Here is a 57,671-nt window from a genome sequence, read left to right as displayed (position 1 = left end):
TCACGATAAAATAATACGAGGTTCGCGCCCATGCCTTCTCACGCGAATAACGTAACAGCTCGGACACTTTTGAACTTAGAATCTCCCTCTGCTCATGCCGCTGCCATCCATCCACTAGCTGCTCATCTACACTGACCCCTTCCAGATCACGTACGATAAAAGCAACCGGCATGCCCTGCTCCAGCGTCACTAACGTATTCTGCAAATGGGCTTCAAAATGAATGCCTTTCTCTCCAGCCGCCCGCACAAGCGGCAACAGTGAACAGTCCAAGTATCGTGACAGCCACTGCTCTACCTTGTCACGATCAACGATATCGGCATCATCCTGTCTACCACACAGCATGGTCACTAAGCGGGAGGGTGCTCCTGGCAACGGCGACTCCACCAGACTGGACAATACATAGGTACTCGCAACGTCGAACTCAATCGGACGATAAGCAACGGTGAATAGTCGGGTAAGTTCTTCGTCCTCAAACTTACATGTCGCTACACCTGTCTCATATGCGATATGGGTACAAGGCTCCGCTTCGAAACAGCCCTGTTGCCACACATAGTTGGACGCATCCAGTGTCCGCCGCATCTGCTCGGCACTATTGGTGCGAATCATATTCGTAATCTGCATATGCAGCGACAGCTTGATGTTGCAGTTCCAGTCCGGAATGTATACTGTACGTACGGAAGAAGTCGGATAGGCAAGGGGCCCTGCCTGGCCGAGCAATAATATCTTTTCTTCAACGATATAGGACTGCACCTCGTCCAGACCGGAGATATACGCATACTGCCACGGATGGATTGGCACAATCCCATACATGGCCAGCTTTTCTTTGGAGACAGACCATTCATGGCTTCCCAGAAGCTGATGCAGATCCATTTTGTCTGCATGTTGTACCCATTCCTCTGTATACACATCCTGCCTTACGGCGATGTAACAGAGCTGAAATGAGGTTCGAAGTTCTGGACTGTATCGCTGTACATCCGTGGCAGTAAAACCTTTGGAGTTTTTCGGAAAAGGATGAAACGGGTGACCGTACAGCAGGGATTGTTCAGAGGTAATATAGTCATATATCTCGAGATCGGACGCCTGCTCCATGTACAAGGTCATGTTAGCCACACTGTTCTCCACTTTTTGAGTAAATTCACGAACGCGTTCGGCTCCCCGACCTTGATCTCCACTAATTTCAGAAGCGATCCAGCGTACCAGATCCCGGCTATGCACGGCTTGTCCATTCCAGTTCATGCTGAGATATTCATGCTCCCCCATCGCCGAGTAGTAGGATAGCAACCCCATCACGCTTACACGGCTGGTTGGAAAAGCAATCGTATACGTCAGCGTATCCGGGTTAAGCTGCATATGTTCAGCTTTTTTCGGCCCAAGCTCACGGATATAACAGTTCAGTAGCAACTTGCAGGAATGCTCATCGGCCTGTTGCTCCGCCTTGGACCGGAGTTTGTTTTCCATTTTGAACAATGAAGCCAACCTTCTTTCGAGTTATAAGTAAGACTAGAGGTAACGTCAGCAGAATGGCACAACCAAGACCTACGCATATTTCTTTAACGGCTCCCCATTTCGCTAACTCAATCGATCTTCCATGTTCGGCGAGCCATTGCCAGCGCATATCGTAATACAGCGTCATGCCCATGACTGCAAACGATGAAGCCAGTCGTTCAATCGTTGTGGACAGCACCGATCCTTCATGCATGTCTTCCTCAGGTAATGCCTGCAGTCCAATTGCAGAAATGCTCATACCGGACAGGCCTACGCCAATGCCCCGGCACGCCATGAGCACCCCGATGATCCATATGGACGCCTCCATGGGCAGAAAGGCAAACGTCAGAATAGATATCGATACCAGCAATGTGCCCCAAGCAATAAACTGAAGTGACCGCCCGCGATCCAGCAAGTTTCCTCCGACCCACATGAACAGACTCGTGGAGATGGAGAGCGGAATGAACAAGACACCGGAAAGCGCCGGAGACAACTGAAATACCTCCTGAAAAAGCAGGGGAAGCGCAAAAATCACGCCAAACATGACACAATCCTGGATCGTGGAGATCAGAACGGTAAGAGGAAATACACCTTTTCTCCGCAGTAACGAATAACGGATCAGCGGTTCATCACGTGTATTTTCAACCTGGATAAAGCGAACAAGTAACACCACACCAAGGGCAATTATTGCCCAGGGTATCCATGGCGCTACTCCCGGGCTGGCGTACACCTGTACGCCCAGACTGAGTGCCCCCACTGCGCTAACAAGCCGCATCACACTGGATGGATGCCACTTTTTCCTGCGAGCAGGTGTGTAGGCTTGAATCACTCGTCCACAGCCGATCAATGAAAAAACAGCCAAGGGTACATTCAGCCAGAACAGCATCTCCAGCCTTCCATACTGAATGATAAATCCGCCAAGGGTCGGTCCAGCCGCAGGAGCTAGCATCAGCAGCAGTCCCCATGCACCCGTAATGCGTCCTCGAACCTCCGGGCCGTAGACATCGAACAGCAACACAAGGGATAAAGGAATCATCAGGCCAGCTGCCACACCATGCATGAACCTTACAAGTAGCAATACTTCAATATAGGAATGGAGCAATGCTCCGAGCACCGAAAATACCCCATAGATGCAAATACCGAGCATATAAGTCCGCTTACGTCCCAGCCGATCTACGACCAGGGAAGCCAGCGGCATCGTTAATGTCATGGCGAGCATATACAGGGCAATGATCCAGCCGCCCGCCGTGGCGGAAATGTCATAATATTCGATAAAATACGGAAGCAGCAGGTTAAAGGCACTGTTGGTAAGCACAAGCGTGAAGGCTCCCAGCAGAATGGCAAGTAAAACCGCATGCCGCCGAAGCAGTGATACACTCAGCATAAAGCTGCCGTTATTGCAATGGCTTCCGATACCGATTGTTCAAAGATCGCCAGTACCTCGCCTGCTTCCTTCTCCGTAATATTCAGCGGCGGCAAGAAACGCACAACCGCAGAATGACGTCCGCCGACTTCCACAATGAGTCCATTACGGAAACATTGCTGCTGAATGACAGACGCTAGTTCACCGTGCTGTAGAAAATGTCCAAGACGGTCCTTGCCCCCTTGCGGGTTAACCACTTCAACACCGATCATTAGCCCGCGGCCACGAACATCGCCAATTTCGGCAAAACGGCTTTTCATCGCCTGTAACCTTGCCATGAACTGCTCACTACGCAGATGCACGTTCTGCATCACATTCTGCTCCCGAATATAACGGAGCGTGGCTAGACCTGCTGCCATGGCCAGCTGATTGCCACGAAATGTGCCCGTATGCGCACCGGGTTTCCACTGATCCAGCTCCTCCTTATAGATCACAACCGACATGGGAAGACTGCCACCTACGGCTTTGGAGCAAATAATGACATCAGGCACAATGCCCGCATGTTCAAACGAAAACATCCGCCCCGTACGTGCAATGCCAGTCTGCACTTCGTCAATAATGAGCGGAATATTTCGTTCCGCAGTAATTCGGCGTAACTCTTTCAGCCACCCAATATCTGCAGGAATCGCTCCACCCTCGCCCTGTACCGTTTCTACGATCACTCCGCACGGTGCAGCTATTCCGCTCTCGCAATCATCCAGTAAATTCTCGATATACTGTGCACTTAATCGGGCGGTCATGCCTTCACCAACCCCAAACGGACAACGATATTCATAAGGAAATGGCAAGAAATGTACATCCGGCAGGAGACTTTGCAGGTTTTTCTTTTTACTCAAATTGCCGCTCATGGACATCGTCGCTTGGGTTGAACCGTGATATCCACCTTGGAAAGCCAGAATGGACTTCCCGCCTGTGGCATGCTTAACCAGTTTAATTGCGGCCTCGACCGCATCCGCCCCCGTTGGACCGCAGAACTGGATTTTGGATGTATCCCGCATCTCTTCGGGCAGTAAAGAGAATATCTCTTGCATAAACGAAAGCTTAAGTGGTGTCGCCAAATCGAGTGTATGTAATGGAATCTGCTGATCCAGAACATCCCGAATAGCACCAATGACTGATTCATGGTTATGTCCAAGCGCGAGTGTCCCCGCACCTGCCAAGCAATCGTAATACTCACGGCCTTCCGTATCCGTGATCTTGATGCCTTGAGCTTTGCTGATGACGAGCGGGAAATGCCGTGGGTACGCTCGTGCGTTGGACTCCTTTTCGTTCTGAAGCTTCAGGTATTCCGTCTGAACCTCTACTGACATAACTCTCTAACGCTCCTTATCATCGATTCAGGCCCAATTGCCTGTACATTCGTTATTGAATAATGCTAAGCGCTAACTCTGACTGAGATATTCCAGATACTGCCGAACAACGTCTCGTGTCGTGCCGCCATGTGGATATACATGGTGAGTGAGATCTGGCAAGGCGTTGACCTCCAGAATACCGCCCTGTTCGGTTGTAATAGGTACTCGAATGTCCTTACAGCGAACATCGATACCTGCAACGTCAATCTGGAGCGCTCGGGCTGCCTGTATCATCATGCGGGTATTCTCCGGGTGAATGTCATCCGTACAATCCCTGTAAAATTCACTGATCTTTCCGGCCGCCGAATTACGGAGGTCATACAGTTCAATCTCCCGATCCACAGGAGACACGTCATTCAAAGCAAGTCCTTGCTTACGCAATGTATCCAGCAGATGAGTATTGTCTAGGTCAATCGCGGGGAAAGCTTCGTACATACCGATCTCTGTGTCCTGCATGCGGTTCCGGTTCAGCATTTCAATCCGTTCACGGACAGACGAACTGCCGTTACCCGTCACATACACAGGACGGTATTGGTTAACCGCCGCTACCTGTTCGTTGATAATTAACACCCGGTAGTCGGTTCCAATGACATATTGTTGTAGCAGAATGCTACTGCCATATTGGGTTGCGAGATGAATTGCCGCTTCCAACTCAGTAGCGGTGCGTACATCCAGCGTAACCCCCTGACTGCTGCTCGAATCCAGCGGTTTGACTACGATGGAACTGTATTGATGAAGGAAAACTTCGGCCTCTTCTCCCATGGCCGCTACAACGATATGAGGAGGAACTGGCATCCCCTGTTCATGCAGGATCCGATTACATGCCTGTTTATTCTTGGCAAGCAGTCCAGCGATCAGCGGTAGCCGGTGAGTTCTCGTTTTGTTAATGATGATCTGTTTGTGCTCCAAGGACAGTTTTAGAAAATCCTCACAACCATCCACTAGCAACTCGCAGCCAATCCCCATCTCTCTTGCTTTGTTCAGAATCAGCCGATTTTGTAGATTCTCAAAACCTTCTGGAAATACGGAACATTTGGAACGAAGTAAATTCATATCCGACCTTCCTATCGGTTGATTTTATTGATAATGATTATCAGTATCACACAAAATCTATTTTATGGTAATTATTCACCCGTTGTCAATATGAAACTTTTAAGGAAAAAATATCTTTATTTCAGAAGGGTATTGGCATTGTAATCGTAGAGTATTGGCATACTTAGGCATAACAAACAAGGCAAGCTATGGAGTTTCCAAATCCTCTGCTTGCCTGTTTCGTTATCCCCATGACAATAAATTGATGGTACTGAGGAATAATTTTGGGGGTGGATGGCCGTAAGAACATGACGTATACGCCTGTGTCCATGATGCTATAAGAATCGTATCATTTGCCAAAAAAGGCAAAGCAAACGTACCGATTCAGCATTGCGGGTATTTTTGACCAACAGGTGCCTCGAAGCTCTTGTTTATCAAGCCATCTGTGTATAACGTTGCTGCGTTTCATGCAGCTTCCTGCCTCTTCCGTGCGGGATACAGGTGGGTGTACCGAATAACGGATCTACAGCAATGTCACACTCCATCTGAAAAACGTTTCGTACGAGATCACGAGTAATAATATCCTCCGGTTTGCCCTCTGCGTAGATGGACTTGTTGTGCACTGCAACGATATGATGTGCGTATCGACAAGCCAGATTCAGGTCGTGAAGCACCATCACGATGGTACGCCCTTCCCGTTCATTTAATTCAAACAGCAGATCCAGAATATCAATCTGATGTGTCATATCCAGATACGTTGTAGGCTCGTCCAGCAGCAATGTTTCTGTACCTTGTGCCAAGGTCATCGCGATCCATGCGCGTTGACGCTGACCACCGGATAACGCATCAACAGGACGATCTGCAAGTTCTGTCAGATGTGTGGATGCAAGAGCCAGTTCAACCATGCGCTCATCCTCACGCGACCATTGTTTAAGCCATGTCTGATGAGGATAGCGTCCTTGGCGAACCAGCTGATTCACGGTCAAACCTTCCGGTGCCGTCGGTCCTTGGGGCAGAATAGACATGCGTCTTGAGATTTCTTTGGTGGGTAGCTTTGCAATCTCCTCACCATCCAGTAGCACAGTGCCTGAGCTGGACTTCAGCAGTCTTGCCATCGTACGTAGCAGCGTCGATTTGCCGCAACCGTTACTGCCGATCAGGACTGTAATCTCTCCCTTCGGAATGGTCAGGTTCAGGTTTTCAATAATCGGATCTGCTCCATAGGAGATGGTAAGCTCCTTGGCTTCCAGAATACTCACGGCTCTCTCCTCCTCAATAATGGTTTCGATTCTTAAATAATAGATACAGAAAAAACGGTGCTCCAATACCTGCGGTAAATACGCCTGCAGGGATATCCAGCGGCAGAAATACTGTTCGGGCAATGAGATCGGCTGTACATACCAATAAAGCACCTACAAAGCCGGATACCAGCAGCAAACTGCCAAACATCCGCCCTACCAGTTTTCGTGCAATATGAGGAGCAATTAAACCCACAAAGCCAATCGTACCTGCGACAGACACCGCAATCCCGGCGAGAAGCACACTGCATAATAACAAGGCAGATCGATGCCACTGCACCGTAACGCCAAGCCCTGTGGCAAGGTCATCTCCGAACTCCTGTGCATTCAAACTGCGACCAAACCACATGGCGAGGGGCAGGACGATGATAATCACAGGTAATATCGTCCGAATATCTGTCCATGTGGCTCCATAGATGCTGCCAGTTAGCCAGATATAAGCCTGACTTGCTGTATAGAACGGGCTTAAAATCAACATAAAGGTCGTGCCAGCGCCCGTTATAGCCGATACGCCTATACCGATCAGCACCAGCCGGATCGGACTGACTCCTTTTTTCCAGGCCAAGATATAAATGATGAATGCTGTGACCATCGCACCCATGACCGCAAAGAGTGGTAGCAATTTAATGCTTACGGCTCCACCCAGTAATGTTACAAATCCTACAGCTGCCACTGCAGCACCACCAGTTATACCGATGACATCAGGTGAGGCAAGTGGATTACGGATAATTCCCTGGAGCAGTGCACCCGACATTCCCAGTGCGGCCCCGACAAACAGAGATAACAACACACGTGGAAGCCTGAGTGTCAGCACGACGAAATCATGCTCTCCTTCATTCAGTCCAAAGATGGTGCGAAGGACGTCCAGTGGAGAAATAAAGTCACTGCCTAAGCTTGTTCCGACTACCCCTGCTACCAGAAACAGAAGGACACATACAGCGATAACCATCACGGACTTACGTTCCACTTGAATGGAAACAGTATCTTTTTTATTCCGATACGTCAGCATCTTCCTCATATCTTCGTCACCCCCTTCCGGGCGATATAGATGAAGAAGGGTCCGCCGATTAATGCCGTCATTACACCCAGTGGAACTTCCTGCGGCATAATGACAAGCCTTGCTACGACATCAGCTGACATTAGCAATATCGCTCCACCCAAGAAGCAATACGGGACAAGCCAGCGGTAGTCATTACCAACAAATGCACGCATGATATGTGGTACGACCAGACCCACCAAACCTATGGAACCGGCAACTGCTACAGAACCACCCGCGAGTACTACCGTAACGATTCCCATCATCACTTTGACCAGTAGTACGTTCTGCCCCATCCCTTTTGCAATGTCATCCCCTGTTAATAACAAATTGACAGCTCTCCCCATGAATAACGACACCACTGCGGCTACCGCCATATAAGGTAAAACGGGATACAGCATTTCTAGTGTTCGCCCACTTACCGAACCGGCAAGCCAGAACAGAACATCCTGCAGTCCCGTGCCGTCTAGAACAAGAATCGCTTGCGTAAAAGAGGCAAACAAGGCTGAAATAGCGGTACCCGCTAATACAATTTTGATTGGCGTCAGACCATCACGCCCCAGTGAACCCAAACCATATACAATAGCTGCCGAGATTGCCGCTCCGGCAAATCCAAACCACATCATCGTGGTTAACGAAGACACGGACAATACGACAATAGCAATAACAATAAAGAAAATTGCACCTGCGTTGATCCCGAACACACTCGGGGAAGCCAGCGGATTACGCGTCAGTGCCTGCATCAGTCCGCCTGCAACAGCCAAACTTGCCCCTACAACAGCCGCAATAATGGTGCGTGGTAAGCGTTCTGTCAGAAGCACCACATGCTCTACTGATGTTTCATCATAGGACTGAACCGCATCCCACAACATATGAAACGTAATCGGGGTGCGTCCCAGAATCATGCTGGCGGTTGCAGCGAGCAACATAAGAATGAACAACCCAAGCAACCCGTATATTTTGGCACTCGCCTTGGTAAAAAGGGGAAACATACTCTCACTCTTTCATCTATGAAGTGAAACAGGACCTGCCTGCCCATACACTTTGCTAACGAAAGTTCTGGTGCATGGCGGATCCTGATCCGGTTATTATTTATTCAGGTTGAACAGCTTGTATAGATCGTCCAGCATCATGTTGGCTGATGTATATCCGCCTGCCATGTTCCAGGCTACCTCATCGACCTGGTACAATTGATTGTTTTTCACAGCATCAAGGTTTTTCCAGAGCGGACTGCTCGTCCAATCTTTATAATTTTTCTCGATCGCAGCCGTATCCGTACCTGAATTGAAATTAAAAATCATGTCTGCATTCATATCCGGAATGGCCTCTTTGGATGTCAGTTCAACACCCCATTTATCTGCATCATGGCCCGCTGGTCTTGTAAATCCAAGTTCCTTCAGAATTTTACCTGCATAACCCATGTAGAAAATACGAACCTGATCTGCTCTGAAGTTAGTAATGGTTGCTTCAATTGGCAGACGGTCACCCATTTTCTCTTTGAAATCCGCTACGCGTGTCTCCCAATCGGCAAGTAGCTTATTCGATTCCTCTGTTTTGTTCATTGCTTCCCCGACCATCTTCAATGTTTCTTTCCAATCGAACAGCGTTTCGGTCACGACCGTTGGTGCGATCTGGGACAGCTGATCATAGATTTCTTCATCTCTGATTTTGGTAGCAATAATAAGATCGGGCTTCAACTTGTTGATTTCTTCCAGATTCGGCTGGGATTCCTGACCTACTTGCGGTACGCCATCCAGATCTTTACGCAGATATTCATATACCGGCTGCTGCACCCATGATTCCACGACACCTGCCGGTTTCACGCCAAGTGCAACAACGACATCATTCGCACCTTGGAACAGTGTCACGATTCGTTGCGGAGTTCCCGTGATTTTTGTTTCCCCCATGGCATGTTTGATTACCCGAGTCTCGTCTGTAGCTTTGACCGCTTGATCTCCATCCGTGCTACCTTCAGCACTTTTACCACTTGTTGCTGAGCTTGCTGTATTGGTTGTACCCGCACTTCCCCCTGAAGCACAGCCAGCCAGCAGCGAAATCATAAGAATAAGTGCTGCATAAATATATACCTTTTTGCTGAATCGAAACATGGAACCCGTCTCCCCTTTTCACTCTAAATGATATTGAATCTCATTATCAATTGTATTGTAATGGAGTTGGGTGATTTAGACAAGCACTTATTTGGAAAAATATTTACGATTCATATCCAGCTTCATTTATTCTATAAACGCCGCTATAAAAGCAAATTTCAGGTGAATACATATAATATAAATCAATATTATCCAACGTTGGTGTAACCACTTATGTCAATTGTCACCTACTTCTTCTGGGCCAAATACAACTTGAACTATTCTTCTATTTCATGATGTGACGGTATACAAGTAAATTAATATTTATACATAAAAGTCTTATATTTATGAATAATTTGACCGTACTTTGTACTTTTCGTACTTAGAGTCGGCTCATATAACTCATCATTTATTCCTAAATTATTCCTGTAAATGAAACTCTTCTTATGTTAGATTATCCCTTGGAATAAAATCACATATAGAGACAGGGGACGGACATTATGAAAAAAAATTGGATTCTTTCGATCCTGATGAGTATGGCGTTGATCGGCGGCATAGTTCTTCCAACAGGGCATTACGCTGCGGCAGCAGACAATTCCACTGTGATTTCGGACGAGGTAAACACGGAAGAGACAATCAACCAGGAAGAACAGGAACTTACGGCGGATGACCAAGATTTTCTGGATTATTTAGATGCATTGGAAGCAGCGGCTGTTTATGAAACGAAAGCTATAAACGCCATAGGCGGAAACACATACATCACCTCTGCCAATCGCAAATCTTTCTTTTTGACGTTAAACAACACAGCTATCCCGAATTACACAAAGTATGTTTCCATGCTGAAGCAGATCAAACCGGAGAATACGGAGTTGAAAAAAATCCATGACAAATTGATTAGAGGCAGCTACGCACAACTGGAAGGTTATCAGTTGTTCAAAAAGGCCGTGTCTAAAACAACAATAAATCGTACGTTCCTCAAGCAGGGCAATGACAAGGTTGCTGCGGGTAAGAAGAGCATCGAGCAGTACCTCAAAGAAGTGAAGACATACGGAGAACAACTGGGATTCCAGATGTAGTATACTCGGCTCCATAATTAATTGATAATTAAGGAAAAAAAGTGTTTTCTTTTGCAAAAATAATTCGTATAATAACCGTATAATCAAAAGGCTATGCTGCCGAAAGGTACAACCTCGTGAACATGAGAGGTTGTGCCTTTTTTGCGTTTTCTACGCGTTTTTCACGGCATTCTCTAGCCCTATTTTGCATTTAACCATGTGCCAAGGAGTGATATCTATGATTTTAGAAGCCATTTATCATCGTCCCAAACTGAACTGGTCTTATGCGTATAATCGAACAACCATGCATCTTCGCTTGCGGTCCAAACGGGGAGATTTGGATGCCGTCATTGCGATTACAGGGGATAAATATGCCTGGGATCGGACAATCACACATATTCCTATGCAAATTTTCGCCCGGGACGAAATGTTTGATTACTGGGAAGCCGAGACATCTCCGCCTTACCGCAGACTTCGTTATGCCTTTCAGCTAATCCAGGGGGAAGATTCTGTGTGGATGACAGAGCGAGGATTTGAACAGGCACTGCCGGATCATCCGCTGGAAATGTTTGATTTTCCATTCATGAATCCGGTTGATATTTTTGAACCGCCTGCCTGGGTTAAAGATGCTGTATTTTATCAAATTTTCCCCGAACGTTTTGCGAATGGCGACCCATCTCTAACGCCAGCAAATGCTGAGTCTTGGGGCGGTACGCCTACACCTACCAATTTCTTTGGCGGAGACCTGCAAGGTGTGATGGACCATCTGGATCATCTTCATAAACTCGGGATCACAGCCATCTATTTCTGTCCATTGTTCGAGGCCACGACCAACCATAAATACAATACCGCGGATTATTTGAAAGTTGATCCTCAGTTTGGCACGAATGAACAATTGAGAATGCTAGTGGACGCATGTCATGCTCGTGGTATACGAGTTGTTCTGGATGCTGTATTTAACCATTCGGGAAGAGAGTTTCCTCCTTTTGTCGACGTCATGAAAAACGGTGCGACTTCCCCTTATGCGGACTGGTTCTACATCAAGGATTGGCCGCCACGGGTCGAGGATGGCATTCCAACCTACGAAACCTTTGCCTTTGAGCAGCTCATGCCGAAGCTCAACACGGAGCACCCGGATGTCAAAGCGTACCTGCTTGAGGTTGCACGCTACTGGATAGAGGAGATGGATATTGACGGTTGGCGACTGGATGTGGCCAATGAGGTGGATCACCAGTTCTGGCGTGAATTCCGTCAGACGGTCAAAGCGATCAAGCCCGATGCTTATCTGCTCGGTGAAATCTGGCATGATTCATTAATGTGGCTGCAAGGCGACCAGTTCGATGCAGTCATGAACTACCCTTTTACCAACTCCGTACTGGATTATGCCGTGCACGGCAAGCTGGATGGACTCGGATTCGCCAACGAGATTGGCAAACTGCTTGCTGCGTACTCCCAACCCGTTACCGAAGCAGCGTTTAACCTGCTGGGCAGCCACGATACGCCGCGGTTACTGACGTTATGTGATGGCGATATACGCAAAATGAAATTGGCTGTCACGTTGCTTTTCTCCTATCCGGGTGCGCCTTGCGTCTATTATGGAGATGAGGTCGGACTGGACGGTGGATATGACCCGGGTTGCCGCAAATGTATGGAGTGGGACGTGGGCAAACAGAACCGGGAACTGCTTGAATTTTTCATCCATACGATTGAGGTACGGAAGAAACATCCAGCTTTGCGCAGCGCGGGGTTAAAGATTATGTATGCCGAAGCAGGTGATCCTTGCCTTGCTATGGAACGTGTGGATTCGGAGACGGGAGAACGTATGGTACTGGTGATCAATGCCAGTGATGAGCCTCGTAAACTGGAGCTTGGATGGGGAGATCATAACGTATGGCGTGACTTGTATACTGCGGCTTCGGTTGAGGCAAGACAGAACAAGTTGACCTTGGAGCTCGGCGCATACGGCTTCTCTTTGTTGCAATGTGAGGCGAAACAGCCAGCAGAAGCATGATTTTGGTAAAGGGTAAAATTCCGAAGGGCTGAACGTGAATAACGTCCGGCCCTTTTTTGTATAAAAAGCACACCCTTACGTCTGATGCAACGTCTCTCCTGTATGAACAAAAAAAACGCACATCCCTTCGGATTTATGCGTTCTCCAGTTCATAGATTGTATTGGATTCATCAGTCCGATCATCCTCTGATTAAGCGGTTACGCATGATCCGGCGGCGATCATACCGGCTTTCTGACCTTTTTCATACGGGAGCTGACGAGTGCTTCTTCTGTGATCACAATTTTCTGCGGAATTTTGTATGCAGGCAGTTTGTCTTGGCAATAAGTCCATATAGCCCTGCGAAGCTCTTTCAGTGAACTAGGATTAGCGAGTCGCACTGTCGCTTTCACCTGCTGGCCTGTTATCCCGCTCACTTCTCCCGTAACTACCGCCGCTTCAATGCCATCCATCTCTTCAAGCACACTCTCCACTTCAGCAGGGTACACCTTCCAGCCACCTACGTTAATAATCTCGGAACGCCGACCCAGAATGCGGATATATCCCTCCACCACCACTGCCTCATCTCCCGTTCGCAACCAACCGTCTTCTGTAAAAGGAGACGGAGCATTCAGGTAACCCATCATCGCCGTTGCGGTATAAATCTGCAACTCTCCATCTACAACGCGACACTTCACCTCGTCATCCTGAATGGAAAATAACAGCGAACCCGGTTCTTTAGAACGTGTTGGTAAAATCCCCAATTCGGACATGCCGTAAGCTTGAATCGTCCTGATCCTCGGAAAGCGCCGGGTCCAGGCTTCCAAAACCGACTCAGGCATTACTTCCGAGCCATAAGAGACCACTTCCAGGCTGGAAAGGTCGTAATGCTCATCTTGTTTTCCCAAAAGCAGCAGATTCATAAAAGTCGGGGATACGGGCAGCGCCTGTACACGATGTTTCTGAATGGTATGGCACACTTCCTCCGGAGTACGATTCGCCACAATACACAGACACCCGCCGCTGGATAGCGATTGTAGCATGGTGTTCACCCCGCCGATGTGGTCAAACATCATGAAGGGGATAGTACGCAGTGGACGCACCTGCCGCCGAAAGGCCTGTAACAACCGGTCTGCCCGGTGAACCGTCGCCTTACTTACTCCCGTCGAGCCTGAGGAGAACAGAACTAATCCGCCCACCTGCTCCAGTCGCAATTCAGTCAAAATGGACGGCATCGCTTCTTCTTCATGAGTCTCGCGTATCTGTCTCACCAAAAGTGTGCCTGCATCTACCCCCAGACGCACGGCTACATGTGCCAGCTTTACGTACTCGTCCCGTTTCGCTTCGACCAAATTACGATCGATCGGAAGCACGATGCACCCTGCTCCAAGCAATGCCAGCATTGCCGATGCTGCATAGGGAGAGTAGTCCTCTTCCAATGTGACAACTTGCCCCGATATCCCCTCTCTCTCGATCCATTCTCCCATGAGAAAAATCTGACGAACCAGCCAGTCGTAACTGTACTCTTGATCCTCCCAAATAAACGCCGGGTGCTGCCCGTGAGCCGCAAAGCGCTCTAGCAAAAAAACGATCATCTCACCCCCTCCCCATCACTGCCCAAGGTCTGCTGCTGTGCAAGATAATTCACCAGCGAGCCTACCGTCTGATACGGGCTTTCCGGCAAGGAAGCAGCAGCAATCTCGGCGAGAGCGTTCCCCAGGCCTCTTCCCCAATGCTCTTCAATGCCCTGCTCTACCACAGCCAGTAAAGACACCAGTTCCAGTGAATTCAGTCGTCCATCCCGACCATACAGTGGTGCATTACCGCCCTCATCCAAGGCAATGAATGTGTTATGATACGCATTCAGCTCCCGGCAGCTATCCAGTACAATGCGTAGCAGAGCTGCCTTGTGTTCATTTTCGTTGTCTATATCTGTTTGGGATTGCCGCGGATATGTGGAAGCTTGAGGCAGTGCTTTTCTTAACGACGAATACCAGTTGTATTCATCTGCGGCTAGCTCTCGCACTACGCCTGACAACTGAGCTTGCCACCCTTCACGCTGCTTCATCCTTGCCACCTGAAGCAAGCTATTGGCCTTTTCCCATCGGAGAATGATGTTCTCATATTCCTTGGCGTACTGATCAAGCGGCGCACCCAGCCACCCAGCAGACTCCTTGAGCACATCCCGGAAATAATATCGACTCCACCGCATATCAAAAAGCAGATTCGATATTCGGGCTTCGCTCTCTGCATTCCCTCCTGCATTTCCTTCCAGTGCATCGATCAGACTGGTAGAGACAGCATGTCCAAAATAAAAACGCCGTGCTCCCTCCATGATCGTTCTACCTGTCAAAAATTCATGCACCTGAGTAGTCAATGCCTGGGCCAGCATCTCCCGGTAACCCTGCGAATCCAGCAGGACTTTGGCCTGAATATCCGTTGTTCCGTAGGTTCGCAGCGTCTCCTTCCGTTTAACCTCCGCAAGTTCAGGGATCGTCTGATGCCCTCTCCAAAAATCATGGAAAGCTGCATGCTCCACCTTGCCTTTAAACTTGTAAAACACAGGGTCGTAGACATACATATGGTCTTCATCCATGCCATACACGGCAAGCCAATGATCCATCAGGTAATGCCGTGATCCTTGTTTGACATGTTTGTTAATATACTCGGGATTGTGATAGTCGTCGCAATAAGGCAGATGATAGCTGGTGCCTGTGGCCAAAAAAAGTCGACCCGTTTCAAGCTGCCGCCGAATCTCTATTTTTCCTTCCTCAAAGTTACACAGCTCCCGCTGCTCATTAATCTTCCAGATCGGTTCCTCATAATCCAGCTTGTGAAAATAAGTCTTCACGAAGCCGTTATCTTCGCATGATGGCAGCGTATATAATCGGCTGGCAGCCAGCATGGCAAGACTTGAAACGGAGCCCTGCCGTTCAAGCACTTCATGAATCAAGGGGAAATTGCATGGATAATAGTAAGGGATGTCCAGTGTTGGAGCGAAGGAATGGATTATCATTTGAGGGAGCCTCCTATTTCTACTTTGGCAGATGCACTGCCCCAAGCCTGAATATGATAGTGGAGAGACATGTCTTCGGTTGCACGAAATACGCGATTGGCTATGGGATTACCTTCCTGATCCGTCTCGAATTGCCGGAAACCACGGGTAAAACGGAAAGAGAAGCCACTGTCTCGCGGAAGATGATAACAGCCTTCATAGTGACCATCACCTGCATGCGTAAGCTTCATGCCCATCCCGCCGTAGATGAATTCTTCCCATGGCTCCGATGACCTGAAAGTTGGTGAAAGCTTTGCCTGCATACAGACCTGTACAACGGGGGTTAGTTCAGATATAACCCGGTAATCTCGTGTAGCCGTTAAATCACCCGATTCCAGCGTAATCGTAGCACTCCCTATGGCCTGAGGAATCAGCGTACCGTCTGCAAGAACCTGAAGAACTTCGGGACGACTTGAAACATACTCTCCGCTTAGCAAGGTCTGACTCAGACCGTTATCACACTGGAACCGCGCCTGAACTCTTACCTGCATTCCACCTTCTAGTCCGATGACATCTCTGCCATACAGCTCTAATGAAGTCGGTTGTCCTTCTTGGCCGAACATGTACAACAGGGGGAATTGCACACGTGCTCCCCAATCCGCTTCCTGATGGCAAGCGTCTGCCTGTTCGAAGTAAGCCAGCTTTTTTGCATCCGCTCCCCGTTCCAGCATCTTCTGTACAACCCTTCTCACCTGTTCAGGCAAGAACAGTCCTTCGGTGTCTCCAATATCCACCCACATGTTCACTTCCGGAATGGTATCCGGCAGTCGGTACAGGTTTTTCTCCCGTAGTCCATTCTCAGCTTGTTCATCCAATTGTGCATCCACAAAGTACGGAGACATCATGATCAGCTTGCCAAACACATCTGGATGACGCATCCCGATATGCAAGGTGCATAATGCAGCTGCCGAGGAACCGAGTAATCCCGTATTATCTCTATCTCTCTTTGTCCGGTATCGCTGATCAATCATCGGCTTAAGCTCATCAATAATAAATTGCTCGTATTCCATTCCAGAGCCTCCTATGCCGATTGCTTCCTGCTCAGCATCAACGTAGTGATAGAACTCGTTGCGGGTAACCGGACGAACGTGGGCAATGGCAACAATAATGATGGGTTCAATCCGGCCAGCAGAGATGAGTTCATCTGCTGCCAGGTCAAGTTGCCACGTTTCGTTTCCCGGACTGGATGGCCCAAAAGCCCGCTGTCCTGCATGAACGTACAACACTGGGTAATGCCGTTTAATCTGCTCCTCGTAACCTGACGGAAGATATACGTAAATGTTTCTCTTATTGCCGAGCTGCGATGCCTGAATGTTTTTCAGACACGCTATAACCGATCCTGTGCTCACTGCCATCAACCGCCTCTCTCTTCCTTTTCCCTCAGGACAAACTAACTAAGCAAACCTCCCCCGGATTGTGCTGTGAATCCTAGGTGACAACAAACAACCCCGCCTCAGGAGAGACGGGGTTGTCCCGGATAGGTCAGTTGAATTACATGCTGATCCGGAAAGCATAGCCCTTAATTTGATTGAATCTGCGAATAGTTTAAATCGAGCGGGATACTTTTGTAAATATAAAAATAGAAAAAAAACACTCATAAAAAAGTTATTGACATAAAAACCAAATTTTCTTAAGATAGCGTTGTGATCATAACTCGAGGGCTATGCTTTTAAACCCCAGCGGTTTAGGACAACCCCGGTAACTCCCCAAGGAGATACCGGGGTTGCCTGCGTTTGAGCCTGGAAGGAGGAATGCAAACAATTCAGTAAAGCAACCTGTACTATTGTAAGCGCTATAATTCAAAGTCCGTTGGTTGTTTATCAAAAACTACTACATTCACGAAGGGTGGATTACCATGTTTCAAATGGCCAAACGCGCATTCCTCAGCACCACACTGACCCTCGGCTTGCTTGCCGGCAGCGCACTGCCGTTCTTGCCAGCTTCCGCTGTATACGCCGATCCGGACACCGCTGTAACCAACAAGCAGAGCTTCAGTACAGATGTCATCTACCAAGTATTTACGGATCGCTTTTTGGACGGCAATCCCTCCAACAATCCTACGGGAGCCGCTTATGATGCCACATGCAGCAATTTGAAGCTGTACTGCGGCGGAGACTGGCAAGGGTTAATCAACAAAATCAACGATAACTATTTCAGTGATCTGGGTGTCACAGCGTTGTGGATCTCCCAGCCTGTCGAAAATATTTTTGCAACGATCAACTATAGCGGTGTAACCAACACAGCCTACCACGGTTACTGGGCTCGAGACTTCAAAAAGACCAATCCGTACTTCGGCACGATGGCGGATTTTCAGAATCTGATTACGACGGCTCATGCCAAAGGCATCAAGATTGTCATTGACTTTGCACCGAATCACACCTCTCCAGCGATGGAAACCGACACCTCTTTTGCCGAAAATGGCAGACTGTACGATAACGGTACACTGGTAGGCGGTTATACCAATGATACCAACGGGTACTTCCATCACAATGGCGGCTCCGACTTCTCTTCCCTGGAGAACGGCATCTACAAAAACCTGTATGACCTGGCCGACTTCAACCACAATAATGCGACCATCGACAAATACTTCAAAGATGCGATCAAACTGTGGCTTGATATGGGCGTTGACGGTATTCGGGTGGATGCGGTGAAACATATGCCTCTCGGTTGGCAAAAGAGCTGGATGTCCTCCATCTACGCACACAAACCCGTGTTCACTTTTGGAGAATGGTTCTTGGGATCAGCTGCATCCGATGCAGATAACACGGATTTTGCTAACAAGTCTGGTATGAGCCTGCTCGACTTCCGCTTTAACTCTGCGGTGCGTAATGTGTTCCGTGACAACACGTCCAACATGTACGCTCTGGATTCCATGATTAACAGTACAGCTACGGACTACAACCAAGTGAACGATCAGGTGACGTTTATCGACAACCATGATATGGATCGTTTCAAAACAAGCGCGGTCAACAATCGCCGTCTGGAACAGGCTTTGGCCTTCACATTGACTTCACGTGGTGTACCTGCCATCTACTATGGTACAGAACAGTACCTGACGGGGAATGGCGATCCGGATAACCGGGCCAAAATGCCCTCTTTCTCCAAATCCACTACAGCTTTTAACGTCATAAGTAAACTCGCGCCTCTGCGCAAATCCAATCCGGCCATTGCCTACGGTTCCACACAACAGCGCTGGATTAACAATGATGTATATGTTTATGAGCGCAAATTCGGCAAGAGTGTAGCCGTTGTCGCGGTAAACCGCAATCTTTCCACGTCTGCAAGCATTGCAGGATTGAGTACTTCCCTGCCTACAGGCTCATACACGGATGTACTTGGCGGGGTGCTGAACGGAAATAACATCACATCCACGAACGGCAGTATTAACAACTTCACCCTTGCTGCGGGCGCAACGGCAGTATGGCAATACACAACAGTCGAAACGACACCAACTATCGGTCATGTCGGTCCGGTTATGGGGAAACCCGGTAATGTGGTGACAATCGATGGCCGTGGATTCGGCTCGACGAAAGGCACGGTCTACTTCGGCACTACAGCGGTTACCGGGGCAGCGATTACGTCTTGGGAAGATACACAGATTAAAGTAACCATCCCTTCCGTTGCCGCTGGCAACTATGCAGTCAAAGTTGCGGCAAGCGGGGTAAACAGCAATGCATATAACAACTTCACCATCCTGACCGGCGATCAGGTCACCGTTCGCTTCGTCGTAAACAATGCGTCCACAACGCTTGGACAGAACCTCTATTTGACAGGAAATGTGGCTGAACTGGGTAATTGGAGCACCGGTTCGACTGCCATTGGACCCGCATTCAATCAGGTCATTCATCAATACCCAACCTGGTACTATGATGTCAGCGTACCGGCAGGCAAACAGCTGGAGTTCAAATTTTTCAAGAAAAACGGTTCGACGATTACATGGGAAAACGGTTCTAACCACACATTCACTACACCAGCGAGCGGAACAGCCACCGTTACGGTGAACTGGCAGTAAAGCTTCATATCATTTAATACACAAGCTAACCCGGAGTACGCGAATGCAGCAATGCAGCGTATGCTCCGGGTTTTTGCTATGCGATCGGATCGGTGACAGAGGAGGTTTCGTTAATATCTTATTAAAAGAACCGCCTGTCTTCATTTGTATGAATGTCTAAGTATAGGTTCGAATGGACTTCAAGGTTGTGATGGCAATGATTCCTGTTGCAAGCAACATCATCCCTATGCCTTCCAATACGGCGGCGGCACCCCAGTGATCCGCGAAGATCGAGACTACCGTCAGGCCCAGGATCGGCGCCGTACTCGTAATGGTGCCAACGACACCATAAACGCTACCCTGCATCTCATCTGGCACGGCGGTGCGAAGCATAATCTGGGTGAGCATCGTACAGCAAGCAAACATAGCTCCACCGCCTATGATGAGCGGCAGGGCCATGAGAGGCGAGGATACATTCGCCAGAAGCATATAAACAGGCCCTAACACGAGTAGGCCGATAAAGACCCAGCGCCCGCGATGTTTCAATCTTTTTCCAGAAGCAATCAATACCCCTGATCCAATCATGTATCCCAGAGGAATACAGGTCTCGATCAAACCAAATTGAACTGGATTCGCCTTCCATACGTTAACAGCCATCACCTGAATGAGCATCATGGCTGACATAAAAAAGAGAAGTATCAGCGGATTGAGTAATACAATGGAACGAATGAGTCGACTCCGATAGATGTAAGCAAACGAACTGCGCCACGCCTGTGCAAAAGATTTCGGGTCACCACTGGCACGCATCACCTGTGGAAAACGCCCTGCCAGCAGCACACAGATTGCAGACAATAGGAAAGTTGCCCCCGTAATTAGGATGGCGACAAAACCGCCAAACGCAGCTACAGCGACCCCGGCGGCCGCCAAACCACTTATACGAGCCAGATTGTCCACCAGATGAATGGTACCCGTTGCCTGCTGGATGTGCTCTTTACCCACGATGCTCGCAGCGGAAGCATGAAATGCCGGAGCCTGAAACAGACTGGAAAACATCGATAAAGAGAGCAATAACAGCAATACAGGAAAAGGTACATGCCAGCTGAACAGGCTAACTGCAACCAGCAAAGCGATCACACCGCGAAACACGTCAGAAGCCAACATCAGCTTCCTTCGATCCAGCCGATCGGCCACCGTACCCGCTACTGATCCAAATAGAAAACTGACCACCATATTGCAGATCTGCACAGCAGCCATGCTCTTTGCGCTGCCTGTTGTCTGAAGTACCCACAGGCTGATGGCAATACTATTAAAACAGTCACCAAAAACAGATATGCCATACCCGTACAGGATTCTGCGGAACGTCCTGTTACGCCATAGGGTGCGCGGAGCTTCACTGCTCTGCAGAATAGCTTGTCCCCCTGGATAGGCTGTAGCTGCAGCCTCAGGCTCACTGGAAGGGTTCATGCCCATACACCACGTTCCTCCTTTTTCTTCATTAGAAGCCCTAAACAAGCAAGCCTTAATCAGAGCCCTGAATTAGACAGCCTTTATTTAATTCCTTGTACCCTAAGCACAAGCAGACACTTCCGAAGCGTGGCCAGTCGACGAAGACATGACGTTGCGGAAAGTGCCTGATTGAATTGCCGCAAGTGCGGCTCAACTTGCCGTTACTGTGGCTGACTATGCTGTTGAAGGCAAGGTGTCATCTTACTCTTTGTATGCTATGAAGTGATGTTGATCCCTGGAGGTCGTTGAGAGACGTTAACCTTTGGACGCCCCTGTGGTCAGCCCCTGAACGAGGAAACGTTGCAGGAATACAAACAACAAAGTAATTGGAATAGCAATCAGTACAGCTCCTGCAGCAAACATCGTGAAGTTACTATCCTGATATCGATTCACGAGATCCCACATTCCTACAGCCAGAGTCCAATTTTCTTTGGTACGCAGCACGAGTCGGGCAAAAATAAAATCCATCCACGCCCCCGTGAAGCTGGTTAAGGCAACGTAAGTTAGCATCGGCTTGGATAATGGGAGGATGATGCTGGTGAACACACGCAGATGACTGGCACCATCGATACGAGCTGCTTCATCCAGACTGCGCGGGATGGTGTCAAAGAAACCTTTGACGATGAATCCGCCCAGCACTGCCCCTGAGGAATAAACCAGAATAAGCGCAGCATGCGTGTCGAGCAGTTTGATTTGCAGCAAAATAATATAGATGGCAATCATGCTCATGAAGCTTGGGAACATGCCCAGAATGAGCATGGTGGACAGAATCGTTTTACGCCCCCGAAAACGGAACCGGGATAACGCGTACATGCCCAGCGTCACCATTAATGTGGAGAAAATCATCGTGAAGAAGGCGATCTTCAGCGTATTCATATACCATCTGCCGTACATAAAGGACGGATTGTTAAACAGCTCTCCATAGTGAGAAAGAGTGAAACTTTCCGGCCATAATCGTTCACTGAACAATGCTGCACCGGGACGCAGGGACGACAGAAAAATCCACAAAACCGGATATATGGATACGACAGCAATAATCACTAAAAGCACGTAACTAAGCGTCAAACGAATCGGATTGTTGCGTTTCTTCATTGGATCATGTCCTCCTCCTTGAATGATTTGGAGCGGCGGAAATTCCAGATGGAGAAGGTAGCAATAATCAGGAAGATGATGATGCCTACCGCAGAAGCCATATTGAATTTATTATTGTCGAGTGTGAGTTTATAGAGCCAGGTCACCAGCAAATCCGTTGCCCCAGCATACTGATAGTCTCCGCGAAGCGGGTTACCGTTCGTTAACAGGAAAATGACGTTGAAGTTGTTGAAATTCCCGGCAAACTGCATAATCAGAACCGGTGTCGTGGCAAATAAAATGAAAGGCATCGTAATAATTTTGAACTTCTGGAACGCAGAAGCGCCGTCTACTTCGGCTGCCTCATACAGATCACGCGGAATAGCGGTGAGCACACCCAAAATGAGCACCATGCTGACCGGAATACCGATCCACATGTTGACGACAATGACGGTAACTTTGGCCCAGAACGGGTCCGTCAGCCAAGGCAATCCTTCCAGTCCGAATGCTCGCATATACGTATTGATCGGTCCAAACTGACCGTTGAACAGATTGCGCATCAGTAGTAGCGAGATAATCTGTGGAATAGCATAAGGCAAAATAAAAATGGTACGCCACAACTTTTTGAAGCGGATGCCTTTCTGTTCAATTAACAAAGCTACAAGCACTCCGCCGAAGTACGTCGTTACTGTCGCCAAGACTGCCCAGATGACTGTCCAGGTGAGCACGCCGTAGAACGTCTGGCTCCAGGATTTGAGCTGGATCAGATCCGTAAATGTTTTGAACCCTACCCAGTCCACCAGCTTGGCTGGTGGAATATGATCCGGTGCGGCATAGTTCGTAAACGCAATCGTAACGGTGAACAGAATCGGCATGATTGTAAAAAACAGAATACCGAGTGCCGGGATGGACAGGAACAGATACGGAAAATTTTTGTCCATCACATTACGCATCGTTGCCGCGGCTCCCAGCGTCGGTTTCCCCTGCTCTCTTGCGAGTCCGGTCATATACGCATCCCGGATGTTAAGAATGTAAACAAGCACAAACACAAAAAAGACCAGCAGCACAATAATTCCGTCAAGCAACAAAAAGATAGAATGGTCGCCCTTTTGAAGCACCGTTGAACCATTCACTTTCACAAAACGCTGTGTATTCTCCCCCAGTGTCCATATTCCCCATACCGCTTGGGACAGCCGAGGAAGCAGGTATGCAAGCCCTGCTCCCTCCAGCAGCAATAGAATAATGCCTTTAATCCACTGCCGATTGTATAACTGTCCAAGACCTTGCAGTATGATGGAGCATATGGCTGCTGTCATCCGGTGCTGCTTTTCCCGATTGGGCTGGGCAGACACCGGGACATGCTGTTGCCGCATATGCTCCCTCCTCTCCGTTTGGTATCATTCATCGTCCACCGTTCATTCGTGTCATCGCTGTTTCGTCATTATTGTGTGGTTGCCAGGCTCTCCTTAATCTGTTTCACAGCATTGTCAAGGGAGGCTTTCACATCCTTGCCGCTATCCCAAATATCTGTAATAGCTGACGATATAGGTCCCCATACACTGTCCATGGCTGGAAGGGAAGGCATCGGTGTTGAGTTGTTGAATTGCTCAAGGAAGGCTTTGTTGATCGGATCTTCCTGTACTTTGGCGTCTGCCGCCACATTTTTGTTCGCCGGAAGTGTACCGTTCATGTCAAAGTTCTCCATCTGGGCTTCTTCGTTCGAGAGGAATGCAGCCAGCAACTTGGAAGCATTAGGATACTGGGTAAACGCATTGACGTAATAGGCTTTGACACCCGAGAAGGAGGTCATCGGCTTGCCATCAATAGCAGGAAGTGGAGCAACTCCAAAATCAATTCCCGCGTTGCGATAGTCGGCAATGGTCCAAGGTCCGTTAATATCCATGGCCAGCTTACCGCTGGAGAACAGTCCCTTTTTGATATCGTAGTTCACATCGCCCATCTTGAGCGGCAGCACCTCAGCCTTCAGCTTTTGGAGGAATTCTCCCCCCTTCTGCGCTCCTTCGTTGTTCAAACCGAGGTCACTGCTATCCATCCCGTTGTCCCCAAAGATATATCCACCCTGAGACGCTAGGAAAGCATAGTTATAATAGAATTGCTGTAATTCCCACATCAGCGCATACTGATTGGATTTGGTATTGTTAAACGTTTTGGCAAAATCGATAATTTCATCAAAGTTTTTCGGTGCTTCGGGGTACAAGGCTTTGTTGTAAAAGAGGGCATACGTCTCGACGCTGTACGGATATCCGTATAAAATGTCTTTGAACGTCACCGCTTTCAGCGCATTCTCGCTGGTATTAGCTGTGGTCTCAGCTTCGAAGATATCATTAGGCAAAATAAGTCCTGCTTCCGAGGCGCTTCCAATCTTGTCATGCGGGAACACAACGACATCCGCAGCAAGCCCGGCAGGGCCATCCGTCGTTAACTTGGTTACCTGATCTGTTGGCGGTAATTCCTCCATTTTGACCGTGACGCCATATTTTTCTTCGAATTTTTTGACTCGTTGCTCAATAAAGCTACTCTGGTTTTTATCCTCCCAGATGACCAGTGTTGCGCCCTCTTCTGGCTGGAGATTCTCAGCAGTCAGCTGCACGGTATCCTCTGGATTATCACTTGGCGCTGCAGGAGTAGAACTTCCTCCTCCTCCGGTTGAACATGCAGCTAGTGTAAAAGCCATTCCGATGGACACAACTGCGCCTTGCCATTTTCTCATGTGAAATGTCCCCTTTCCCTCTGTGTAGTTCAAGAAAATTTTGCGCTTTTCACCCTTTAAACGCCGTAGATTGTCAGGATTTGTGTTCCATGTGAATTGTTGTACAAACGTTTGCTCAAAATGAAACACAATGTCACTGATGTATTCGATATGTAGGGGTAAATAAGTTAAAAGTATGTAAATTCAATGATGTAAGCGCTATAATATATACCACATCATACAATATCAAACTTTATTTGTACAAACGTTTGCACAAGCTGTATTCCTTCAAATTTAACCATATCCTGAATTTTGTTCACAGTAATTTCCTATTTCCTTGATCTAACTCTATCTTCCTTTATTTTGCTCCACTTGCATTCCGGGTTAACGAGTTAACAATTGATTTCTGGTACCCTTTGCATTACCATAGGAGAATGTTGAAATGATTGAATCAGAAGGGGTTTTTTACATGATTACGATCAAGGATATTGCCAAATTGGCGGGTGTTTCCCCTTCTACAGTGTCACGGGTGATTTCAGGCCATCCCAGAATCAGTACGGAAACATCTCTTAAAGTTAAACAAATTATGAAAGAACTTAATTATCATCCCAATATGATGGCTAAGAGCCTTGTATCCAAAACAACACAGACGCTTGGAATTATGCTGCCCCGTCCTGCGGAGGAGCTTTTTCAAAATTATTTCTTTGGAGAGTTGTTGCGCGGCATTATTACCCACGCGACTCGTAACAACTATGAGTTACTGCTGTCCACCGAGACGTCCTCCGATGATGAATTACAGGCCATTTCCCGTCTCGTGCATGGTCGCAGGGTCGACGGTATTCTGTTGCTCGGTTCCAAACGGGACGATCCCATCATCTCTTTTCTCGAAGAGGAAAAATTCCCGTTTGTTCTCATTGGCCGAAGTGAGACACATCCGAATGCCCCTATGGTCGACAACGATAATGTGCAGACCGCATATGATGCAACGCGGCATCTTATTGCACAGGGACACACACGCATCGGCTTTGTGAGCGGCCCGCCTGATATTACGTTATCGCATGATCGCATGCGTGGATATCGGAAGGCTCTTGAAGAATCCGGATTAACGGCAACGAACGACTGGATCGTGGAGGGTGAATTCTTACAGGAAAGCGGCTTCCGGGCAATGTCCCTTTTTATGTCGCTGCCCGACAGGCCTACCGCCATTGTAGTTATCGATGACAATGTCGCTTTCGGTGTGTTAAGAGCACTTGCGGAGCTGGGATATCGAGTGCCTGAGGATATCAGTGTAGTCAGTTTTAACAATATCGCGTTGTCCGAACTTGCTTCACCTCCGCTCAGTTCCATTGATATTGGCACATACCAGCTCGGGTATACCGCAGTTCAGGTTTTACTAAAAATTCTTGGCAACGAGCCTCTCGCTCAGAACCCGGTTATTATCCCGCACCGCCTGATTGTACGTGAGTCCTCCCTATATTTGAAGGCAAAGCCCTTCCTGAGTTAAGCGCTCTACCTCATCTTTTGGGAAGTGCAAACGTTTGTCCTTTTTAAAAACTTAGGCAAGATATGTGATGAGCTCAGATGCCAAAGAAGCCGCATTTCTGCGGCTTTTCCTTTGCTTTATTTCCCTGTCCTTGCTAGGCGTCAGTACCATTGCCCGTTCCTAAGCACAATTAATTTACCAACAAATTAATACGAACTCCAGCCTGCATCAGCCGTAATGACAGTACCATTTACAAAACTGGACTCGTCCGATCCAAGGAACAGAGCCACTTTGGCAATCTCTTCACTCGTTCCTACTCGTGGGTTGATCGCCATCCCCTGCTGCTGTCGTCCCGCACCGAACGGGTTAATACCTGTCATGGATGCCCCGATGTTAGTCGCAACCGCTCCGGGTGCAATGGCATTACAACGAATACCTTGCTCGGCATACATGTATCCTGTATTTTTGGTAAAGCCCACCACAGCGTGTTTGGAAGCCGTATATGCCGCTCCTGCCCGTCCACCGTGCAAGCCCCCTGCTGAAGCAATATTCACAATAACCCCTTGCTGTTTCTCCAGGAAAATTGGCAGTACTTTGCGTGTAGTTCGCATCACACTTGTTGTGTTCACGGCAAAAACCTTCTCCCACCGTTCATCGCTAATATCCGCAGCTGGCTCCATCCCATCCATAATCCCCGCATTGTTGACAAGAATGTCTACTGTACCGTATTTACTCACCGTTTGATCAATAAGTTGCTGTACATCTTCCTCTTTCGCTACATTAGCCAGAAGAACGAAGGCTTCTCCACCGTTTGCCTGAATCTCTTGAACGACAGCCTGAGCAGCTTCTTCGTTGATATCGGAAACAACGACCTTGGCTCCTTCTTGTGCATACAATGAGGCAATGGCTTTGCCCATTCCTGATCCTGCCCCTGTGACAATAGCCACTTTATTTTGAAGTTTCATTTGTTTATGCCTCCTTTAAAATGTATTCGTTTACATAAAGATAACAAACAAATGTTCATTATCTCTTATTCTTAGTATAATAAGTCATAGCTTTTCGATACAATCAGTAAAAATCGTTCCAAATGTACGTTAAACAACAGGCTTTCACCTGTTTGTACGTTATCTTTTAATAAATATCACTCGGGAGGAATTCCAATGCCTGAAACATCAGACGCGATGGATCGACGAATCCGCAAATCCAAAGCCGCCCTGAAGGAGGCACTGCTTCATTTGATGCAGAAGCGAAATTTCAAGGAAATCTCCATTTCGGATATCGTGCAGCAAGCTGATCTGAATCGGGGAACCTTTTACAGACATTATCAATACAAGGAAGATCTGTTCAACGAAATCCTGCATGATGTGACTCAGGATCTGGTGACTTCATTTCGCAAGCCTTATGAGGGAATGAAGGAATTTCAGGTGGGTCTTATGCCCTCTTCCGCTATTACCATCTTCGAACATGTGCATCAGCACGCCCAATTTTACACCCTCGTTGTGCAATCCGAAGCTTCTTCCAGCTTTCAGCGTATGATCTGTGATGTGCTGCGGAATCTGTCTTTACAGGATCTGAATCATATTTTCCCGCCCCATATTAATCCCGAACTGCTCGCAAGTTATCAGTCTCATGCCATATTCGGCATGATCATGGAGTGGATCAGACAGGATTTCAAGCACAGTCCCACCTACATGGCGGAAGAGTTATTCAAAATCATTCATTATACGCCCGCACAACGATTAAAAACTGAATAATTTCTCAAAATATGGGTATAATAATATAGTTATTATTCAATTATTTACACATTGTCTAGTGAATTCAAATTTGAAGCAGGAGGAATGATGATGAAATCTTTCAAGTATCGTCTTGAGCAAAAAGAACCTCGGACCGGTCCCGGCGGCATTACTCGCGGAGCCTCGGTTCATGACTTCCCCGCATCCATCGGTATTGCGGGAGTATCCATGCGCCTGGAACCAGGCGGCATGCGTGAACTGCACTGGCATGCCAATGCGGCCGAGTGGGCATATGTGATCAGCGGTTCCTGTCGTACCACCGTTATCCATCCGGACGGACACGCGTATACCGATACCTTTGAACCCGGAGATGTATGGTATTTCCCACGCGGATACGGTCATTCCATCCAGGGACTCGGGCCGGACGAATGCCACTTCATTTTGATTTTTGACAATGGGGATTTTTCGGAGGATCACACATTCAGCATTACCGACTTTCTGACTCAGACACCGGATCATATCGTGGCACAGAACCTTGGTATCTCCCTCGAACAAGCAGCCAAGCTCAATCAGGGCGAAGCCTATTTTGCCAAAGGTCCGGTACCGGATGACAGTTCATCCTCTGCGACTTATCGCCGTAACTCGGAACTGACCACGCCGCATCGTTATCCCTTGCATGCCAAACAGCCACGCCGCGCGCCAGGTGGCGGTACGCAGCGTACGGTAACCGTCGAAGATTTCCCCATCTCCACCACGATGGCGGGTTCTCTGATCGAGCTTCAACCAGGCGCTCTGCGGGAACTGCATTGGCATCCCAATGCGGATGAGTGGCAGTATTACATTAGCGGCAGTGCCGAAATGACGGTATTTCTCGCCGAAGGTCAGGCTGTCACTGAACAATTCGAAGCTGGAGATGTCGGGTACGCTCCGATGGGTGCGGGGCATTATATCAAAAACACGGGTGATGACGTCTGCCGTGTACTGATTGGATTCAACAGCGGACACTATGAAGCCATTGATCTTAGTGAATGGATCGCAGGCAACCCGGTAGACGTGCTCTCTACGAATCTCGGCATGTCCCGTGATGAGGCAGAACAGCTTCCTAACGATACGCTGTTTATTGCACCCGATCAGAACAAGGGAAAATAACCAAGAAGGCTATACGTGAGTGTCGCAAGGTTCATTCCCGGAGATTAGCTCAGTTAAGGGAATGGCAACATAAACTTAACCTAGATTAAGTGAACCCTATTGTTATCTGAAACTGGAGGACAGATGCCTATGCATTCCGTACGTGACTCGTCTTCCCCGAACGTTAACAACGAGAGTATCGGACACACGGTAGAACGTTTAGAGCCGGGATTTTCCCGGCTTTTGTTATCTTCCGTTCTTGTACTGCTTGCCGGTTTCATCGATTCCATTGGATATTTGGGGCTGGGTAAAGTGTATTTATCCTTCATGAGCGGCAACAGCACCAAGCTGGGCATCGCTCTATTTGAAGCAGATTATGCGTTATGGGCAACGACAGGGACTGTCGTTCTTTTATTTATTGCAGGTGCATTTGTTGGCACTTTGATTACAGAGTCATGGGGGAAATGGCATCTGACCCTTATTTTGGGCGTGGAGTGTGTATTGTTTCTCTTCGCAATCCTGTTGTCGCTCCTGTTCCACACGAATTATATTATATTCCCGCTCACCATGGCGATGGGCATGCAAAATACGATGCACCAGATGGTTGCACATGCAGATGTAGGCAAAGGCTTTGTATCGGGTACGCTTTTTGGAATCGGTCAGGCTCTGGCCAAAGCTGTACGTGGCAAAGCTCCTGTATCGGAATGGGCCGTGCTGGCACTATCCTGGTTTATTTTTGTCATTGGCGCGGCGCTGGGCGCCTGGATGCTCGTTAATAGCGGTCTGCTCCTATCCCTCATTGCAGCTCTGTTGTTTCTTGTCCTCGTTATCCCCTATGTCGTTTATATGCAACGTCTGAAAAACGGTTGACCCTGAATAAAAGGGCCAACCGTTTTGTACTTTAGTTCTAGGAGATCGCCCTCGGCTTATGTATACTATAGAGGAGTGCAGAAATAGGATAAAAGGAGGTGACATTTCACATGAAAAAATCAAGTATTATCTCATTAATGACCAGTTTCATTTTGCTTGGCGTGGTGCTTCTCTTTCCTGCTCCTCAAGCCAATGCTGCCAAAGGAGAATTCTCTACATATTGGGATTTTAACGATATACCGGACGAATATTGGGATGATGAAGATCAAACAGACGAGTCAGACGCAGACGAAGAGTCTGAAGAAGAACAGGCATTAATTCAAGCACGAGCGGAGTTAAAAACCTATTTCGATCAGCTTTCAACTCTACTGTCTTATGAAAAGAAAGCAGTGGACTCCTTGCACAGTATTGCTTCTGAAGGGAATACAGCGAGTCGAAAATCGATATATCTAAAACTTGCGAATACGGTAGTTCCAAATTTTACGAAACTGGTCTCCAAGGCCAAACTTATCACGTCCTCCAATCCGGAAATCAAAAGATTACATACACATTTGGTGAGAGGACATTACCTCCAGCTTGAAGGATACATATTGTACAAGCAAGCCTTCTCCAGAAACAAAGTAAATCTCAAGACACTCCAACAAGGGAATGCAAAAGTTGATGCAGGTCGTGCTTTAGTCGAGCAATCTACAGAGTCACTGTACAATTATGCTGTGGAAATTGGATACGAGTCCTCATCGCAATAGCGCAAATAAATAAGCGACCATCTTCTGTTTAATTAACAGGATATGGTCGCTTTTATTAAGAGCATGTATTGGGCATATGACTTTATGACTTAGTGTGAATTACAGACCAAGCTTCTGTCCTTTTTCTAATCGTTGAATCTGCTGTTCCCCGCTCTCCGCCAGTTCACGGAACTGACCGATCGTCTCGCGCATTCTTGGCAAGGCCTCTTGTTTGTAGACCGAGATGGAGTCGAGCGCAGACAGCACATCCGTAAAGGCTTGCTTCATCGTATCCACCGAGATACTTGCTTCGTAGGCCTGCTTCTGGATGGCCGTGCCCTGATCCTTCAGCATTTTGGATGTACCGGCGATCAGATCATTCGTAGTACGGTTAAGCAATTCGATTTTCTGCAAGACGATCTTCTGGTTGTATAGTGCACTGGCAACGGTGACTGCAATCTTCAGCGCGGAGATCGTCACATTTTTCGCCCGATCCACACCACGAATTAACTCTTTGTTGTTGCGAATGACCACTTCAATCGCCATGATCCCCTGCTGGTTTACGACCAGCATCTGTTGCAAATCCATAACACGCTGACGGAGCGGGAACAATACTTCTTCGGTAATAAACCGCACCTTCTCAGGGTCTTCCCCGCGAACCTTGGCTGTCTCAATCTGTGTATCAATGGATTCATCCATTAACATACCAAGCTGGATCTCCTTCTGAAGCCGCTTGGTCAGTTCGCGCAGGCTCTGCTGCTCGATCTCAAGCGTGGTGTTGTCGTTGCGCAGCGTGGCGCGGCCCTTGTCGAGTGAAACGACAATATCGGCGATGACGGCGTCGGCTTTCTGGTATTTGAGGAAATACGCGCGCAGCGGGTTGAACAGCTTGCCCAGAAAGCCCGTTTTGGCGAAATCGACCACGCTTGGGTCGAGATCCTTCAGTTGCATATGCAGCTCGGTCAAGCCTTTGGCGACCTGACCGCCCTCGTCTCCCGTCTTGGACAGATGTCCAACGGAGACTTGAAGCAGCGCGTTTTTCTCTGAAGAGGATCGCATGGTGTTCATGCCAAAGCCGTCGATGGATTGCAAAATTTCTTTGCGCTTCTCCAGAGATTCGAGGTCCAGGTTCATAATCATATCCACATTCGAAGTTGCTACCTGTTGCAGTTCCGCGACCTCGGCGGGCACCGGTTTGATCTCTTCTTCAATCACCTTCTGAATTTCCTTCTGGCTCGGTATTTCCATCGTAAACGACATTCACAGTTCCCCCTTTTAGTTACATACCGTATCTGCTTACATCTGAACGTTAATATAGATTTACATCTGTACGTTAAACAGGTTTCCGATTTTGTAGACAACATCGTCGGTGTCCGCATTAATGCTGGCCGCCTCATTTATGCTGGAGATGCTCTCCAGAGCTTTGATGTCGGCGTTATATCCAATCGTGTAGATCGGCACTTTGTACGTCTCCACCAGGTCTCGAATATCTTTGAGCGAATGTCCTTCGTTCGTCTCGCCATCACTCAGAACAAAAATCAGCGGTTTCACGTTAGGGTTGGCTGCTTTGTAATCCTCCAGCATTTTCATTGCAACCACGATGCCGTCAAATGTCGCTGTTCCCCCGCTCGCTTGCAGGCTATCCACCGTTCCGACAAACATGGATTGCTGGTTCGTATCATATTTGGCAATAGGCAAATTTACGGTCACGTCGCTGGAATATGAAACCAAACCAATGCTGTTGTCGGTACCGAGATACTTCTGACCTTTGCGCAAAGATTCTTTAAGACGGTTAAGCGGTTCCCCCGCCATACTTCCGGATACGTCCGTTACAAACACAGCGGCAATTGGATTACTGCCGTTCTTCTTCTCTTTCCAGACTTTCTGCGCGGACAGCAATGTTCCACCATCTACAGTAGCCAACTCGGATTTGTAATCTTGCAGGCCGTTGAAGCCGAACTCTACTGCCTTTTTCTGATACTGCTCTTGCGTGACAAAATCAGCAAACTTCTGGATGATCTCCTGTTTGTTCTGCGGCAGTTGACCAAGAGCATATAGCGGGCTGTCATGTCTTACACCGAATGGGGTAAACACATATCCGCTCTTCAGATCAGCTGTATTCACATAGGTCTGATACTCCAGTACAAAGGCATCCAGTCTGCCCGACTTGGCCGCTTCCCTCATCTGAATCGTGGTGGATGCAGTGAATGGCACGTTCGCCTGGAATTTTTCAAAGCCTTGAATGGCTTTCTCGCCCAGCGGATTCGCGCTGTCATACGTATTTAATGCGGTAACCAGGAAGTTCAGTCCTGTAGAACTGGCAAACGGGTCGGTATAGCCCATCGTAAGCTCATTATTGGCAATAGCTTCGGTTATCGTTTTGACGTTCACGGAGCCGTAGGTGTTCACCAGTGCATCATATTTGGCTTTGGAGATGACGATTCCCGGTACGTTGCCAACAAGCCGCTTCGAGATGAGCTTCGTCTTCACTCCGCTGGCTTCCACCATCTCGCCCCACAACTCATTGGACGGGGTGAAGGCATCGGGCACATACTTACCGGACTTGATGTAATCCGTTGCGGTACCGGAAGCAATATTACGGATTTTGACCGATACCTGTTTGCCGCCGGCCGTGATGTTCGCTTGGTTAAATGCCTCTGCGACCTCGGTTAACCATCCATCCACGCCACTACCCGACTTCTCGGTGGAGGAGAAAATTTCGACGAAATCATTGGTGGTATTCTCCACTGTAACCGGGAATTTGGAAATGTCCGGAAGGGATTCTGCAACATCAACCGGATCAAGATCAATCTGTCCTTTCACCGGTTCCGCCGTAGCTGGTGCAATGTCCGCGTACAATTTGCCAAGTTCCTTACCTGCATTTTCGGTCGTGACCTGTGTGGTAGACTTGCCAAAGTTCGATGTCAGTGTGATTCCTCCATAAACGAGACCAAATACTAGGACTAACATGATCATGGATATGAGAAAAAACTTTCCCTTCTTTGCCATAACGCGCAACCCCTCACTGTCTATATAATTTGGTGTGCTTGATTAACTGATCAATCTCCTGCATACAAGGCATCTGCTCAATATCTCCAGCTTCAACACTGTCCAGGCGCGAAATCTCCAGCAACAGCTGATCCAGCTTCAATAAAATCTCTTCATTCGTGTGAAGTGAATCCTTCACGTAGGTCAGGTAATCGTTGTACACTTTGGTTTTCTCCTGAAAAATTCTCTGCGGGATCGTTGAGGACTTGGCTTTCATCATGCTGGCATAATCGGCTTCATCGAAGACGTTCAGTCGATTCAGTATGCTACGAATATTCAGATATAACAGCTTCTCTACCTCTTCCGTGACCGAAGCGAATTTCTTAAAACTCAGCTCGCCGGGGTCAAACCGTTGATGAAGCACATTCATCAGGGTTCCTTTTTTCTTTTTCATCCGGTTCAGTTGGGACAGCCCCAGCGTAATATCTTCTTCAAGAATTTTGATGCGTCTGTAAAAGGATAAAGCTTCTACATAATCTTCATGGGTTTCGATCTGTCTCACAGGTAAAACCACCGGCTGTTTGAACAATACATTGTAACTGCCATAGAAAAGTGCAAGTACGCTTCCGAAGAGTAGCGTCACGGAAAGTGCGGTCTGGAACGCATTCTCTCCGAATCCAAGTCCAGCAAACCCCGGGGAGAAGGCCAGAACATTCACGGCCACGATGCCGATGATGAGCCCAAACAATTGTATGTACCTGGTCATGGTCGATCCTAAGGCCTCCTTTCATGTTAGATATTAGGATTAAATGTCGTATATTCCCTGTCTCTCATCTTCTTATTGTACATGATGTGAACGCTCTCAGGTGGATAGGATTGGAAAATGGAAGGGATATTTACGTTAATATTAGAGCGCTATAAAGTAGATGTTTGACTTGAAGTTCGAGTGGTCTTCCAGTGGATTTGAAAGATCTTTAAATGATTCTTGCCAGATATTTAAAAGGAACTCGCGCTGGTATTGGTACTGTACTCCATAAGCTATGATGTCGGAGCAGTATTCTTCATAGTAATATACGTGGATAGAGCTTATCCCATTATCCTTTTCACGGACAAAACAGAACGAGCTTCACAACTTGCTGTTTAGAAGAACTGCTGGACAACCAGGAACTACGGAGGCGCGTTAGTGGTAAATGAAATGTTATCCGGTAATACGTGGAAAATCAGGTTACGTGTCATTTTTTATATAGACTTGTCTTAGCGGGCTGGAGTAGGATGCGGTGCGAGAAAGAGATTTCTTGAGGGAATTTCACACCAAAAAGACGAAAACGGCGAATACCTCCCATTTCGTCTTGTGTAAGCTATTGTTCGTCACATCCGCATCCAACCTACTCACTACCCATCAGGCTAACGATCACAGTTGACGCTATTTGGTGTTTCTTAGCTGAATCCAGAATCTAACGATCATGAGAAACGTTATTTTCACATTTGAGACGCGATTTCATTGAATTTAGTCCGTTTTGGCAGAAATAACGTCGCTGGTGATCGTTAGAATACCGAAAGGGGGAAAATCACCTAAATAAGCTCCGTACGGATCGTTAGAATTTTGAGCATTGTGCCGGGTCGTCTATTAGGCTTCTTCCTCAGACGCTCACACGCAAAAATCCGGTCTGCTACGTGTTGTACGAACCTCTGTCACTTTTCCCGCACAGCCCTTGTCCCCGACTGCCTGGAATGTTACCTTCACACTCTCTTTATCTCTGGTGACCTCTTCCGGAATCTCATAGCTGACACGGAACACCTCTCCGATCTTGTTCATATGAATGCGCTGTTCCCCTACAACTACATCTTCCACCAAAATACTAAACTGCCTTTCATACCGGATACCCTCTCGGTCAAAATGCAAATAATCCCCGCCCCAGTAGGCTACGCACAAATAGTTCATAGCACCCGAGTCTACAGCCAAGCAGTAGCCGAATGCTGCTTCGTTTACTCCGTAAGCCTCACGCCACATATACAGCCTGTTGCGTCCGTCTGTACCGGAGCCATTATATTGCTCCTCGCGGCAGTTGCTCTCCAATTGATGCCCGATCTCATCCTGCTGACCATCCGGCTGCACGCTATCGATGGTGATATCGTTTAACGCTTTCTCCAGCGCATCCCCTTCATCATTCAACGCCCAATACACTGTATAGAACTCATGATGCACCTCATAGAACGGAATTAGTTTCACCGCTTCACCTGTAGATGTCACTTCCTCACTAAGCTCAAATGTAAGCTTCTCTTTATCGACAACCTTGATCCACTTGCTCACATCCTCTTCTTCCGTTTGGATAACGGGTACGGGAGCTGTTTTTGGATTCAGTGCAGTTTCGTCGATAATGGTATCCTCGGGAAGTCCTTCACTGCCAAGCGCACCAGCTAACACAATCGGGCCATACTGGAATGCCACCTTGTGGGCATCATCCCGTGCTGTATATTTACGCAGTGCCATCGGCAGCATAATAGTAATCGTATCGCCCGCTGACCAAGTGCGATCAATGGACAGATAGCCGGGTTCCAGACGTGTATACGACTGAGCCGAATCCCCGCCTACAATTGCAGTCATCGGCTCCTGGAGCCAGGACGGCACGCGTAGCCTTAGACAAGCCGAGGCGCTGCCTTCGGTGATTGTCAGGGTTGCTTTTTCCGAATAGGGGAAGTCCGTTTCCAGCTTTAAGTTCAGTCCCTGTGATGCCCACTCCAGCTCGGAAGCGATGTAGAGGTTCACATACAAGTCTTGTTCATCCTCATAATAGATAGCTTCTGCATACTTGCCCGGATTCTCCATGCCTGATCCGGTGCAGCACCACCAAGCCGTATCATGTGTGCCGTAGATTTTGTAATGCCCTTGCAGGGTGGAGGCAAAATAGGTTTTGTTGCCCGTATCCGGGTCTTGCGTGCCAAGGATATGGTTATAGACTGCATTCTCATAATAGTCCATGTAGGCACTGTCCCGGTTCCAGGCAAACAGCTGCTTGGTCAGATGCATCATGTTGTGCGTACAGCAACTCTCCCCGGTTTTGATGCCAAGGCTCTCCATGCCCTTTGCTTCATAATGCTCGGATATGCTCGTCGCGCCAAAGACATAAGAACGATGCTTTACGGTTGTATCCCAGAAAAATTGTGCCGCTGTCCGGTACGACGTCTGTGCAGGGTCTTGGTTATAGATTTCGGCTGCGCCGATGACCTTGGGAATCTGGGTGTTGGCATGCCTTCCTTGCAACTCATCCCGCTCCTGCTCCAGCGGTTCCAGAATGAGTTGGTGCGTGAATTGACGGGCAGCCCTCAGATAGGCTGAGTTTCCTGTAATGCCGTACAATTGGGCAAACACTTCGTTCATCCCGCCATGCTCAGACATCAGCATCGTCTGGATCTGCTCCTCGGTCATGGCACTCAGTCCCGTCACTGCCCAATCCGCAAAAAGTGCAACCACCTCAAGCGCCTGCTCATTGCCCGTCTTTTGATAGGCATCAATCAGACCACGATAGATTTTATGCACGCTGTACCACGGAACCCAATATTCACCAATGTTAAATCCGCCAATGTTCTCCGCACGAAAAGCCATACGGAAAGCCTCCTCAGACAAACCTCCGACATATCCGCTACCCGTCGTCTGTTGAATTGCCGCCAGTTCATTCACAGCATAATCGAGCGTTTGCTTTAAAGTAGAATTACCCGTCGCCTGATACGTCACCGCGAGAGCCGACATGTAATGTCCGAGGGAATGTCCGCTAATCGAGCGTGCCTCCCAGCCTGCATATCGTTCCTTGCGTGGTGTTAATCCGTGGGCTTCATAACATGGAGCCAGAAAGCGGTCAATCTCCAGTGATAACAAGTAACGTTCACCGATATGCTGTGACGTTTGAAATGGACCTTTCAGCAAGTTAACCTGTGAGGGGCCCAGAAATCCTTTTCTCGTATCGATCATGTGGCTCGCTCCTTTGGCATATGAAATAACTTCATATGGTTTCTTTTCTTTTAGTAGGGCTTGTTTAGAGATAAAGGATAAAATCCGTGTTCCACTCCGGCTAGAACTTATCTCTGCCATCTAGCTTTCACCCTTGAATGTCCTCATATTATCAAATAAACTACAGTTACAGCAGACTCAGAATCCAAGAAAAGGTGGATAAATCCGTCCTATGTCAAAACCAGTGGAGCACTATTTATGTGGGAAATTCATATCAGAGGGCAACTGGAGTCATATGCGTCGAAGCATGCCGGTTCATGAGATCATTTTGATGCTGGAAGGTGAGATGTATATTGCGGAGGAGGACAAACGATACGTTGTTCGTGCGGATGATCTTTTATTTTTAAAGGCGGGCCGAACGCATTATGGTTACCAGATTAGTGACGCACCTGTGAGCTTCTACTGGATACATTACGGGACAGCACCAGGCTCATTTGGTGATTTCCCAACCCATTCAACCATTCAGATTCCTTCTATGGCAAATCAACTGTTCAAGCAGTTATTGCATGTATCTTCCTTCTCGTCCGAAGAGGCGGATGCTGCTGCGCTATTACTTCTCAAAGAAATGGAACGTAACCTGCGCTCAGACTATCGCCAGCATAACGCCGTGGTGGATCATATCTGTAAGTGGGTCGATATCCATCTGCATCTGAATATTACGGTGAGTGAGATTGCGGAGAACTTTAATTTCAACAAGGACTACATTTCCAAAATGGTGAAGCAGGAAAAAGGGATCGGACTCAAAACGTATATTCTCACCGAACGCATGCGCCGTGCCAAACGACTGTTGCTCAACACCAATGCCAGTGTGAAAGAGATTGCAGCCCAATGCGGCTTTCGTGATTATAAGCTGTTTCTGCGCACATTCAAGCAACACGAGGCCAGTACGCCAACCGAATATCGCAATCATCTATACAGTACACAGCTGAATCGGTTGTAAAAAAGATATAGAAATGTTGAAATCGCTTATAGAAGATTCTAATATAGAGGATTGAATCCCCTGTGTTATAATGCAAGGAAATACCATTCCCTACTTTACTCATAAGAAAAGGAGAATTTAGATATGACGACGGCTGCCATTACGATTCATCCCGCTTCCCCAGCTGACCATGCTGAGATTGTTGACATTCTGGTTGCCAGTTACGCGGAATACCAGAGCTCGTTTGAGCAATCGGATCGTTGGGAAGCCTACCTGAAAGATATCCGCGAATCTGTGGACAATCCATACTTGACTGAATTATGGGTAGCCAAGATCGAAGATCGGATTGTTGGTACCGTTCAGTTATTTGAAACGGCACATAAAGCCTACCCGAATTTTGATCTGCCGATCGATTATCCATTTGTCCGTCTGCTCGGTGTTGATCCTGAGTGGAGAGGACATGGCATTGCCCGTGAGCTGCTTCAGCGGTGTGTGGAATCCACGAAGGAGCTGGGCAAAAATGCAGTTTATCTCTATACGGGTAGTCAGATGGTTAATGCCATCCGGTTATATGAACGTTTTGGCTTTATTGAAGATCCGGAGTTCAGTCCCGTGGAGGGCGGAGGGCAGGCAATCTGCTATCGTTACGAGATAAAATAAGATAAGATAGGGCCTTAACGGACAACAAGTAGTACTACTGATTTACCACGCTATCCAAAGTAATCGTGCATTCTATAGAATGTTATGTCTCTTTATACCATTAAACAAAGGGCTGTTCTCCTGCCATCTGTAGATGACAAGAGGAACAGCCCTCTCGTTTAAACCTGATATCTTAGCGTTACATGATTAGGATGTTGAGCCTGAGCTTAACCGCCAATCTCAATCAGAATCTTCGCATGACTCTTGTCGCTCATCAACAACTCAAGCCCGTCCTGCACAACATCATGCAGCTTAATTTTCTTGGTGATTACCTGCTTCACATCAAGTGCACCTTCAGCAATGAGTGAGATGACCTCAGGGAAGATGTGTCGGTACGCCAATGTGGCGGTTAGGTTCGCTTCTTTTACCAGCATGTCGAAAAAGTTTACGTGAAGCGGGTTTGGAATTGCGGCAATGACCACAACTTCCCCACCTTTTTTAATCACGGACACAGCACTGTCCATCGTCGGTTGCACGCCAGCCGCTTCATATGCAACATCAATTCCACCGGATTGCTGCGTAATGACCTGTGTTGCATCCACCTTATTGCTATTCACCGGAATTGCGCCAAGTTTAGCCGCCAGTTCCAAACGATCATCGAAAACATCGACAGCGTAAACTTCAGATGCCCCAGCGGCTTTCGCTGACAAAATGGTCAGCAAACCAATCGGCCCTGCCCCGTATACAGCTACTTTATTCCCCACTTTCAGCTTGCTGTGACGTACAGCATGAAAAGCAACCGCTGTCGGTTCTACAAGTGCCCCTTCTTCAAAGGAAACTTGATCTGGAATCGGGTGCACCATATATGCTTCGACGACTACATATTCGGCAAAACCGCCATCTCCGTTCAATCCGACAAAACCAAATTGAGTACACTGATTGTATCTACCTTGAATACAGTACTCACACGTTCCACAATGGTAGAGAGGTTCAACCACCACGCGATCACCAACATTGATACCGCTTACATTATCACCTAGAGCACTTACTGTTCCTGCAAACTCGTGTCCCAGTGTCAGCGGCGCTTTTTGTCCTGAGAGCGGATGATTCTCTCCCTCTTGAATACCTACACCATGATGATACGCGTGTAAGTCACTGCCGCAGATTCCGGCATACTCGACTTTGATCTGCACCTGGCCAGACTTTGCAACCGGAACCTCACGATCTTCCACACGCACGTCTTTATGACCATACCATACTGCTGCCTTCATTCTGTACATCCCCTTTTATCTAAACTTTTAATACAAGAATGTTCTGCTTGTCTATATATTATATCGCTATTCAACCATTATTCATATTTATAGATACTTATGTTAACATTACTTATACTAATGCTAAAAAGGGATGATCGCATGAATCTGGAACAACTCGAATACGTTGTCGAAATCGCCAAAACGCAATCGTTCTCCGCCGCATCGGAGCATCTTCATGTCACGCAATCTGCGATCAGCCAATCGGTTCATCGCCTGGAAAAAGAGCTGGGGCTGGTACTATTCGAGCGTTCCAGACAAGGCACTCATCCCACGCCGGAGGGTAAACAATTTATCGCCAAAGCGCTGGACATTTTGCAGCGAATTGATGAATTGAAATCACTAAATGCAACGACATCTACATTGACCGGTGATCTTCATGTGGCTACTTTCCCGAGTGTTATGCCTTACTTGGTGCAGTCGGCAGCAGATATGAAACGAGATCATTCACAACTGAGATTATCGATTGAAGAGAAAGGTTCCATGGAGATCATTGAGGACATCCGCAATAATAAAACCCATCTGGGCTTTATCGCCATTTACGCGAAACAACTGCGCGAATTGGATGGGTTACATTTTACACCGATGTATTCGAGCAAGCTTGTTGTATGCACCCATCAACTGTCCGAACTAGCAAAACATACACGTGTCACCCCTGATCAACTGAAAGAACATAATCTTGCATTATATCGGGACGGTTTTATTGAAGATTTCCTACAGGAGTTCACCTATGAATATGGGCCTTTGTCCATCTTATTTAAAACCAATAATTCGGAAGCCATTAGCACGGTGCTGAAAAATAATATTGCTGCAACGATCGGGCACGACTTCTCCTTTCACCAGAACCCACTTTGGAAAGAAGGGTTGATTAAGATGGTCGAAATTACCGAGATTCAGCAGCCCAAAATGCAGATCGGCTTCGTGCAGACAGAATTCAGAGAGGCTGCGTCTGCAGCAGAACAATTTGCCCGGCGCTTCAAACAAGCGATTGAACTCGGTCATCTATGATTTGCTGTTCATGAATATAGGTTATTTGATATGCAAAAAAAGTGCTCCACCATTGGCAGAGCACTTTACTTATTTTCTCTTAATTTAGTTGCCTCTTTTATCATGTAATCTTCTTCATTTTTTCTTGTTTAGTTCCATTTTATGTTTCTTTTTCATTCTTTTCTTCTATACTCGTTTCGTTTAAGGACTCCCGTTTTTCAAAGCTTCACTTACACCTTCACTCTTTTCACTGCTTCACTCATCTCATTCGTCTGCTGTTCAAGCATCGTAGACGTTTCGGCCACCTTACGGAACATCACCGATTGATCCTGCATCAAACGGTATATCTCATCAGAGTGATCCGACACGCCTGCGGAAATCTGTGAAATCGTGTTGACCGAAGCTGCCGCCTCTTCCGATCCGGCCGTAATTTCTTCAGCCGCAGCAGAGACCTCCTGTATACGCTGGGTAACTAGTTGGAACGCATCCACGACTTGTGAGAAGGCCTGCTCTGCTTCAGTTGTAAATACGACCCCCTGACCAATCTCCTGGGCAGTAACCCCCATTCGGGAACCTATCTGCTGTGACTCCTGTTCAATACGAAGTAATAAGTCCGAGATTCGTTCCATAGACGAACTGGAGGCTTCGGCAAGTTTCCTCACTTCTTCTGCCACAACCGCAAAACCCTTTCCATGCTCACCCGCATGTGCAGCCTCAATGGAGGCATTAAGCGCGAGCAGTTTGGTTTGACTTGCGAAGTCACGTACCGTATGCAGTGCACCACCGATTTCAGTAGAATAGTTGTTTAACACCTGCACCATCGTGGTAACCTCTCCAGATACTGCAGAGATGTTTTCCATCTGCTTCTTCATAATCGTCATGCGTTGCTGCCCCGATTCCGCCGTAGTCAGCGCCATTGTTGCCGCATCCGATACCACATTGGAGGATTCAGATATATCGTTGATGCCTTTTGCAATCTCTTCCATGGCATGCGCACTGTCACTTGCACTCTGCTTCTGTGTATGCGCACCTTGTCTTATTTCCTCAACGGCACGATCCACTGTTTTACTCATGGCGAGCATCTCTTCGGTACTCCGATTAAACTCTTTCGTGGATTCGGATAACAATTCGGTTGTTGAAGCTACCCCTCCAACCATGTCACTTACTATTTTATTTAAATTCCCAGACATATGTATCATCGCCTGATACGTTGTTCCGATCTCATCTCTGCTCTTCAAACGATAGGCTGTCAAAATGCGATTAGCTTCGGCAAGCTCACCTTGTGCCATCTTTTCCACACTTGATTTCAGCGGATGTAGAGGGCGCAGTCCTCTAACGATAAACCACATCACTATAGCAATACCTGCAAGAGTAGCGAGCAGTAGGATCACATACAACGGCAGACTTGATCTCAAAATATCGGTTTCGATACCTCCGATAACAGAAATCCCTGTATCGATACCAATTACACCCGCAAGAGTACCATTGCTATTCAGAATTGGAGCGTAGGAAGAAATATAATTACCGTACTCTGGATTGTTAATGATCGGCGAACTTGCTGTTTCCCCTTGTAGCAACTTCTGCACCGCATCTGCAGGAATGTCCGTTACTTCGTTAATTGCTGAAGCTTTATCCGCATCCTTCATGCCATCCACCATGATCAGCGGCGTTCCTTTATCGTCAATTTTGACGAAATACACATACATGGCACCAATACGCACTCGAAAATCATCCAATTCATCCCGAATACGAAGATACTCCTCATTTTCCTTGGGGTCCTTGGCAAAGTCCACATATGATGCTGTATCCAATTGCTTCACATAACTCTCGGCAATCTGAATATTGTAGCTTGTGATAGCCCCCTGCGCAGCAAGTTTCACATTAGCGATCTGCGTCAGCATACTTCCCGCAGCTATAATCGTAATGACCAGTGTAACAATAGCCGCAATGCGCACAACCAGACGTTTCCTGAAAAAACCGATCATTTGCTCCCTCTTCCTCCCCACGAACCCAAGCCTTTTTGACTAGGCCGTACCCAAAAAACATATGTTTGAAGCACTAAGTATGGGAAAATAGTATACGAATATGTCGAATTACGCAAGAAAATATTGGATTTATATAAAAACGCTATCATTGATGTGCTAGTTTTGGTAGTGGCAACTTTAAAAGGCTTATGAAGCGCGGTGTTTCAGAGGATTTTAGGCAAAGAAAACCTCCAACATGGTAGTTGGAGGTTATAACAGTCCTTTAATGGATATAGACAATATATGTTTAGTTAGATTGATAAGGAATATTTATGTTGTCACCTACTTCATCAATCGTTTCTTCGATAATTTCTCTAACTTTTTCAGTTAACTCCAAATCTAAGACTGATTTCATTAATTCATAACTCTCTTCTAAATTTAGATTTACAACAACGTTGGCATAACTATCAACCACGTCTTCCGAAGAAATATCCAAGAGGGTTTGGACAAGCTGATCTGTTCTTAATTTTAGATTGGCATCTAACAATTGATGAGTATAGACTTTTCTATCAGCAAATTCTGATAGTGATTCTAAAACTTCTAGTTTGTTTAACTTCTCTGTATTCTCAACAAAGCTTAAATAATCACTTAAATATTTCTCTAAAGTTTCTTTTGATAATACATCAGGTAACTGCTTAATCTCTAATGGCTTCATATTTATCCTCCAATATCAACAGGTATATGTGTTATATTTTGCTGGTTATTTCTATATAATTGACCATCTGTTCCTAAATATTTTTTACCGATCTTAATTTGAGCACTCCATCCATTATACGAATTACTAGTCAATAAATCCTCTTCCGGCAAGATATCTCTCAAATTTTGCTGTGGTGAGTGCCACTTAATTTCAATTCTTTTATTCTCGTGTATGAAGTTATACTTAAATCCCTCTTCTATTACTCCAGGGTCTGCTCTAAATTTATTGATACCTTTAGGAGGAACTAAACTTTTCAAATAACTTTCTTTGATTTTCCCTCCACTTAAAACACCTTCATCAATGCTCAAATTACCTTCATTATAAATTATTCTTTCCATATTTAATCTATGTTCCTGAATACTTTTTGATAGTTGTTTTTCGCTGTTAAAGTAATCACTCATTTGGGAGGATTCCCGGGCCTTTTTACTCTCCGCAATATTGTCCATCACTTGAAGACGCGGGTCTTTAAATCCGTTAAAACCGCCCGTCATCTGGCCAGTTCCCGGCCGTTGGTTCAAAACACTAACCTTGCTACCGCCTCCTGACGATGTCAGTAGATTATGCGGTTTGATCATCTTGGCAGTGAGACCACCGCCGACCATCATGCCTCCCATCCCCATCATATTGGCCCAATGCTCGCTGGACCAGGCATTCGTGGGGAATATGGCTTCACGGATTGTACCATGGATGCCAAACGTCAGCCAATTGGCCGTATCATTCGGAGAATCGAATGCTTTATCCGCCCTGTCCATATAACCTCCAACCAGACCACTTGGAATCCCAAACGTCCAATAGTCCAGAAATCCGCCGACACTGTCGTAACGCTTCTGGTAGCGGTCATCTGCAGCCTGCATAAAACCAGTACCGAGTTCTTTCAAACTATCCACCGATTTTTGAAAAGCATTACGATTGTCTGCAGTGGGAGCCCGGCATTCATCCGGTGGAGGCGGCATACAATTGGCATCGTAGGATTGCGTAGTCTGCTGATCCGCTAGTCTGAACTTCTCCGCATGTCCTTCAAGCGTTTTGGCAATCGAGTGGGATAGTGAACTGAAGTTGTCCATCACTCGTTGCGCCGCGATGAAATCAGCATAAAATCTTTCCTTGGCGCTCCCGTTCCACTGCCTTTCAATTTCGAACAGCTGTTGTTTCAAGATGTGATTCATCTGAGCAATCTGACTTTGGGCTGTGGCGAACTGTTTTGAAACAGACATTAGCTGTTCCGGGGTTACTTTAATCGTTGTCATGGGGTACCTCGTTATCGATATCGTTCTAACTATGTAGTTCGTTGTTACACGAAAATTCTGTGTTTCACATATGCCAGTTCATCTACCAGCACATGGGGTTTCAGTATAACTGGATTGAATTTCATTTCGTAGAGACTGTCGACTCAATCTTTTAGTTCCTATTACCCCCAGTAGGCCCTATTTGTAACAGTCTTTGTGACCTATTTGTCTCCCCACCCGCTTCATAAAAAAATCCCGGCGCATGCGCCGAGATCCTTCATTTTCATCCTTACTACTTTAATGATCAAGAAATATTCTAAGAAAGTTTGGCCCTGAAAACTCAATATTTTTCCACCACTGCTCCCAACGTTACCCCTCTGACATACGGCTGACCACTCAGGGACTGCAATTGTTTTGCTGTTCCTGTCACCACAACACCCAGAATGCGAATATCGCTCTCTTGTGGCTCTTTTTTATCTTTTTTCAAATAATCGTAGATTCGGTTGAACTCATAATGATATAACCCTTTAAGATGTCTTCCCTGTTCCAAAGCATCCAAAAATCGCTTGCCATTCACTTCTGTCGGTTCGGATGGATTCATTCCAAAACCCTTCACCCAATTCTCCGGCTCTGGAGTCGCATAACTTTGTTTCCCGTTTCCATCCTGTCTAGGATCGTAAAAAGCTCTGTCATCATACGTATCTATCCAATACCATGTTTGATTTAACTCCGACGGGAGCAACTGTTTCGCTTCATCCAATGAATAATCCTTATCGAAAGAAATAGCCATCTCCACCTTTTTGTCCGAGTCCATTTCACTCAGCAACGGAAGGTCATTTAGGATTTTTCCATTATAATTCACACCCGGAATGTAAAACATCATCTCTCTCTGTCCACTTAATCCATTGTAGCTGCGAGTATACTCATAGCCTTGTTTCTGCATATTCTCATCTGGCAATGAAACTGATTGTTGCCCAGTACTACCACCCATACTTGAAAAGATAGGTAAAGGCAGCACGGTATAATTAACCTTTTGATCTGCCCAAGGTACAAGTACACCCTCGATGACTTTAGCTTTATAGGTCTGCAAAGTTCCGTTCAAAAAACTACTGAAGTTCACCTGCCCCGTCTGCACTTGATCCGGCCCGCTTATTTGACTCATCAACTGCTCGCTGTACATCGCACGCTCATAACTGGAACTTGTTAAATACTGATTGCCGACAATAACTCCGAATAATGCCGCAACCGATACGACGAGCGATAAAGATACGGTACGAATCGTTGTTTTACGTTTGGCCTTTTTAATCATTTTACTGACATCTACTGTATCTTCTTGTTCAAACGGTTGGTTCATTTTTACTCACTCCCATACTTTTTCTTAAATTGTTGTCTGGCCTGATATAACGATGCTTTGACTTGTTCCATTCGCATGCCAAGCAACTCCGCAATCTCCTGGTAAGAGAGCTCCATCTCATATTTCATAATCAGCAGCTGTCTGTGCAACGGAGCAAGTTCACCGAGCACAGCTTCCACTTTTTCTTTCTTCTCCTGCTGTAGAATGGCATCCTCAGGAAGCGATGAATCCGGTATTTCCACACTTTCGATGGGAACCATCGCCCATTTCTTCCGGCGACAGAGATCATAATAACGGTTGATCGCAACTTTATAGAGCCACGCACTGAACTTCCCTTTTTCAATCGAGTCGATATATAAAAAAGCCTTGTACACCGTTTCCTGCAAAATATCCTCTGCATCCGATGGGGAAGCGCCAAGTCTGATCAGATAATGCCGGATTTCTCTAAGTTTAGGCTGCAGCTGTTCAGCCATCTGTCTGGCGTCCATGCTTCACCACCTTTCATAGGTATAACGGGCGGATGAACTGAATGTTAATCGTTCGGTTAAAAAAGTTTTGCGGCCTAGTGTATGTACATAAAAAAATCCCGGCGCACGAGCACCGAGATTCTCTGTAAAGATAGACGTTTATAGATCTTTGTTAATCCTAGATATAGCATATATCACTTTTCATTCATCGAAGTTATTAGCGCCCTGAAACCCGGCCTGCCATCTTGCGGAATCGAATCAAAGACCAGATCGTCAGCAATGCAAGTACACCAAGACAGATGCTAATACTGAACCGGTTGCCTTCATCAAACACAAACATCAGAGCAATGACGCTCAGGATCAAGACAACCGCCCCGGTGATATAAGGGAATCCCCATACCTTGAATGTAGGCTGAACCGGATACTTTTTACGTAATTTCAGCTGAGAAGCAGCGATGCAGATCCAGACCAGAATCACGACAAATCCCGGAACAGCAAGCAACACTCTAAACAGCTGATCTTGGGCAAACAGTCCTAACAAGGAACCTGCCAGCAGAACAACGGTACACACCAGCAACGTATTAATCGGGCTACCGTTGCGGTTGGTTTTGGCGAGTGCTTTAGGCGCCTCCCCGCCGACGGCCATAGAATGCATCATGCGGGATGCCCCGTAGATACCCGAGTTCGCTGCGGACAGCACCGCCGTCACCAATATAAAGTTCATAATATGTGCAGCACCCGGCAGGCCAGTTGATGCCAGTACCTGTACAAACGGGCTGCTTTCCGGCCCAATCTCGTTCCATGGAATCAGACCACAGATAATCAGAATTGGCAACGTGAAGAACAAAATGATTCTGAACATGAAATTGCCCACGATCTTGGGCATCACTTTCTCCGCATTTTCCGTTTCCGTCAAGGTCAGGCCAATCAGCTCCGATCCTCCATACGAGAACATAACCACAAGCAGTGCAGAGAAGATCGATGTCAATCCGTTCGGGAAGAACCCACCCGCCTGCGTGTAGTTTTGTAAATATGGTGTGTTGTCACTTGGAATAATACCAAAGATCAGCCCTGCCCCGAGCACGATAAAAATAATAATCATCGCAATTTTGATCCCGGCCAGCCAAAACTCAAACTCACCGAACACACCCACGCTGAGCAAATTCACCAATATAATAAATGCCGCACACGCCAGACTTAGCATCCATAGTGGTACGTCCGCGAACCAATATTGCAGGAAACTGCCCGCAGCAATAACCTCGATGACACATACCGATAACCACAAGAAGCAGTACATCCATCCCATAATAAACGAAACTCGGCTACCGAACGCTTCCTGTACAAAATCTTTCATATTTCTGTTCTTGTACACCGTAGCCATCTCTGCCATCGCAGCCATAACCACAAGCAACAACAGTCCGGCAAAAATGTACGTTACAATAACACCTGGGCCTGCAAGTCCAATCGTACCTGCACTGCCTTTAAAAATGCCTGTCCCAATAACACCACCCATCGCCATAAAGGTAATATGTCTGGGTTTTAATTTTTTCTGTAATGATTCTTCCGTCTGAGTCTGAGCCAATTGAAATCCTCCTGAGGTACAAAAACGTCTGTAATCCTTGTCTATTTTTGAGCAATATAAAGTCCAGTATACCCTATCCATGATGAAACAGCCCACCCAATCTGTATGGCCAATTCATCCCAAACTTATGACATGCCTATGATTTATACCCTTTAAGTGTACAAAGTAATCGGTATGTTGCCCATGTTATCAAACTATACCCTATTCCATAAAGTAGCCATGCATCCAGATTGGCGGTAAACGTCCCCCAATCACTAGTGATATACAGCAAAGGCAGCAAAAGAGATACACCCAAAGCAATTGTCCTACTGCACCATTTCGAAGCATACCAGCACACACCCAGAATCACAGCCAATATGGGACACAATACGAATCCAACGAACAATGGGTTCATTCCTTCAAACCACCAGTAGAGCATTCTCCTGCACTCTCCATTCTTTGGTGCGTCACAGCGTTCAAACCTCGAATTTTAGTTTATCACTTTTTACGCTGTATGAACTGTATCGAATGTTTCATTTTTTCTTCAAATCCATAAACACTTCAACACATAAATAAACGTCAAAAGCCAGCCTCCCTATACTAGAGAGACTGGCTGTTTCCGTTTAGATTCATCATCTATAAGGTTATCCAATAACTTTGGTCATAAATGTACTATTCGGGTCTAAAATATAGTCCGCAAACGGCTCGCAATATGCAAAACCAAAGTCTTCATACAGCTTGCGTGCCGGGATAAAAGAATCCATTGAACCTGTCTCCAGACTGATACGCTGATATCCGCGAGACGTAGCCTCTTCAATAATGTGAGCCAAGATTCGGCGAGCTACCCCTTTACGCAAGTGGGCGGCAGCCGTACGCATCGATTTCAGTTCAGCATGCTCCGCGTTCAGTTCCTTGATCGCCCCGCAGCCGAGCAGTTCCTCTCCGTCCCATGCACACCAGAACGTAATCTCGGGTTTCTTCAGTCCATCCAGATTCAGTGCATGTATACTTTCCGGCGGCGAATCCGCTGCCATGCCCATCAAATGTTCCGCGATTAGCGCTTTTACCTGATCTCCATTCAAATCATCCACTCTTATTTCCATCGTTCCCACTCCTGCCGACATTTTGTAATTTATCTCTCTCCACGAAGCTGATCAATGATTATATATTACAACGATGTCAGGTTTTATAACAACAGTCACTTCATGCTGGAAAACGATAAGAAAGTGGGTGGATTATATTATGATTGCTGATACGATACTGCTGTCATCTGGCATGGCTCACACGCAAACATGTAATACACACCTTCACCATTCTCCTGAATCATCTCACCGTCCAACTGTCCGATAGCTTTCATCGTAGCAGAGCAGGCTGGACATACTGGATAATCTGCATCTTGCACCCAGCCGGGGTGACCCCCAACCTGTGATATAGAAGGTTCCATTGCCCACTCACTGCCATGATAAGGCTGACGCGGTTCCGACGCGATACGGAACCAACGTCGCTGTACCTGCTCCTGCGCCCCTTCTGACCACTCTCCCTCGCCAGCAAGGCTACCTACATTTAAGCTACTTGAGCTAACTCCCGAAACATCTACGCTCATCTCTTCTACATCAATTTCATCAAATCCGTCGGGCTTCACATTATACTTACTCCAGATCGGATTCCCTTCTGCATCCATTTCCATGTACACCACGCTGTAACTGCTGCATACCAAGCAGGTCTGCACATCAAGTTGTGGAGAGTTCCAGTGAACAGACCGAAGCGATGGATGTTTCACATGTAAATTCATTAAGCTGATAAATGAACTACCACACCATGGACAAAGCTTGGAACTTGGCACAAGTAAAGAAATCGGAGAACCATTCAGGTTCTCACTCTCGCCTGCCTCTACATCACTGTGTTCTGCTTCATACAATGAATAACTCGGGGTGATGAACAATTCTCTGCGTTGACCTTCTTCGGTTAACTCCCAACCCGCCTGCAACGTGTAACGCTCAGGTGCGATATACAGCTCGCTGGCCCACAGGGGCGGAGCCTGCCTCCACTGCAAGAACTGTTGTACAACCACTTCGTCACCGATATAAGCCAGCATGATCAGAAAGTGGTTACGATTCTCCCCATCGTTGTTCACCTGCTGAATCAGATGATCTCGCATCTCGCCAGAGGCACTTTTGAACAAAACTGCTGGATAAACAATCTCCCGCTCCAAAAGTTCAGGAATTTCCGACGTCAAGGGCAGATCATGATAACAAACAAGATACAGCAAAATATCCTTACCGCCGTCCTCGTCATCTGAGCGGATCAACTCCATTGCGTAACGCTTCATCTCATGTTGCTGCTCTGCTGTAAGGGACAGATACACTTGTTCCATGGAGTACATATACGGTACATATCGAATAAGTTCGTTATATGTCCGAGGTTCATGCATGATTTTCAGAATCTGCACCGCATCCGTAATGCCCTCATACAGATCGACGTCACGCCGATTCGCTTCAATATAACGCTGGTGTGCCTCCCGTTCCATCTCCTGTTTACAAGGCATACAATACCCACCTGTTTTAGCTGCTGTTGCTGGTAAAATCATATGGTCGCATCCTTCGCGTACACATGGAATACGTTCTGTCATGCTTCCGCCTCCTTCAACCTTTAGGAATGGTGTCCAAGCTGCTCCTTAGTGAATTCGTAAAACGCAAGCGCATCCTCACTGCTCGCAAATCCTGCCTGAGCTATTTTCTCGCTGCCGCCGCCTTTGCCTTGGTAAGCCCCGAGATTTCCTTTGAAAAACGGCCCGCACGCCCATTCCGGCGGCTGTCCGTTCTGTGCCAGCACAACCTTCGCTTCCGAGATGCTGGCAAACAGCACCAAACCCTCATGCTCTTCCGTAAGTTTGGTAGCAAGGCTTTGCATATCCTTGAGTGATTTGTTCTCGAAAATCTGGGCAATAACCAGCCCTTCACGTGCCGCGAGCAGTTCCTCTGCATAGTAAGCGTCGTTGGTGGATTTTACAGCATTCAGCTCGCTTTGCAGCTGTTTCTGTTCCTGCTCCATTTTCTCAATACGCTCCAGAAGCTCGTCCCGGCTTGTCTTTAATTTGGTCGTAATGCCGTTCAGCACCTGCTGAATTGCCGCGAATTCGTTCAAAGTTCTCGTACCGCATTTAAAATAAATTCGTGTGTTACTCTTGATCTTCTCCGTTTTCAACAACTTAATGATGCCAATCTCGCCCGTTGCCGCCACATGTGTACCACCGCAAGCATTGTATTCCACACCCTCAATCTCCACGATGCGAATGTCCTCCGTTACCGTTGGTTGCTTCACTAAAGGCAGTCGCGCCGCCTCTTCCGCGGTAACCCAAGATGAGCGAACCGGAGCATTACGAACAATCTGCCGATTCACCTCTTGCTCGACTTCAGCCAGCTGTTCCGGGTCAAGCGTCTCTGTAGCTACATCAATCGTTGCATAGTCCGTACCCAGGTGAAAACTGAGTGTCATCGCATCCGTCAGTTTTAGTGTAATTGCCGATAACAAATGCTGGCCCGTATGTTGCTGCATGTGGTCAAATCTTCGCTCCCAATCCAGCTCACAGTCTACTTCATCCTGCTCCGGGAAACGCTCCAGCTTATGCCATACTTCTCCGTCTTCCAAGTTCACATCCAGAACCGCAATGCCGCCAATCCGTCCCAGATCACACGGTTGTCCGCCTCCATGCGGATAAAATGCCGTCTCGGCGAGCGTAACGTATACGCCATCTTCTTTCGTCACTCGATTGGTAATATGTGTATGCCACTCGCGCGTGTACGCAGCGTCATAGTAAATTTTTTGAGTCATTGAATGGATTCGTTCCCTTCTCGTTCAAGTAAGTTACATCTACTCTCAGATTACACTATTTCCCATAGCTAAAGCCAATATTGCTACTTCGCTCTCCACTTTCTACTCAAATATAAAAAGACCGCTCTGTAAGCCAAGCCCACAGAGCGGTCTATATTCTATCCAACGTTTAATTTGAAACCGTTGGATATGGATGTTCCTATCGATTATACTACCGGAACGGAGATGGCAGACGAATGCTCGCTTTTGTAGACACCAAGAACAAAGCAGACAGAAAGAACCTGGAGAAGCATAGCGTTCGCATTTATCACCGGATTGTTCCCATAAGGGAATCAATCAAAATAATCCGGGGATAAGGGCGATCGTAAGGTTTTCTGGCTGCGGCGTTCCCATGTGTCTACTCTCTGCTACCTTCAAGCCATAAAAAGACCGTTCTGTAAGCCAAGCCCACAGAGCGGTCTATATTCTATCCAACGTTTAATTTGAAAACGTTGGATATGGGGGAGTTCCTATCGATTACACCGGAACGGAGATGACAGACGAATGCTCGCTTTTGTAGACACCAAGAACAAAGCAGACAGAAAGAACCTGGAGAAGCGGAGCGCTCGCATTTATCACCGGATTGTTCCCTTCAGGGAATCAATCAACATAATCCGGGGATAAGGGCGATCGAAAGGTTTTCTGACTGTGACGTTCCCATGTGTCTACCACAACCAGCATAGTCAGTCATCGGAGTGGTCAGTGTAATCTAAAGGTCACGCCATATCTTTTTTCACATTAAACCAAGTTCCAGAAGAGAACTGTATTCGCCACCGTCACCATCGTAAACAGCAACGTATTAACAAATGCCGCGAGCCATACATTGTTCGTTTTCTCAAACAATTTGCGTGCGTATACGGCAGCGATGATCAGACATGGCACCAGCGCGAACAACAGAATGCCGTTCAGTGCTTGAGTTGGATACAGCGCCACACCTGTCATAAAGTCTTTGCCATACTGTGCCAGCATCCACAATACCAATCCGCCAACATTCAGTACAATCGCAAGGAACATACCGCCGCGTTTGCCGCGGGTATTGGCATTCAGTGCAACAGCACTCACAAAGTAATAGATCAGGAACAGTGGTGCATAACGCAGTGCAGTAATGAAATGCTCCTGTTCAAACGTACGTACCGCAAAGGTCCAGATCCGGAAGTCGGTTCCGAAGATGGCCTGTACCGCGAACAGCAATGCATACCCGATTACAATAGCGAGTACAGCTGTTACAAGGCTGGCAATGATGGTTCCAATATTCAAGCTAATACCGTAATCACTGAAACGAGTGCCTGCATCCTTTTTGGAGAAATAGTGGAATGCAAAGGTCACCAGAATCATAATCAACGCCGATACCAACGCCCAGTATACGATCTGGTTCGTCGTTGGTTCATTGAAGTATTTGCCTGTAACGACAATTTTGCTCGCATAGTTAAACACAATCCACATCACCAGAGATACAATGGCGAGCAGCACGCTGCCTACGCCCATGTTTTTCATCCGGCGGCTTGCCGCAAAATCATTCTTTTTGCTTCCAGCGAGCACAAATCCAATGACCGCACCAAGCACACTTACGATCAACACGATCAGAGCAATGATACGCAATACATTCAATCCGTCTGCTGATTTATCCATTAGCGTTGGGAAAAGAATAGCCGGAATCAGCGTGCTGAACGCAATCGCGAGCCAGTAAACTGTTCTTTGCTTGCCACTTACAGCTGCTGACACGGTAGCAATCTCGTTGCTAACCGCTTTACGCAGCAATGGCAGTCTGAGTAACAACGTGATCAACGGTACGATCATCAGGAAGAAGCCGATCATTGCTACAAAGTTAAAGGCTTCCTTCGCCCACCAGATCTGATTTCCCCATCCCAGATTCACATTCGTCTGGTTCGGTGACGTTACCCCATTGAAAGCACGTGCGTAAAAGTCGATCAGATGTCCCGTCGTCGTTGGCGAGAAATGGTTCCACGGGTGAGTCTGATTCGGTGTGAACATGATGTGCTCGCCCGTTTGCGAAGGACGTACCACTTTGCCATCAACCATCAGGTCACCAGACTGAACTTCAGTAAACTTGTCTGTTTCCGCTCTTGGCGCATCTGCAGCCAGTCCGAGGAATGCTTTACCCGAGATCGTTGCGGCAAAATCTTTGCGCATCACGGTACCTTTGATTTCTTTTTCAGCGGCAGTTTTCTCTTCGTCTGATTTGTTGAAGAAAAACTCGTCATACTTACCAGCAATCATACCCACTGTACGGCTTCCAAAAGCTGCTTGTAGCTGATCTTGCGGAGCCACGGCAGCAGCATACGAATAATCTGCGCCTACAGAAATCCCTGTATAGATCATGCGGTGTCCTGTTTGCAATGAAGTCATCTCGTCCATGTACATGGAGAGCAATGTCGAGAATCCACCCATAGAGTGACCGCTTACAGCAACGTATGCGTTACCTTTATCATCTTTTTTGGTGAAATCCTGATCATAGATATATTTAGCTGCATCGAATTGAGAATAAATCCAGAACGTGCCGAACATATCTTTCACCGGAATAGGAGCACTCCAGCGGGAATCCCCGTGATCATACATATCGAGTGCGAGCACGATGTAACCACGTCTGGACATCTCAATGGCAGGTGCATCCTGCATTTCTTTCGTGTTCAAATAACCATGCGTTGTAATGATGACCGGTCTTTTGTCATCAGCACCCGCGCCTTTTGGCATGTACAGCAGACCCGATAATGTTCCGTGGTCAGCCTGGAATTTGATCTCTTTAACCTTGACGGAATAGAAGGATGTGTTGAACATGCCGGCAAACAAGCTGCCGAAAATAACCAGAACGAGTGATAAAACCAGCAACCCCTGCGGTTTTTTCAAGAATGATGTGACTGTTCTCATTGATTGGCTCCTTTAGTAATATAAAATGCGATATATGTTGAACTATTCTTTTACACAATAACGGAGAGGACAGAAAAAACCTGGAAAAGCGAAGCGCTCGCCTTTATCACCGGATTTTTCCCTTTCGAAAAGGGAATCCAAAAAATCTGGGGATAACAGCGATTGGAAGGTTCTTCTGTCATCGGAGTGGACTGTGTAAAATCTTTAGTTCAAATTATATAGATAAATAGATATCACTATGCATACGCTTCCGCTTATATAATGAGCGAGACAGCATGTCATAATGCAGTTAACAATACAAGCCAACAATAAATCTAAATTTAATTATTCAAATTCGATGTAAATGAGTACATGTAAATATTGACTCACTATGGCCTAAAAAAGGCACACATAACGACGCCGGACTCCGGCGCCGTCACCTGTGTCAATTCGGTTCTGTATCGTTCTGTATAATCTATATCGTCATTCAAGCTATTTTAATGAATTCTATCTTACTTCAAAGACTCGGACAGTTCGGTGAAAATAACACCCAGCGCATACGCGCCAGCATCCGGATATCCCAGGCTGCGGTCGCCGACCGTACCTGCGCGTCCCATACGTGCTACGATATCTTCGGTTTTCTTCGCACCTTCTACCGCTGCGGCTGCACCTTTGGCAAACACAGCTTTGAAGTCATCGCCAGACTCTGCACTTTGCGTCCAGGCATCTGCACATGGGACGAGTGCGTCGATCAGTGTTTTATCCCCTACAACCGCACCGCGTCCGAAGGAACGCTCACCTGTTGATTGAATGCCTTGTACCGCTGCCTGCATCATTTCAGCAAACTCAGCGACATTCAAATGTTGCTTCTCACCTACCGCTTTACCGGCTGCACGGAATGCCGAACCCCAGATTGGGCCTGATGCTCCGCCGCAATACTCCATAATTACCAGGGAGCACGCATCGAGGAATGAGCCGATATCTTTTTTCTCTTCGTTAACGATGTGGTTCCACTCGCGCTTCAATTGACGGAAACCTTTGGCTACACTCATTCCGAAATCACCGTCACCGGCATGGGAATCCAGTTCACAGAACGGTACTTCGTTCTTGATGATGATCTCACCCATTTTATCGATCAGGTAAACCATGTTATCCAGTGAGAACTGATTGTTTTCAACAACAGCTGCAGACGCATCCGTCTGCACCTCATAGGATACTGGAGCATCCTCAGTCACAACCGCTTCGAGCGCTTCAGAGTAAGCAACTTGTGCCACTGGAGGGCCAGACACTTTAAATGCAGGTGTGTCACTTTCCTTAAACAACAAGGTTTTCAATTCCTCATCCAGCTTCAGAATCGTTACCGATGCACCCGCCATGTCAATACTGGTCATGTAGTTGCCCACGAATGTCGTCGCTATGTTAAGACCCGCATGTCCTGCAAGCTCACGTTGAACCGAGTTGTTCAGCAAGTACAGCTCTTGCAGAGGTGTCGCACCAAAACCGTTCACAAGCACAGCGATCTCGGCAGACGCATCCTGATCCAGCTTCATATCTTTGAGCAATGCGGACACCATACGTCCTGCAAGCTCATCTGCAGAAACAATTTTTTCACGACGAATACCCGGCTCACCATGGATACCTACCCCGAACTCCATCTCGTCTTCCGCGATTTCGAAAGTTGGTGTTCCCTTGGCAGGAACCGTACAAGACGTGAATCCAAAACCGATAC

General features: G+C 47.1%; 43 protein-coding genes (2 of these 43 cut by a window edge). 11 read left to right on the top strand and 32 right to left on the bottom strand.

Translation table 11 applies throughout. From position 1 onward, the window contains the following. The 8 genes from BLQ13_RS07025 to BLQ13_RS06990 form a co-directional block, all read right to left on the bottom strand. A protein-coding gene (locus BLQ13_RS07025) for an IucA/IucC family protein (RefSeq protein WP_244159249.1) crosses the window boundary here: on the bottom strand, positions 1-1,459 show its 5' portion. It extends 275 nt beyond the left edge of the window; the window shows 1,459 of its 1,734 coding nt (coding positions 1-1,459); it begins with the start codon at positions 1,457-1,459; its stop codon lies beyond the left edge, outside the window. After that, entirely contained in the window at positions 1,416-2,870 is a 1,455-nt protein-coding gene (locus BLQ13_RS07020; RefSeq protein WP_090917519.1) for an MFS transporter, read from the bottom strand. The genes BLQ13_RS07025 and BLQ13_RS07020 overlap by 44 nt, the downstream gene beginning before the upstream one ends. Further along, entirely contained in the window at positions 2,864-4,219 is a 1,356-nt protein-coding gene (locus tag BLQ13_RS07015; RefSeq protein ID WP_090917517.1) for a diaminobutyrate--2-oxoglutarate transaminase, read from the bottom strand. Before BLQ13_RS07015 ends, BLQ13_RS07020 begins: the two co-directional genes overlap by 7 nt. 72 nt (positions 4,220-4,291) lie before the next feature. Further along, positions 4,292-5,314 carry an ATP-grasp domain-containing protein gene (locus BLQ13_RS07010; RefSeq protein ID WP_090917515.1) on the bottom strand — a complete coding sequence of 341 codons (1,023 nt, stop codon included), beginning with the start codon at positions 5,312-5,314 and terminating at the stop codon, positions 4,292-4,294. 413 nt (positions 5,315-5,727) lie between these two features. Next, positions 5,728-6,552, bottom strand: coding sequence for an ABC transporter ATP-binding protein (locus BLQ13_RS07005; protein ID WP_090917513.1), 825 nt, complete (start codon positions 6,550-6,552; stop codon positions 5,728-5,730). Between the two features lie 13 nt (positions 6,553-6,565). Beyond that, complete coding sequence (locus BLQ13_RS07000) at positions 6,566-7,609, bottom strand: FecCD family ABC transporter permease (RefSeq protein ID WP_090917510.1); 1,044 nt, start codon at positions 7,607-7,609, stop codon at positions 6,566-6,568. Next, entirely contained in the window at positions 7,606-8,619 is a 1,014-nt protein-coding gene (locus BLQ13_RS06995; RefSeq protein ID WP_090917508.1) for a FecCD family ABC transporter permease, read from the bottom strand. The genes BLQ13_RS07000 and BLQ13_RS06995 overlap by 4 nt, the downstream gene beginning before the upstream one ends. 96 nt (positions 8,620-8,715) lie before the next feature. Next, entirely contained in the window at positions 8,716-9,735 is a 1,020-nt protein-coding gene (locus tag BLQ13_RS06990; RefSeq protein WP_090917506.1) for an ABC transporter substrate-binding protein, read from the bottom strand. Between the two features lie 479 nt (positions 9,736-10,214). On the opposite strand from BLQ13_RS06990, the gene BLQ13_RS06985 reads away from it, so the two are divergent. Together BLQ13_RS06985 and BLQ13_RS06980 are read left to right on the top strand one after the other, a co-directional pair. Then, positions 10,215-10,790 (top strand): hypothetical protein, encoded by a 576-nt coding sequence (locus tag BLQ13_RS06985; RefSeq protein ID WP_090917504.1) that lies wholly within the window; start codon positions 10,215-10,217, stop codon positions 10,788-10,790. A 217-nt stretch (positions 10,791-11,007) separates the two neighbouring features. After that, positions 11,008-12,780: a glycoside hydrolase family 13 protein gene (locus BLQ13_RS06980; protein WP_090917502.1), complete on the top strand. Its 1,773-nt coding sequence runs from the start codon at positions 11,008-11,010 to the stop codon at positions 12,778-12,780. Between the two features lie 219 nt (positions 12,781-12,999). Here BLQ13_RS06980 and BLQ13_RS06975 read toward each other — a convergent pair whose 3' ends face one another. From BLQ13_RS06975 to BLQ13_RS06965, 3 genes are read right to left on the bottom strand one after another with little or no spacing between them, the layout of a single operon-like run. Next, positions 13,000-14,352 (bottom strand): class I adenylate-forming enzyme family protein, encoded by a 1,353-nt coding sequence (locus BLQ13_RS06975; protein WP_090917499.1) that lies wholly within the window; start codon positions 14,350-14,352, stop codon positions 13,000-13,002. Further along, a complete protein-coding gene (locus BLQ13_RS06970) occupies positions 14,349-15,773 on the bottom strand; it encodes a cysteine peptidase family C39 domain-containing protein (RefSeq protein ID WP_090917497.1) in 1,425 nt (474 codons plus the stop codon). The genes BLQ13_RS06975 and BLQ13_RS06970 overlap by 4 nt, the downstream gene beginning before the upstream one ends. Next, positions 15,770-17,167 carry an alpha/beta hydrolase gene (locus BLQ13_RS06965; protein WP_244159241.1) on the bottom strand — a complete coding sequence of 466 codons (1,398 nt, stop codon included), beginning with the start codon at positions 17,165-17,167 and terminating at the stop codon, positions 15,770-15,772. Before BLQ13_RS06965 ends, BLQ13_RS06970 begins: the two co-directional genes overlap by 4 nt. 500 nt (positions 17,168-17,667) lie before the next feature. On the opposite strand from BLQ13_RS06965, the gene BLQ13_RS06960 reads away from it, so the two are divergent. Then, complete coding sequence (locus tag BLQ13_RS06960; protein ID WP_090917495.1) at positions 17,668-19,824, top strand: alpha-amylase family glycosyl hydrolase; 2,157 nt, start codon at positions 17,668-17,670, stop codon at positions 19,822-19,824. A 156-nt stretch (positions 19,825-19,980) separates the two neighbouring features. On the opposite strand, the gene BLQ13_RS06955 is transcribed toward BLQ13_RS06960, so the two are convergent. The 4 genes from BLQ13_RS06955 to BLQ13_RS06940 all read right to left on the bottom strand — a co-directional run bounded on the left by BLQ13_RS06955 (position 19,981) and on the right by BLQ13_RS06940 (position 25,111). Then, the gene (locus tag BLQ13_RS06955; RefSeq protein WP_090917492.1) at positions 19,981-21,273 is read right to left on the bottom strand and encodes an MFS transporter; all 1,293 of its coding nucleotides are present in this window, start codon (positions 21,271-21,273) and stop codon (positions 19,981-19,983) included. Positions 21,274-21,564: 291 nt separating this feature from the next. Continuing rightward, on the bottom strand, positions 21,565-22,401 hold the full coding sequence (locus BLQ13_RS06950; RefSeq protein WP_090917490.1) for a sugar ABC transporter permease: 837 nt from the start codon (positions 22,399-22,401) through the stop codon (positions 21,565-21,567). Then, positions 22,398-23,753, bottom strand: a complete 1,356-nt coding sequence (locus BLQ13_RS06945; protein ID WP_090917488.1) for a carbohydrate ABC transporter permease — start codon at positions 23,751-23,753, stop codon at positions 22,398-22,400. The genes BLQ13_RS06950 and BLQ13_RS06945 overlap by 4 nt, the downstream gene beginning before the upstream one ends. Before the next feature lie 68 nt (positions 23,754-23,821). Further along, positions 23,822-25,111 carry a sugar ABC transporter substrate-binding protein gene (locus BLQ13_RS06940; RefSeq protein WP_090917486.1) on the bottom strand — a complete coding sequence of 430 codons (1,290 nt, stop codon included), beginning with the start codon at positions 25,109-25,111 and terminating at the stop codon, positions 23,822-23,824. A 448-nt stretch (positions 25,112-25,559) separates the two neighbouring features. On the opposite strand from BLQ13_RS06940, the gene BLQ13_RS06935 reads away from it, so the two are divergent. Beyond that, on the top strand, positions 25,560-26,594 hold the full coding sequence (locus BLQ13_RS06935) for a LacI family DNA-binding transcriptional regulator (RefSeq protein ID WP_090917892.1): 1,035 nt from the start codon (positions 25,560-25,562) through the stop codon (positions 26,592-26,594). 185 nt (positions 26,595-26,779) lie between these two features. Here BLQ13_RS06935 and BLQ13_RS06930 read toward each other — a convergent pair whose 3' ends face one another. Next, entirely contained in the window at positions 26,780-27,538 is a 759-nt protein-coding gene (locus tag BLQ13_RS06930; RefSeq protein ID WP_090917482.1) for an SDR family oxidoreductase, read from the bottom strand. Between the two features lie 195 nt (positions 27,539-27,733). Between BLQ13_RS06930 and BLQ13_RS06925 the strand changes: the two genes are divergently transcribed. From BLQ13_RS06925 to BLQ13_RS06910, 4 genes are all read left to right on the top strand, one after another. Beyond that, complete coding sequence (locus BLQ13_RS06925) at positions 27,734-28,327, top strand: TetR/AcrR family transcriptional regulator (protein ID WP_090917480.1); 594 nt, start codon at positions 27,734-27,736, stop codon at positions 28,325-28,327. A 90-nt stretch (positions 28,328-28,417) separates the two neighbouring features. Further along, positions 28,418-29,455 (top strand): cupin domain-containing protein, encoded by a 1,038-nt coding sequence (locus tag BLQ13_RS06920; protein ID WP_090917478.1) that lies wholly within the window; start codon positions 28,418-28,420, stop codon positions 29,453-29,455. Between the two features lie 129 nt (positions 29,456-29,584). After that, positions 29,585-30,304 carry a YoaK family protein gene (locus BLQ13_RS06915; protein WP_167375661.1) on the top strand — a complete coding sequence of 240 codons (720 nt, stop codon included), beginning with the start codon at positions 29,585-29,587 and terminating at the stop codon, positions 30,302-30,304. A gap of 110 nt (positions 30,305-30,414) precedes the next feature. Further along, a complete protein-coding gene (locus BLQ13_RS06910) occupies positions 30,415-31,050 on the top strand; it encodes a hypothetical protein (protein ID WP_090917473.1) in 636 nt (211 codons plus the stop codon). A gap of 99 nt (positions 31,051-31,149) precedes the next feature. On the opposite strand, the gene BLQ13_RS06905 is transcribed toward BLQ13_RS06910, so the two are convergent. The 4 genes from BLQ13_RS06905 to BLQ13_RS06890 form a co-directional block, all read right to left on the bottom strand. Beyond that, positions 31,150-32,289, bottom strand: coding sequence for a toxic anion resistance protein (locus tag BLQ13_RS06905; protein ID WP_090917471.1), 1,140 nt, complete (start codon positions 32,287-32,289; stop codon positions 31,150-31,152). Between the two features lie 60 nt (positions 32,290-32,349). Further along, positions 32,350-34,038, bottom strand: coding sequence for a vWA domain-containing protein (locus tag BLQ13_RS06900; protein WP_090917469.1), 1,689 nt, complete (start codon positions 34,036-34,038; stop codon positions 32,350-32,352). A gap of 13 nt (positions 34,039-34,051) precedes the next feature. Beyond that, positions 34,052-34,783: a hypothetical protein gene (locus BLQ13_RS06895; RefSeq protein ID WP_090917467.1), complete on the bottom strand. Its 732-nt coding sequence runs from the start codon at positions 34,781-34,783 to the stop codon at positions 34,052-34,054. Positions 34,784-35,665: 882 nt separating this feature from the next. Continuing rightward, on the bottom strand, positions 35,666-37,984 hold the full coding sequence (locus tag BLQ13_RS06890; RefSeq protein WP_090917465.1) for a beta-L-arabinofuranosidase domain-containing protein: 2,319 nt from the start codon (positions 37,982-37,984) through the stop codon (positions 35,666-35,668). A 211-nt stretch (positions 37,985-38,195) separates the two neighbouring features. Here BLQ13_RS06890 and BLQ13_RS06885 point away from each other — a divergent pair, with 211 nt between their 5' ends. Beyond that, entirely contained in the window at positions 38,196-38,963 is a 768-nt protein-coding gene (locus BLQ13_RS06885; protein WP_139168859.1) for a helix-turn-helix transcriptional regulator, read from the top strand. A 123-nt stretch (positions 38,964-39,086) separates the two neighbouring features. Next, on the top strand, positions 39,087-39,602 hold the full coding sequence (locus tag BLQ13_RS06880; RefSeq protein ID WP_090917463.1) for a GNAT family N-acetyltransferase: 516 nt from the start codon (positions 39,087-39,089) through the stop codon (positions 39,600-39,602). Between the two features lie 206 nt (positions 39,603-39,808). Here the strand turns inward: BLQ13_RS06880 and BLQ13_RS06875 are convergent, their stop codons facing one another. After that, on the bottom strand, positions 39,809-40,852 hold the full coding sequence (locus BLQ13_RS06875; RefSeq protein WP_090917461.1) for a 2,3-butanediol dehydrogenase: 1,044 nt from the start codon (positions 40,850-40,852) through the stop codon (positions 39,809-39,811). Between the two features lie 141 nt (positions 40,853-40,993). Here BLQ13_RS06875 and BLQ13_RS06870 point away from each other — a divergent pair, with 141 nt between their 5' ends. Beyond that, entirely contained in the window at positions 40,994-41,899 is a 906-nt protein-coding gene (locus tag BLQ13_RS06870; protein ID WP_090917459.1) for a LysR family transcriptional regulator, read from the top strand. A 209-nt stretch (positions 41,900-42,108) separates the two neighbouring features. Here the strand turns inward: BLQ13_RS06870 and BLQ13_RS06865 are convergent, their stop codons facing one another. The 11 genes from BLQ13_RS06865 to dhaK form a co-directional block, all read right to left on the bottom strand. Beyond that, positions 42,109-43,863, bottom strand: a complete 1,755-nt coding sequence (locus tag BLQ13_RS06865; protein ID WP_090917457.1) for a methyl-accepting chemotaxis protein — start codon at positions 43,861-43,863, stop codon at positions 42,109-42,111. 286 nt (positions 43,864-44,149) lie between these two features. Beyond that, on the bottom strand, positions 44,150-44,557 hold the full coding sequence (locus tag BLQ13_RS06860) for a hypothetical protein (protein WP_090917455.1): 408 nt from the start codon (positions 44,555-44,557) through the stop codon (positions 44,150-44,152). 2 nt (positions 44,558-44,559) lie between these two features. Continuing rightward, positions 44,560-45,846, bottom strand: a complete 1,287-nt coding sequence (locus tag BLQ13_RS06855) for a WXG100 family type VII secretion target (protein WP_090917453.1) — start codon at positions 45,844-45,846, stop codon at positions 44,560-44,562. A 319-nt stretch (positions 45,847-46,165) separates the two neighbouring features. Then, entirely contained in the window at positions 46,166-47,179 is a 1,014-nt protein-coding gene (locus BLQ13_RS06850; RefSeq protein WP_090917450.1) for an anti-sigma factor, read from the bottom strand. Positions 47,180-47,181: 2 nt separating this feature from the next. Then, a complete protein-coding gene (locus BLQ13_RS06845) occupies positions 47,182-47,667 on the bottom strand; it encodes an RNA polymerase sigma factor (protein WP_090917448.1) in 486 nt (161 codons plus the stop codon). A 196-nt stretch (positions 47,668-47,863) separates the two neighbouring features. Next, positions 47,864-49,228 carry an amino acid permease gene (locus BLQ13_RS06840; protein WP_276326724.1) on the bottom strand — a complete coding sequence of 455 codons (1,365 nt, stop codon included), beginning with the start codon at positions 49,226-49,228 and terminating at the stop codon, positions 47,864-47,866. Positions 49,229-49,851: 623 nt separating this feature from the next. Next, positions 49,852-50,310 (bottom strand): GNAT family N-acetyltransferase, encoded by a 459-nt coding sequence (locus tag BLQ13_RS06835; protein WP_090917446.1) that lies wholly within the window; start codon positions 50,308-50,310, stop codon positions 49,852-49,854. 137 nt (positions 50,311-50,447) lie between these two features. Further along, positions 50,448-51,836, bottom strand: coding sequence for a DUF1963 domain-containing protein (locus BLQ13_RS06830; RefSeq protein ID WP_090917444.1), 1,389 nt, complete (start codon positions 51,834-51,836; stop codon positions 50,448-50,450). Between the two features lie 20 nt (positions 51,837-51,856). Next, entirely contained in the window at positions 51,857-53,038 is a 1,182-nt protein-coding gene (locus tag BLQ13_RS06825; RefSeq protein ID WP_090917442.1) for an alanyl-tRNA editing protein, read from the bottom strand. Positions 53,039-53,815: 777 nt separating this feature from the next. Next, entirely contained in the window at positions 53,816-55,963 is a 2,148-nt protein-coding gene (locus BLQ13_RS06820) for an alpha/beta hydrolase family protein (RefSeq protein ID WP_090917440.1), read from the bottom strand. A gap of 491 nt (positions 55,964-56,454) precedes the next feature. Beyond that, positions 56,455-57,671, bottom strand: partial view of a dihydroxyacetone kinase subunit DhaK gene (gene dhaK / locus BLQ13_RS06815; protein WP_090917436.1) — the 3' portion only. The gene runs 553 nt beyond the window's last position; the window shows 1,217 of its 1,770 coding nt (coding positions 554-1,770); the start codon falls outside the window, past its right edge; it ends in the stop codon at positions 56,455-56,457.

The organism is Paenibacillus polysaccharolyticus, assembly GCF_900102085.1.
Taxonomy (GTDB): Bacteria; Bacillota; Bacilli; order Paenibacillales; family Paenibacillaceae; genus Paenibacillus; species Paenibacillus polysaccharolyticus.
The sequence above is the reverse complement of the archived record's forward strand: the minus strand, read 5'-3'. Positions and strand labels throughout refer to the sequence as shown.

Excerpts from the sequence above, each read along its gene's own strand:
- BLQ13_RS06900 (WP_090917469.1), bottom strand. The coding sequence starts at position 34,038 with ATGGCAAAGAAGGGAAAGTTTTTTCTCATATCCATGATCATGTTAGTC.
- BLQ13_RS06925 (WP_090917480.1), top strand. The coding sequence starts at position 27,734 with ATGCCTGAAACATCAGACGCGATGGATCGACGAATCCGCAAATCCAAA.
- BLQ13_RS06985 (WP_090917504.1), top strand. The coding sequence starts at position 10,215 with ATGAAAAAAAATTGGATTCTTTCGATCCTGATGAGTATGGCGTTGATC.
- BLQ13_RS06915 (WP_167375661.1), top strand. The coding sequence starts at position 29,585 with ATGCATTCCGTACGTGACTCGTCTTCCCCGAACGTTAACAACGAGAGT.
- BLQ13_RS06895 (WP_090917467.1), bottom strand. The coding sequence starts at position 34,783 with ATGACCAGGTACATACAATTGTTTGGGCTCATCATCGGCATCGTGGCC.
- BLQ13_RS06885 (WP_139168859.1), top strand. The coding sequence starts at position 38,196 with ATGTCAAAACCAGTGGAGCACTATTTATGTGGGAAATTCATATCAGAG.
- BLQ13_RS06975 (WP_090917499.1), bottom strand. The coding sequence starts at position 14,352 with ATGATCGTTTTTTTGCTAGAGCGCTTTGCGGCTCACGGGCAGCACCCG.
- BLQ13_RS06835 (WP_090917446.1), bottom strand. The coding sequence starts at position 50,310 with ATGGAAATAAGAGTGGATGATTTGAATGGAGATCAGGTAAAAGCGCTA.
- BLQ13_RS06995 (WP_090917508.1), bottom strand. The coding sequence starts at position 8,619 with ATGTTTCCCCTTTTTACCAAGGCGAGTGCCAAAATATACGGGTTGCTT.
- BLQ13_RS07000 (WP_090917510.1), bottom strand. The coding sequence starts at position 7,609 with ATGAGGAAGATGCTGACGTATCGGAATAAAAAAGATACTGTTTCCATT.
- BLQ13_RS06875 (WP_090917461.1), bottom strand. The coding sequence starts at position 40,852 with ATGAAGGCAGCAGTATGGTATGGTCATAAAGACGTGCGTGTGGAAGAT.
- BLQ13_RS06960 (WP_090917495.1), top strand. The coding sequence starts at position 17,668 with ATGTTTCAAATGGCCAAACGCGCATTCCTCAGCACCACACTGACCCTC.
- BLQ13_RS07020 (WP_090917519.1), bottom strand. The coding sequence starts at position 2,870 with ATGCTGAGTGTATCACTGCTTCGGCGGCATGCGGTTTTACTTGCCATT.
- BLQ13_RS06850 (WP_090917450.1), bottom strand. The coding sequence starts at position 47,179 with ATGAACCAACCGTTTGAACAAGAAGATACAGTAGATGTCAGTAAAATG.
- BLQ13_RS06965 (WP_244159241.1), bottom strand. The coding sequence starts at position 17,167 with ATGGCAGTGAGCACAGGATCGGTTATAGCGTGTCTGAAAAACATTCAG.
- BLQ13_RS06890 (WP_090917465.1), bottom strand. The coding sequence starts at position 37,984 with ATGATCGATACGAGAAAAGGATTTCTGGGCCCCTCACAGGTTAACTTG.
- BLQ13_RS06920 (WP_090917478.1), top strand. The coding sequence starts at position 28,418 with ATGAAATCTTTCAAGTATCGTCTTGAGCAAAAAGAACCTCGGACCGGT.
- BLQ13_RS06865 (WP_090917457.1), bottom strand. The coding sequence starts at position 43,863 with ATGATCGGTTTTTTCAGGAAACGTCTGGTTGTGCGCATTGCGGCTATT.
- BLQ13_RS06935 (WP_090917892.1), top strand. The coding sequence starts at position 25,560 with ATGATTACGATCAAGGATATTGCCAAATTGGCGGGTGTTTCCCCTTCT.
- BLQ13_RS06830 (WP_090917444.1), bottom strand. The coding sequence starts at position 51,836 with ATGACAGAACGTATTCCATGTGTACGCGAAGGATGCGACCATATGATT.
- BLQ13_RS06820 (WP_090917440.1), bottom strand. The coding sequence starts at position 55,963 with ATGAGAACAGTCACATCATTCTTGAAAAAACCGCAGGGGTTGCTGGTT.
- BLQ13_RS07015 (WP_090917517.1), bottom strand. The coding sequence starts at position 4,219 with ATGTCAGTAGAGGTTCAGACGGAATACCTGAAGCTTCAGAACGAAAAG.
- BLQ13_RS06825 (WP_090917442.1), bottom strand. The coding sequence starts at position 53,038 with ATGACTCAAAAAATTTACTATGACGCTGCGTACACGCGCGAGTGGCAT.
- BLQ13_RS06845 (WP_090917448.1), bottom strand. The coding sequence starts at position 47,667 with ATGGACGCCAGACAGATGGCTGAACAGCTGCAGCCTAAACTTAGAGAA.
- BLQ13_RS06940 (WP_090917486.1), bottom strand. The coding sequence starts at position 25,111 with ATGAGAAAATGGCAAGGCGCAGTTGTGTCCATCGGAATGGCTTTTACA.
- BLQ13_RS06945 (WP_090917488.1), bottom strand. The coding sequence starts at position 23,753 with ATGCGGCAACAGCATGTCCCGGTGTCTGCCCAGCCCAATCGGGAAAAG.
- BLQ13_RS06950 (WP_090917490.1), bottom strand. The coding sequence starts at position 22,401 with ATGAAGAAACGCAACAATCCGATTCGTTTGACGCTTAGTTACGTGCTT.
- BLQ13_RS06990 (WP_090917506.1), bottom strand. The coding sequence starts at position 9,735 with ATGTTTCGATTCAGCAAAAAGGTATATATTTATGCAGCACTTATTCTT.
- BLQ13_RS06860 (WP_090917455.1), bottom strand. The coding sequence starts at position 44,557 with ATGAAGCCATTAGAGATTAAGCAGTTACCTGATGTATTATCAAAAGAA.
- BLQ13_RS06980 (WP_090917502.1), top strand. The coding sequence starts at position 11,008 with ATGATTTTAGAAGCCATTTATCATCGTCCCAAACTGAACTGGTCTTAT.
- BLQ13_RS07010 (WP_090917515.1), bottom strand. The coding sequence starts at position 5,314 with ATGAATTTACTTCGTTCCAAATGTTCCGTATTTCCAGAAGGTTTTGAG.
- BLQ13_RS06855 (WP_090917453.1), bottom strand. The coding sequence starts at position 45,846 with ATGACAACGATTAAAGTAACCCCGGAACAGCTAATGTCTGTTTCAAAA.
- BLQ13_RS06905 (WP_090917471.1), bottom strand. The coding sequence starts at position 32,289 with ATGTCGTTTACGATGGAAATACCGAGCCAGAAGGAAATTCAGAAGGTG.
- BLQ13_RS06970 (WP_090917497.1), bottom strand. The coding sequence starts at position 15,773 with ATGATAATCCATTCCTTCGCTCCAACACTGGACATCCCTTACTATTAT.
- BLQ13_RS06910 (WP_090917473.1), top strand. The coding sequence starts at position 30,415 with ATGAAAAAATCAAGTATTATCTCATTAATGACCAGTTTCATTTTGCTT.
- BLQ13_RS06930 (WP_090917482.1), bottom strand. The coding sequence starts at position 27,538 with ATGAAACTTCAAAATAAAGTGGCTATTGTCACAGGGGCAGGATCAGGA.
- BLQ13_RS06955 (WP_090917492.1), bottom strand. The coding sequence starts at position 21,273 with ATGGGCATGAACCCTTCCAGTGAGCCTGAGGCTGCAGCTACAGCCTAT.
- BLQ13_RS06870 (WP_090917459.1), top strand. The coding sequence starts at position 40,994 with ATGAATCTGGAACAACTCGAATACGTTGTCGAAATCGCCAAAACGCAA.
- BLQ13_RS06880 (WP_090917463.1), top strand. The coding sequence starts at position 39,087 with ATGACGACGGCTGCCATTACGATTCATCCCGCTTCCCCAGCTGACCAT.